We start from the raw sequence: 55,879 nt of genomic DNA on the forward strand, positions 1-55,879 counted from the left end.
TTGAGACTGTCATAGCATTTATCTGCTATAAGACATTCGGCTTTAAAAGTGACCGGATCAATCTCTGCCAGAGCTTCCAGGAGAAGTTTTACCTCGCTGGCATAGGGACCTCCGGTTTCAGCGGTAATGACGATTCTTTTTCCGGATGAAGTTACTCCGATTATGGGGACCACTCTTATATGGGCTTTTACTTTTCTGATTTCTGAGCCTCTTAAGAATTTTAAAGGGTAGAGGTCATGATAACTAAAGCCGGTGCCATCAGAGATAAAGAAAAAGAGGTGGTGTTCTTTTGCTAGAAGTTTTCGGGCCAATTCTTGGAGAAGGATTTTCAGGGATTGTTTAGGGAATTTTGAGACTCGGTAGTGGTAGGTAGAAAGGGCGGGTCTTCGTCCCAATATATCGAAGGCCTCTTCTAGGGCTTCTCGGTAGGATAGATTTTTTAGGGTTTGGTAGAGGAAGATAGAGATAATGAAGGCATCGGAATAAGTTTTTGGGCGACCTCGAAAGGCTAGGGGCTTTTCATTTATTATGGCTCGGGTTATTTTGAAGATGGTCTTGAGACGCAGTTTGCTTCTTCTCATGTTGGGGGAGTTAATTCTAGGCTCCCCCAACGTCAATATCTAGTTTTTCGAACACCCTCAGCCATTGTATTGATCCAGCACCTTTGGCACTCGGGATAATTTTCAAAATTTGCAGCCTCGGGGAAAAGATCAAACTCGGCCGTATGCCCGTTGGAAGCTGAGACCGAAAGATATATAGGGGGCGTCCAATCAGAGCTCTCACCAGAGTCGTAATCTTCCCCTGCCCACACGTCCCCCCGTTGCTCCTGAGAAGTCCAGGTGATGGTGGGGGTTCCGTATACCCCCGTGACCGAAAACTGCGACCAATCGAGGTAGATAGTGGCTGTGTGGTGGAAAGAGGGGCAGCTAAAACCTCCACTACAGCCAACTAAAACTAAGGCCAGAAATACCAACCTTAACACCTTACACCACCCAATTTTAAGCATGACCTAACACCATGAATATTTTCGGCGAAAGATCCCCCAACCTAAAAGCCCCCCGCCTAGGAGCCACACCCCCGCCGGAAGCGGAACCGGCGCCCCATTATAACTGTAAAGGGTGGAAATTTGATCGGAGGAAAGGGCCGTCTGCCAGAGAGTAACTTCGTCCATTATGCCGTAAAAGTAGTTGTCCGAACCAGGAAAGTCGGCCCCCACATAAATAGGTGAGTTAGCAGCCTGAATGCCGGCGCTGATATTCACCTCCCCCACCAGGGAAGCGTCCTTATAGAAACGAAGGGTGGAGCCGTCGTAGGTCACGGCCACGAAGTGAAAAACATTCTCCTCCACCATGGGGTTTGGCGTCCAATATTGATTCCACCAGTTCTGTTCTCCGAAGCGCACATGCCCCTTTCCGTTATAAAACTCAAAATTAAAGGAATTCTCATCACTATTTAAATCCTCGTTTCCACCTTTGCTCACAAAGGCAAGCCAACCAAACCAGTCGGTATTTAGAGAGTAGGGCTTGAGCCAGCCCGCAATGGTAAAGGAATTTGTGGGCCATTTTAAGGCTTCAGTATAGAAGTAAGGATAATCACTACCCTCCTTTTGAAACTCCAAAGCGTTCCCGCGTACGCCGGAAGTAGCCTGTAGGAGGTCGCCTCTCACCACCGTAATATCCGTAAAACGCCCGGTCTCATCTTTGAAAGGATTTTCCGGATCGTCAAAGGACCACCAGGCCACAAGATCACTCACCGGAAGCGAAGTTGCCGAGGACAGGGCAAAATACCCAACTAGTCCATACAATATAAGTGTAAAGACCAGCACTCTTTTCAACATTTGCCCACCTCCTTATACTCCTCAATTTTCAAGGAATGAGACAAAGGATTCTTTATCGAGTTGCGACAAAACGGCTTGGTCATTTCTTAATGGGCAAACCACCGTTTTCTAGCCACCAAACCACCCGCAAAAAGTGCCGACCCCAGAAGCCAGAGAGCACCCGGGAGAGGCACCGGAGAAACGTTAAAAAAGAGCCCTCCCTGTACTGATATTTTATCCCCGGCATAAGCATAAAGTTCAAAACCGGTACTTCCATCAAGATAGTACAACCAGCCAGGTTCAAGCAAAACTTTCTTCGAGTAAATATAGGAATAATCTCCCTCTGGGCTCACCCCATAAACTTGGAAAGTGCTGCTTTTCTTTAGCAAATCGACCCCATCATCGTCAAAATTGGCATGTTTAGAAAGCTCGATCGAAAAACCGTATATAGCCTCGTTCAGAGTGGAACTATAATCCTCAACACCGGAGAGCTTCACCGTATAAACCACGGAAAGAAAAGAAGGTTGTTCCACCTGGAACCATCCCTCTTGAGAAAGACGAATATCCTCATGATTATAGGTACGCAAGGAATAAGAAGAATCTAAAGATACACTTCCATTAAAGCTAAGCCCTGTTGCATCACTTTTCAGATGAGCCGTATAAGGATAACCTGATTCTTCACCATCCGAGACATTCAAGAAAGCGGGGGGACCGTGTGTAAACGAAGAAGGATTAGAGTCAGCCGTATCATAATCCCCCCCTCCGACTATGGTACTTCCTGAGTCATATGAATAAACCTTATAGCTATACCCCACTTTAAATGTTGCGTAGTGCTCACTCCCTATGAAATAAGGAACGGGTGAGGCCCAAAGCCGGGGAAGTATTCCTAAAATACCGACCAGAAGCACAGCTACTGCCGCCACCAGCTTTTTCCGTAAACGCATTCCTATAAATCCCAGACAACCGGATAGCAGCAGGAGAGCCGCCGAGGGAAGAGGCACAGGCGAAAACCCCAAATTCACCGTATAATTTCCGCTAATTTCATCCCCCCCAAAAGCCTCAAGAGTTATGCTTCCACTAACCTTAAGAGAATAAGAACCGACCTGCAGCGGAAACTTTAAAGGCATAAAAGAGCCCGTAGATTCTGTAATGAAACTCTCACTTCCTGATCCGAGATAAGAAAATATTAAATCATTTTGGGAATCGTAAAGATATAGATTGAACGTTTCTTTCCAATAATTTCCCGTTTGTCCAGAATCCTGTCCCCCATAATTTACACGAAAGGCCACATCCAAAAAACCGGGTTGCAAAACCGTAAATGTTCCTTCTTGCTTGAATTGGAAAGATACTTTACTTTTGAAAGCATTATCCGGGCTACCCAAATCGGGGGCGGCTGCATACCCCGTAAAAGTCACCCCGGAAGAGTCGTTTTGCAGGCTACCCGAAGCCTCCCAATCTCCATTCTCGTCCTTCAAGGAAAAGGAAAGAGTCCCCGCCTGCTGAGAAGTGGAACTTTGAGTAAAGATAGTAGTAGCTCCATTCGAAGCTTTAATGCTCCCCGATGTCCAGTAGTAGGGCGTTCCAGTCCAAGGAATAAGAGCCCCTATAGCCCGAGTGGAAAAGAAAAAGAAAGCGCATAAAAATATACCCCCCACCGCATGGCCCCCTCCTCTTTCGAGGCGGTGTTAAGCCTAATATAACAAAAATGAGACTTTGTCAATATGTGCGAGAGGGTGTTCGAAAAAACTAGATATTGACGTTGGGGGAGCCTAGAATTAACTCCCCCAACATGAGAAGAAGCAAACTGCGTCTCAAGACCATTTTCAAAATAACCCGAGCCATAATAAATGAAAAGCCCCTGGCCTTTCGAGGTCGCCCAAAAACTTATTCCGATGCCTTCATTATCTCTATCTTCCTCTACCAAACCCTAAAAAATCTATCCTACCGAGAAGCCCTAGAAGAGGCCTTCGATATATTGGGACGAAGACCCGCCCTTTCTACCTACCACTACCGAGTCTCAAAATTCCCTAAACAATCCCTGAAAATCCTTCTCCAAGAATTGGCCCGAAAACTTCTAGCAAAAGAACACCACCTCTTTTCCTTTATCTCTGATGGCACCGGTTTTAGTTATCATGACCTCTACCCTTTAAAATTCTTAAGAGGCTCAGAAATCAGAAAAGTAAAAGCCCATATAAGAGTGGTCCCCATAATCGGAGTAACTTCATCCGGAAAAAGAATCGTCATTACCGCTGAAACCGGAGGTCCCTATGCCAGCGAGGTAAAACTTCTCCTGGAAGCTCTGACAGAGATTGATCCGGTCACTTTTAAAGCCGAATGTCTTATAGCAGATAAATGCTATGACAGTCTCAAGGTCATGGAAAAACTTGTAGAGCTTGGATTAAAACCGGCCATAAAAGTAAAAGAAACCTTCAGGCAGAAGGTAAAACATCCTCTGCGGAAAGATTCCAGAATTTTCTGGGAGAAATGGGGCCGAAATAGATATCTGATTGAAAGTTTGTTTGGTACGGTAAAACTGAAAATAGGCTCGCATTTTAGGGTAAGAAAGGAAGAAATAGCCCAGAAGAGAGGACTGGCCGCTTTTGTGCTCTATAATATGTACCTCCTGGCTACCTTCCTCTATATCTCGTTGCTCCTTAAAAACTATTTTCGAACACTCTCATATGTGCGATGAGTACGCCGTGAGGGGTCGAGGCGGCTCAAAAGGGCCTGCATGATGCCCTTCCAGTCCCTTTCAAGGGAACGACAAAAATCCAGGCGCTCGGAAAGCTCGGCCACCAAGGCCTCAAGGACTCTGACTCTTTGCTCGAGGGCCTGGACTCGCGCCTGCAAATCCTCTGAAGGCGGGGCGGTAGCGGAAGCCTCCTCCCGCCGGGAGGACTCGCTATCGAAAAAGAGACCACTTTTTCGACGGTCCTCCACCACGTCCTCTATCACCTTCCGATCGATGCGAGGAAGCTCGTCCGCAAACCCGTAAACCAGAGCGGTATCGCACAAGATATTTATCAGTCGGGGTATGCCCCTAGAATAACGATAGATGGCCTCCACGGCGTCTTCCGTAAAGAGGTCGAGATCTCTGGCTCCGGCCACCCGCAAACGGTGGCGAATGTATTCCGCTACCTCTTCTCGGTTGAGGGGTTCCAGATGGCAATAGACCGTAACCCTCTGAATGAGCTGTTTGAGAGAAGGATGCTGAAGTTTGCGACGCAACTCCGGCTGCCCCACCAGAATGATCTGCCAGAGGGGTTCCTTTTCGGTCTCCAGATTGGAGATAAGGCGGATTTCCTCCAAGGTTTGAAGAGATAGGTTCTGGGCCTCGTCCACGATCAGGATAACCCTCCGGCGAAAAGCGTATTCCTTCAAAAGAAATTCGTTCAAGACGTTGAGGATTCCGGCCTTATCCAGGCCATCAACAGGGATCTCTAGCTCCTGGCAGATGAGTTTTAGAAATTGTAAGGGTGAAACCGTAGTATTATAAACATAGGCCACCTTGATTGGGCCTTTAATCCTGCGGAGAAGAAAGTTTAGAAGCGTGGTTTTCCCGGAACCTATCTCCCCGGTTATGACCACGAAGCCCTTGTTTTCATAGATGGCGTACCGAAGGTGAGTATAAACGTTTTCGTGCTTACGGCTCATAAAAAGGTAATCGGGATCAGGAGAAAGAATAAAAGGCTTCTCCCGAAAACCGTAAAAAGATTCATACATAAGGGCTAATTCCTCATCTTATTAAGTACTACCCCTATAAAAGGCTTCTCCTCCAAAAGCTCCACCGCGGCTTTAACATCTTCGGCAGGGGTTTTCTCCGCCTCCACCACCATCAAGACCGCATCCGCATAGTCAGAAAGCACCAAGGGATCCGCCGAAGAAAGAAGAGGTGGCGAATCTAGGATAATGAATCGCTCCGGATAGCGAGTTTTTATGTCGTGGAATACAGTCTCGGCAAAAGGCGAACCCAAAAGCTCGGCCGAACCGGAAAGACTTTTCCCTGCGGGCATGACTACAAACCTAGGGATGTCAGGGTTGATCAAAATCTCGGGGATCTGGGCCTCTTTAAGGAGTACGTTAGCCAGTCCTTTATTCGGATTCAGCCCCAGATAGGTATGTACGGCCGGATTTTTAAGATTGGCGTCTACCAGAAGAACCGTCCGATCAAATTCCTGAGCTATGCTTATGGCCAAGTTGATAGCAGCCAGAGTTTTTCCTTCCCCGCGCCGGGCGCTAGTAACCAGAAGGGTGTTTCCTGAAAGCTCCTCCATGCGGTCCATGATGCGAGTGCGCAGGATCCTAAGCTGCTCGGACATGCTTTCTTCATGGAAAAAGCTAAAAATCTTGTTACGCCGGAGAAGTTCCCTGTCCACCGGAACAATTTGGGTTTGCGTATATACAGGGCTAATTTCCTCTCTGCGGGGGGAACGGGTTGATTTAGCCTCGATCTCAATGGCCTCCTGTCTGGCCTCTCCCGCTTTTTCCAGGGCCTTTTTTATCTTGCTCATAAAGTGCTCCTCCCTAAATTTCACTTAACCATCAATTTAGTGAACCAATTTAAATCCAGAGCTTCATCACCTTGCGTTCAAGCTTTATCCAGAAGATATCAAGGGGCATGACTAAGAAGTGGAAAAGTAGCACAGCCAAGATCGCAGCCACAATCATCCCAAAAAGGAACAGCCATCGTCTTCGCTGACGAGCCCTTCTCTCTTCCTCGGTCTCTATATAAGGGAAAACCGAGAGCACCGGAGCCTGCACCAAACGCTGTAGCTCCTCGGGGCTCTTAATAGAGTGATCCAGGTATTCCGTAAGGGCCATACAGCCTACCCCGGCCCCCAGGGCCAGCACGAAACCTATGAGGACAATGGCCAAACGTTTGGGCTTGTAAGGTTTTTCCGGAAGCTGGGCCGGATCAATAATGGTAAAACGTTCTCCACTCTGGGATTCCTCAAGCTCTTGGGCAATACGAGCTTCCATCAATTTGTTCATGAGTTCGTTGTATTTGAGCCGGGCATTTTCATAGTCCCTCAAAAGGGCATTGTATTCCTTCTCCACTAAAGGGGTATTTTCCAGCCTACGCTGATACTCCTCAATTTTTTCCTTTATTCTCCTCCTCTCTTCTTCCAAGCTCTTTATTTCTACATCTATAGAAGCAATTTGAGTTAAAAGGTTGATATAAGCAGGATTGTCCGGTCGGTTGAGGCTGACTTCCGCGGCCGTGGCCGCCCCCGGATCCACCTTCGAAAGCTCCTGCGAAAGGGCCTCTATGTCCTTGGTGAGTTTTAGCACGTCTGGATGCTTGGGCCCTAGACGGGACCTAAGATCCGCAAGCTGCGCTTGGAGATCGTTCAAACGTTTTACCTTCTCCAAGGTATCATCGGTTTCACCCAGCTCGGCCTCAAGAGCCGCAATCTCTCTCTTCAATTTCTTGATATCCGGATGGTTCGGTGAAAGAGTGGACCGAAGGCTTATGAGTTTGAGCCGGAGATACTTGAGACGCTCAACCGGGCTCATCACGGCTTTTCCTTCCTCGGTCTTGATGGGGGCCATGGGATCTACCAGAGCGAGTTGGCCTTCCAGATAGACCTTTCGTTCCTGGAGGGAACGTATCTGGGCCTCGATGTCATCCAGATCTCGATTAAGTCTTTCTATGGTCTGAATATTTATGTTAACAAACTCCGGAAGCTCCCCCATATGTTCCCGTTTGAATTTACTGATCTTTTCTTCTAGCACGCTCATGTGTTTCTTCAGTTCTTCAATTTCCTGTTCTAGAAAAGCCGTAGTACTGGAGGCCTGCTCCTCTCGGGCCCGAAGATTGTATTCCAGGTAAAGAGAAGCCAGGACATTGGCCACCTGCTGAACCTTCACCGGGTCTCGCCCTTCATAGGAAAGCGAAAAGGCTATGGTGGCAGAAGATGGCCTCCCCGTACGCTTGTCTGAGACCTCAGCGCTTATGGTCTCGAGCTCAATGTCGTTGCGCATCTTATTTATGATTTCCTCCATGGTGTACTTCCCGCGCATCTCGGGATAAAGATCGAAACGCTTGATGATCTCCATAAGATTAGAACGGCTCATGATTTGCTGGGTGATCATCTGCAACCGCTGTTCCACGTAGCCGGTAACGGTGGTCTTTACATACTCTGGAGGAATCTGTTGTTCTTCTATCAAAATGGTAGTGGTAGCCCGATAAACCGGAGGGAGAAGAAAGGCCACCAGCGTAATGGCCACAAAGACTAAAACAAAAGGTATAAAAAAGGCCTTTTTACGGCGGCGGAAGACCCTAATCAAATATTGAACATCCCTCTGTTCATCCATACAGCCCCCCACATCCAGAAGTTTTTTTGCATTATAACGCAAACATTCCCTAGAAAAAGCTTAGGGCGCAAATCCCAACGCCGGAGGTTTTCCGAATTCAAAAGTCAAAACCATCCAAATTTGGTGGCGATCGTACTCGTGGTCTCGCACCTTGTCTCTATAGTCCGAATAGCTATAAGCCAATTCCAGGGACCAACGTTCGGTCAAAAGGTACTTCAGAGAGGGCCTTAAATAGTAAAAAATATTGTCCTCCTCATAGACTCGCCCTTTAGAAGAAGTAAGATAGTAGCCTGCGGAAAACAAAAACGACCAGCGGGGACGCAATTTATAGGAAAACCTTCCGTAAATACGGGTGCGATCCACGGCCTCACCGAAGGAGCTATAGCTTAAATCATTATTGAGACCTAAACGATATGTGGATCGTTCCCCTTTCTTATGAAAAGAAATGTCAGCTAGATAGCTCCATTCTTCGTCGGTTTGTTTTCTCTTTTCGAGGATCACCCTAAAGGGCGGCCAGAAACGGGGGTCAACAACCAGGCGTCGATAGTAAAGAAAATAGTCAACCGATGTATAACGAACCCCGGCAAAGGCCGTAAATCCGGAAGTCTCTGAAAGGAAACGCTGCCAGCCAAGCAGAAAACCGTAATTGTCCACCTTGCTGGTATCGGAATCTATATTGGTGTAATAAAAACGGGACATTAAGACATCTCTTCGATTTCTTAGGCGCCGCTGGAAAGATAAGGAGGCAGAAGAGTAATCGTAATCCACGTTGTATTGCCAGTCATACTCCGTTCGGGACTTAACAAAATTAAAATTCAGTTGAGTGAGCTCGGTTAAGAGATGGGTTACACCTAAAGAAAAATAATATCGCCGACGGTCCTCTCGAAAACGGACAATACCTGTTTCCTGCAGTTCGGACTCCAGGGTAGTGTCCTTTATTACATAGGCCTGTCCAGAAAACCGCCAGCGATCCCGCCACTGATAGTCTGTTTTTATTTCGTAGTGCTGGTTTACGGTATCCAGACGATCAAGATCCATGTAATCGTAAATATCCAGACCGGCCCTGGAGTACCAGGAAAAACGCTCGCTTTTGTAATTAAAAAATAAAGATGGGGAAGTGATACTCAGAAAGTCTTCCTCCGGATTGTAATATGTAAAAGTCACATTGTCGTTGTACTCGCCTCGAACTTTCAAGTAAGCGGAAAAAAAGGTATCCGCCGCCCAGAGAGACGAATTCAAGATCAACCAAAAGGCCAAAATAAAAAGTGCCCTAAGGTACAACAACCACGTCTCCTCGTTTCAGGATAATATTCTGTTCCAAATTCTTACCCCGGGCCACCTCATCGTAGTTGAAAGGGATCTTCACGATTTTATCCCCTTCCCGTCGAAGGATAATAATCTTTTTAGAGGAAGCAAATGGGGTAAGTCCTCCGGCCATAGCCAAAATTTGCATAACATCAGTATCCAAATTTATAGGAAACTCTCCGGGACGGTTGACCTTGCCGATAACATAGGCCTTGAGGCTGTTGATTTTAACCAGCATGACCGTAACGATGGCATCCGGAACGTAATCGTTCAAGCGCTCGGTTATGATTCTTCTAAGGTCAGCCACCGTGAGATCGGTAACCTTGATGTCTCCGATAAGGGGATAAGAAATCACTCCATCCGGAGGAACCACCACCTGCCGATTGAGACGTTCATCCTGCCAGACGGAGATCTCTAAGACATCTCCTGGACCTATCTTGTAAAAGGGAACGTCCATCCCTTCGGCCATAACAGGCATGGAAAACGCTACACTCAAAAAAATGAACCAAACTATAAAACGTTTCATCCCATTACCTCCTTTTGAATAAAGTATCAAACCTTTTCAAGGCTCTGAACGACTCTTTCGGCCTCCTTACGGCCTGGAAAACCTTTCTGCCCTTTTAGGGCCTCTTTCAAATATTCCAAGGCCCTTTCTTTCTCTCCTAGACGGTAATAAACCATGCCTAGATGGTAAGAAATGACCGGATATTTCTTGACCTTATCGCCCAAGCCTTCAAGCAACTCCCGAGCACGATCGTACTGTCCCTGACGGTATTTAATCCAGGCTAAAGTGTCAACCAGCTCCGGCTGTTTAGGAAACTTTTCCACCCAAGGACGCATTAAACTCTCTGCCCTGGAAAGATTTTCCGGAGAGGGTTCGTACTCCGCCAGATAGAAGGCCAAGTTGTTGGCTGCGATCAGGTTTTTCGGATTACGGTCAAGGACCTCTTCGTAAATACGGCAGGCCTTTTTGTAAGCCCCAGCCTCTCCATAAAGCTGGGCTAGCAAGAGGTTCACCACCGGATGATGGGGATTGCGAGCCTTGAGTTTTTCATAATAGGAAATGGCCTCCTCGAGGACTCCTTCTTCTCTGGCAAGACGCCCCAAACTAAAAAGGACCCCTGGATTCTGGGGATCAAGCTCCAGGGCCTTTTCTAAGGCCTTGCGGGCGGCTGCAAAGTTCTTTTGACTAAAGTATAGCTCTCCGAGCATCAACCGATAATGGATATTGTCCGGCCTCCGGGCTATGTGTTGTTTAATTTGGGCAACGGCCTCCTCCCACTTTTTCTCTCGGAGATATAAGCCCACCAGCATCCTGAGAGCTTCCACATCGTCTGGGTCAGCCTGCAATATCTTCTCAATCTCCCTCCGGGCTAGATCCAATTTGCCTTTCCGGTTATAGACCTCCGCCAGTCCGAAGTAAGCTTCCTTGCGTTTTGGAGAAATTTTGAGGATACGCTTGTAAGTGTCTTCAGCCAAGGAAAGGTCGCCGTTTTTGAAATGGGCCCTAGCCAAACGAAGCATAAGTTCCACACTATTAGGTTCTTCCTTAAGAGCCGCCCGGTATTCGGCGATAGCACCGACAAAATCGCCCTTCTTAAAGAGAAGATCTCCTTTTAGAGTGTGAGCTCGAACATCTCCGGGATTTTCACGCAAAATCCTCTCAAGCTCTTGCAAGGCTTCTTCACGTTTGCCTTCTCTAACAAGAAAAGTAGCCTTTAGAAAACGCGCCTGAAGGGCCTGAGGGGTCTTATCTCTTCGAAGGTAGTCTTCCAAAAGGGTATAAGCCCGAGCCCTTTTCCCCCAGGCGAAATAGTACCCTGACAACACACTCCGAAGGGCAAAGCTGTCAGGAACCCGAGAAATTCCATCCTCCAGAACCTTCACGAATCTCTCTTTTTCTCCGTACCGACGATAAAAATCAGCTAGAATTAAATAAACCTCTTCGTCTTCGGGATATTGGGCCAGGAGTTCCCTTAATACTTCCTCTGCTTTTTTACGATTATCCCGGCGCTCATAAAACCCGGCCAGCATAACTCGGGGACCTTTGCTTTTTGGTGCTCGGGACACCAAAGAAAGATAGAGTTTTTCGGCCTCGTCAAAACGTTTTTCCTTTTCCAAAATCTGAGCAAGCATGACAGTGGCCTGTTCGTGACCGGGATGCTTTGTTAGGAGTTCCTCCAAATATCTTTGGGCTTTTTTCGGTTCCTTGCGCTTGAGATGAATCGTAGCCAACATGAGGTAGGGGGCGGGCAAAGAGGGCTCCTTTTTGCGCAGATCCTCCAGAATTTTTTCAGCCGCTTCTTCCTTATGCTGCCCGAGAAGAGCCGTAGCCTTTAGCAGAATAGCCTCCTGGTTCTCCGGCTCGCGGGCCAAGACATACTCGGCTTCCTCCAGGGCCCGATCTACCTGATGGGCCATGATCAAAATCTGCCCTCGGGCCAGGCGAGCCCCCAAAAGTTCCGGATCAAGCTCCACTGCCCGAGAAAGGGCCCCATAAGCCGCTCGCAACTTACCCTGTTTCAGATAAACCATCCCCAAACGGTAATAACCAAAGGCAAAACGAGGGTCTATCTGGAGGGCGTTCTTGAACTCCACCGCCGCCCGCACATAATTCCCCTCTCGGAAAAATCTTTCTCCTCGCGAGAAAAACCTGTCCCGCTTTTCCTCGGGGCTTCCTCCGCAACCGCAAAGCAAAAGTAAACAACAGACCAACAAAAACCCTCTCTTTTTAGGAAAAATCATAAGGCTCCCTTGCGTTGCAAGACTACCACGATGGTCTTCAAAATAATTTTTATATCATCTATGAAACGCCAGTTTTCCAAGTATTGGCAATCGAGTTCCACAACCTTATCGAAGTCGGTGATCTTGTTGCGCCCCGATATTTGCCAGAGACCAGTTATACCGGGCTTGATGGAAATGCGTCGCCAGTGCCAAAGCTCGTACTTCTCCACTTCTTCAAGGGTAGGTGGACGGGTTCCCACCAAACTCATCTCCCCTTTTAACACGTTCAAAAATTGTGGAAATTCATCCAAAGAGGTTCGGCGCAGGAATCGCCCAACTCTGGTTATGCGAGGATCGTTTTCCAGTTTGAACATAGGTCCCTTCATCACATTTTTGGCCATGAGTTCCTTTTTGCGCTCTTCGGCGTCCACATACATAGTGCGGAATTTATAGAGGGTGAAAACGCGTCCGTGTTGCCCCACTCGCTTCTGCTTGAAGAGAACCGGCCCCGGAGAATCGAGCTTGATAGCAATGGCCACAAAGGGGTACATCAGAAGGAAAAGGACCGTCCCCACTAATCCCCCCACGATGTCCAGAAGGCGTTTGTATAGCAAACCGGTAGCGTTGAATCCATTAAACCGTAAAGTGATAAAAGGGATACCTTGAACACTTTCTACATTAAGATGCGGGCTTTCCGGAGACCAAAGAGCCGGCAATATACGGGCTTCCACCCCCATTTTACGGCACAGGTCAAGATAGTATGGGAGGTTTATGGCCTTATGGCCTCCCATAGCAAAGACCACCTCATCAATGGGGTGCTTACGAAGGACTTCCGGAAGGTCTTCAAGTCGTCCGATAACTCCCGGCGAAGAGACTTCGTTCCCCACTAACAGCCGTCCCAGGATCCTGTGGCCCCAGCTGAGTTGCTTTTCCAGGGCCTCAGCCACGATTTTTCCTCTTTTTTCGTCTCCTACCAGAAGGAGATTACGGGCATAAAACCGGCGACGGGCAAAGTGTTGAAGATATATCTGCACTAGGAGCCTTTCTACCACGATAAAAAGGAAAGTAAGAAGGGCAAAATATAAAAAGAAGGCCCGAGAGTAATGCATTCTTTTAAAAAGAAAAAGAGAGGCCCCAAGAAACGAAAAATCTATAACAATGGCCTTGAGTATAGAAGGAATAAGATGAAAACACCGCACAGGTTTGCGGTCGCTGTATAGGCCCACCCGCCCCATGACGTAATTGTTTAACAAGGCCACCAGCAACACGGAGAAGGTAAAAAGCTCGGTCTCAATAGACCAACGGCCCCCGGAAAGATGACGACGCAAGAGATAGGCCCCATAGCCAGCCAATAAAATGGAGAGGGCATCCAGGGCCATTAAAAAGTTATTTATGACCCGGACCTGTTGCTGGAACATACTACCACCCCCCTAGTCCGGGATAAATTTAACCAGTTCCGGCCAAAGGTAAACCAGAAATTTTTTGAACTCGCGCTCGGCCTCTCGTGGGGCTATCTCCGAGGCCAGCAACATCTCTATCCTGACCAAGGCCCCATCTGTACGACGACGGGTAATGGCATCCCAAAAAAGATAAAACTTGTGCCACCAGGGACTGGTGATGACCCGACCCCGCTGCAGGAAAAAGTAAGCGGCCAACAGGCGCTGGCCCCTCTTCTCCAGCCACATATATCTTATCGGGATGACCCTGGCAGGAGAAACTTTAAGTTTCCAGTCCCCTGACTTGAGAATGGCCCATCCGCTTCCCAAGAGGCAGGACTGCGGAGCATGAGCCGTGTGCCGTGTAGTTTGATAGCTATAATAAGGGATAAGCAAATATATGATTCCAGGGAACCCTTCTCGACGATAAACGCTATAAACATAGTCGTCTGCCCAGAGTGATTTCAAAGTTCGAGAGGAGAGCTTCAGGCGTTCGCCCTGCCAGCCGTCTATCTCCATCGGAAAAACGGCTAAACTTGCTTTAGTTGGGACAATGAAAGTCTTGGGAAAAAAGCGAAAACCCACTCCCCCTGCCACCACTATTAAAGAAAAGAGAGAGACCAACACCGGGAAACTTTTCGGAGGGGAAGTCATTTTCTTCGGTTTCACTACAGATTCTTCTTTGACGATTCGGCCTTCAAATTGTCTTAGGAGAACGGCCACTAGGAACAAAAGACCCCCAGCCAAGACAAACACCAGCCACCCCGCAAAATAGTGCGAAAAACCCTCCGCCCACTCTCTCAAACCTTTGAAATACAACAAGCCCAGTAAAAAGATCCGAAAGGCATTGGCTACCACAGAGACCAGAGGCACCAGGGCCAAAAGCAAAGCCCGAGACCACCATCGGCGAAGCACATAATAATCCATGAGGAGGGCTAGCAGGACTAAAGGCATGAAATATCGCAGACCGCTACAGGCCTCCACCACCTGAAGTTGGGCTACCCCCAGATCAATGATATTTCCCTCCCGGAAGACACTAAGACCGCTTAACCTCATCAGGGAAACCGCAAGGGCAGAGGTTAGAATCTGAAGCCGGAAAGTAAGCAAACGATTGATGAAGGGAGGAAGAGGTATCATGAAGAGAAGGATGAGAAAGGGGAAAGCCAGCTCTCGAAGGCGCCTCCCGTAAAGAATCAGCCCTAGGGCCACTATAGAAAGCCAGAAACCGAAGTAAAGAAGGGTCTCAAGAGAAGAAAGCTCTCCAAGAAAGCTTATCCCGATAGCCAAAACAATGAGGGCAATTCCCTCATAACTTCCTGAAAGCAAACCAAAGTCGAAAGTTTTCCTTTTTTCCCAGCAAAGATAAAAGAAAAGAGGGGGAATCAAATAACAATAACTATTGTCGCCACTATTCCAGCGAATAAAAAGCTTACGAATTGCCGGAGCATAGGCCAACAGAAGGACCGTCGGGCCAACCAGGCACCAAAAACACTTCTTAAAATTTCTCACTTAACTACCCACCCCCCTTTAAAACCGGTGGTACCTTAACGACTGAATAACAAGTTTCTATCTTAAGCGACTTATCGAATTTCTAGGCCAGACTGTTTTTTGTAATTCCAACTATCAAATAGCAATTCTCATGTCAAATCTCAAATAGCATAAATTTCATTGACTTGGTCCAGTTCCATAAACCGAGTTAAAATTGAGATCAAAAAATTTCGACGGAGCTGGCAAAAATGAAGGTTACTCTCCTAGACTACGGGGCGGGAAACGTGCGCAGCGTAGTGAACGCGCTCAAGGCCCTCGGGGCCGAGGTGCGTCCGGTGGAGCGCCCGGAGGATATCCTTTCCGCCGAGCGCCTGGTCTTTCCCGGAGTGGGAAACTTCGGGAGCATCATGCGGGCTCTTCACGAGCGGGGTTTCGTTGAGCCCCTCCGGGAGTATCTGCGGCAGAACCGGCCTTTTCTAGGAATCTGTCTAGGTCTTCAGGTACTCTTTGAGGGCAGTGAGGAAGCCCCGGGAGTAGCGGGCCTTGGCGTTTTTCCGGGTTTCGTAAGGCGGTTTCGTGTCGGGCTTTCCGTGCCCCACATCGGCTGGAACGGCGTAAAGGCCCGTAAACCCTCCCCTCTCTTCAACGGGCTTTCCGGGGAGGAAAAATTCTATTTCGTACACTCGTATTATGTGGAGCCGGCTGACACGGGCCTCGTTCTCACCACCACGGATTACGGCCTGGAGTTCGCAAGCGCCGTACAGCATGGAAACATCATAGCCGTTCAGTTTCATCCCGAAAAAAGCGGAAAGGCCGGCCTGAGGTTTTTGCAGAATTTCCTCGAAGGTGCGGGTAAAGCCGTACTTCCCCCAAAAATACCGGAACGCACCCGGCTTGCCCGGCGAATCATCGCCTGCCTGGATGTACGCTCCGACGACGAAGGGCGCCTGGTAGTCACTAAAGGCCTCCAATACGATGTCCGGGAAGGCGGGCGAGTAAGGGACATGGGAGATCCGGTGGAGCTGGCCCATCGCTACTACCTTGAAGGCGCCGACGAAATCACTTTCCTAAACATCACCGGTTTTCGGGATTTTCCTCTCAAAGATATGCCCATGCTCGAGGTCTTGAGACGGACCTCGGAGAAAGTCTTCGTGCCCCTTACCATCGGGGGCGGCATTAGGGACTTCACCGACCGCGACGGCACTCATTACAGCGCCCTTGAGGTGGCCGGGGCCTACTTCCGGGCCGGGGCAGACAAAGTCTCCATCGGAAGCGATGCCGTCTACATCGTGGAAGAATACCTCAAAACCGGGAAGGCCTCCGGCAAATCCTCCATTGAAACCATCTCAAGGGTCTATGGTCGTCAGGCGGTGGTCATCTCCATCGATCCCAAGAGGTGCTATGTAACAAGTCCTTCAGAGACCCCCCATCCTGTAATAGAGACCGAAATCCCTGGCCCGAACGGAGAGCGCTACTGCTGGTTCCAGTGCACGGTCAAAGGTGGACGAGAGGTCCGGGACGTGGATGCCGTTACACTCGCTAAGGTCTGCGAGGAACTCGGAGCCGGGGAAATTCTTCTAAACAGCATTGATCGGGACGGCACCAACCAGGGCTACGACTTAGAACTCATTCGGGCAGTGAAGGAGGCTGTAAGCATTCCGGTGATTGCCTCAAGCGGGGCCGGACGAGTAGAACATTTCTATCAGGTCTTTGCGAAAACGGAGGCCGAGGCGGCGCTGGCGGCCGGGATCTTTCACCGCCGAGAGGTGGAAATACCAGAGGTGAAGAAATACCTCCACGAAAAGGGTATCGAGGTAAGACCGATCTCATAATCGATTAAGAAAATGTTTAGACGTCCGATCGGGAAAGACATGAGAAGGTTAAGAGTTTGGAGTTATGGCCATGGATAAAAAATTCTTGCTCGCGGCGAAATGGATTCTTCCAGCCTGGGATAGAGAACCAATAAAGGACGGCGCCCTTTTGATCCGGGACGGAAAAATAGAGTCCCTGGGGCCCCGTGAGGAGCTTGTCGCCCAACATCCCGGCCTTCCGGTGGAGGATCTCGGGGAAGCCCTGATTTTTCCAGGGCTCATTAATGCCCACACCCACGCCTCCATGACCATCTTCCGGGGACTGGCGGATGACCTTCCCCTCATGACTTGGCTTCAGGAATACATCTTTCCGGTGGAAAGCCATCTCAAGGGGGAATGGGTTTACTGGGGGGCAAGGCTCGCCATCGCTGAAATGATCCGGGCCGGGGTAACCTGTTTTTGCGACATGTATCTATTTGAACCTTGGGTAATCCGGGCGGTAGAGGAAACCGGCCTAAGAGCCGCCCTCGGAGAAGGGCTTTTTGACTTTCCCTCCCCGGGCTATGGGCCGCTTGAAAAAGGTCTGGCTCTAACAGAAGACCTCTTACAGAGCTATGAAAAACACCCCCGAATAAACATCATCGTTTGTCCGCACGCGGTCTATACCTGTTCCCCCGAAACTCTTAAAAAAGTCCGAGAAATCGCCGAAAGACACGAAGCCATCATACATATCCATCTTTCCGAAACCGAAGATGAGGTCCAGCAGTGCCTTGAGCGCTACGGACGGCGCCCGGTAGCCCATCTCAGAGAATTGGGGCTGCTAAACAAAAGTCTCCATATTGCACACGCGGTAGAACTTACAGAGGAGGAGATCGAGCTCCTGGCTTCCACCGGAGTCTCCGTGGCCCACTGTCCGGAAAGCAATCTCAAGCTCGGCTCAGGGGTGGCCCGGATACCGGAGATGATTGCGGCCGGAGTAAAGGTCTCCCTTGGAACCGACGGTCCAGCCAGCAACAACGACCTTGATCTCCTTTCTGAAATGCGAACCGCAGCCCTCATTCAGAAAGGATTGAGACGAGATCCTACTGTGCTCCCGGCAAAGGAAGTCTTTCGCATGGCCACCGAGGCCGGAGCCCGGGCTTTAGGTTTTCCCCACTGCGGTCGGCTTGAGCCTGGCTACCAGGCCGACCTGGCGGCCCTTGACCTCGAGACCACCAGTCTGACTCCAGTCCACGATCCTCTTTCGCTCCTGGTCTATAGCGCCCGGGCCGGTGAGGTCTCGGACCTCATGGTGGAGGGTCGGTGGCTCATGCGCGAGGGCCGGATCCTCACCTTCGACGAAAAGGAAACCCGCACACAGGTGACCCTCATCGCCGAAGAGATCCAGGCCCTCCTTCGCGAGCGCCCTACTCCCTAATCTGGCCTTCCCCGAAAACGATGAATTTCATGGCCGTCAGTTCCTCTAGGGCCATTGGGCCGTAAGCGTGTAGCTTGGTGGTGGAGATCCCGATCTCGGCGCCTAGGCCCAACTCCCCACCGTCGTTGAACCGGGTGGAAGCATTCACCATAACCACCGAGGCATCCACTTCTTTAAGAAAACGCATGGCCCGGTGGTAATCCTCGGTGACGATGGTCTCGGTATGATTAGAGCCATAGCGGGCAATATGGTCTAGGGCCTCATCCATGGAGGGCACCACCCGGACTGCAAGGATAAGGTCCAGATACTCCGCGTCCCAGTCCTCTTCGGTGGCCTCCTTGGCCCAGGATACGAGTTTCCGGGTCTCGGGACAGCCTCGGAGCTCCACTCCGTGGGCCTTAAAATCCTCGGCCACCACCGGCAGGAACTTTTCGGCCACCTCCCGGTGAACCAAAAGGGTCTCCATGGCGTTACAGACCCCGGGACGCTGAACCTTGGCGTTCACTGCAATTCGACGGGCCATCTCAAGGTCCGCAAATTTGTCCACGTATACGTGGCAAACCCCCTTGAAGTGTTTAAGGACCGGGATGCGCGAGTTTTCGGTAACGAACCGGATAAGGCCCTCGCCTCCTCGGGGGATGATAAGGTCTATGTATTCATCAAGGGTAAGGAGAACGTTTACAGCCGCCCGATCCGTGGTGGGGATGACCTGTACGGCTTCCTCGGGGGCCCCGGAGGACCGTAGGGCCTCCTGAAAGATCCTGGCCAGCGCCAAATTGGAGTTAATGGCTTCCGAGCCCCCGCGAAGGATAACGGCGTTTCCGCTCTTGAAACACAAACCTGCGGCGTCAATGGTCACATTGGGCCGGCTCTCGTAGATCATGGCGATCACCCCCAGAGGGATCCGCATCCGTCCCACCCAGAGGCCGTTCGGTCTCCGCCACATTTTGACCACCTCGCCCACCGGATCCGGAAGGGCCGCCACTTCCTCAAGCCCTCGGGCCATGCCCTCAATGACCTTATCCGAAAGAGTGAGCCGGTCTATCAGGGCCGCCGAAAGCCCCTTTTCCCGGGCGTAAGCCAAATCCTTTTCGTTTTCGGCCTGAAGAAAGGCCTTCTCCTCCCGGAGACGCCTTGCAGTCTCAAGCAGAACCCGATTTTTGACCTCGGTGGAAAGGGAGGTCAATTTCCTTGAAGCCTCCCGAGCCTTTCGAGCGATCTCGGTTACCAGAGTTTCAATTTCCGCCATCCCATTCCCTCCTCTAAAGGTTTTCCCCTATTTAATCGTGGCCCTATCCAAACGCAAGTCAAATTTTCAATTGAACACCGAAGCAGAATAGATTACAAAAGGATTATGAAAGGCTTTGAGCATTATTTTTTAATCAAAAGCCAAGAATTCGATTCCGCTTGTCTTAAAATCCGTAAATTCCTTGATAGATATGAACTTTTATCCTACGACCGCCTTGAGTTTGACCCTAGGGCTTCCAGGAACGGTTCAGATCCTGCCTTTAAAAAGGTCCTAGAAGAAATTCAAGCCCGCAACCGTGAAATTATAAAAGGTCTCTTGGAAGAATTTTCTCGAAAAGGCTATTCCCGCCTAGAAGATCTAGCCGAAATCCCTCAGGGATACCTCTCCAAGCTCTTTCATACCCTAGCCCATCTGCTGGACGGTTTCTTAGGGATAGACTCTTACTTTTATAATCTTGAAGAGGATTCCCACTGGGTAAGTCCGAAAATGGAACAGGAACTTTCGCGAAACCCGGAGTCCTTTTGGTTAATCAAAGTTTGCGGATTCACCAGTATCTCTGAAACCAAATTTGAAATTCTAAGTCCGCCAAGCAAAAGAATCAAATTGGAATAATAATACCTAGCCAAGTCCAAAAGATGTCTTATTTTATTTTAAAAGCCTTCGAAAGGAGAAATTATGGACGAAAGAAAAATTAATTCCGAAATCATCTGTCAAAAGATTCATGAAGTTTATCCAGACATAGGGGCCTGCGGTATAGAAGTAAAAGTCGATTGGGATGAAAATGTAGGACACTGGGTAGTCTATTTAGAAAAGGGAGAAAAAACTCTTAAGACCTATCTTGAACCGGAAGAAATTGAGGCCTGCCTGGCTGGCAAACAATGTGTTTCTTTAGGCATACAGATAGGACAGCTTAAACAATACCACGGACTACTATAATTGATCGTTGAAGATTTCAATTTAGGGACTGTCCACCCTTCTGTGTAAATCCCATTATAGCCTATCCTCAAATAAAATTGAGAGCTGGGCGTAAATTGAAGGCCAATCCTTAATAGGGCGGCGCCATTTCCTCTCAAGCTCCATGGCCGCCATGTATAGACACTTAAGCAGAGACTCCTCTGTCGGAAAAACCCTCCTGCCCGCTGTTGCCTTCCGAAATTTGCTGTTTACGCTCTCTATGATGTTCGTGGTATACATTACCCGCCTTATTTCAACCGGATACCTGAAAAACGTCGTTAAAGCCTCCCAATTCGCCTCCCAGCTCTTTACCACATGGGGATACTTTTCGCCCCATTTGGCCGAAAAATCTTCAAATTCTCTTTCGGCTACCTCAAGTGTAGGGGCCCCGTAAACCTTCTTGAGATCTCGGGCCAGCTCCCTTTTGTCTTTCCAAGAAACATATCTCAAAGAATTCCTGATCTGGTGTACCACACACCTCTGAATATCCGCCTTCGGAAAGGTTGCCTCTATAGCTTTATCTAACCCTGTTAACCCATCCACGCTGAAAATGAAGACATCTCTTACCCCCCGAGCCTTAAGATCATTGAGCACTCCTAGCCAAAATCGGCTAGACTCTGTCCCATCTATCCAAAAGCCCAAAATTTCCTTGTAGCCTTCAAGATCTATACTTATAACTACATAGATGGCTTTCTTCCTTACTTGACCATCCTCTCGGATATTGTAGAAAATGCAATCGATCCAAAGTAGAAAATATTTTTCTTTGAGTGGACGGGCTTGCCATTCCTTGATCTTGGGCAGAATCCGGTCTGTGATCTTGGAAATCAGAGAAGGGCTTACGTCAAAACCATACATATCAGAAAGAATCTCCTGGATATCTCGGGTACTCATACCCTTGGCATAAAGGGCTGTTATCTGATTTTCTATCTCATCAAGCATGGTTTGACGCTTCCTGATAAGTTGGGGCTCAAATTCCCCTTTCCGGTCTCTGGGAACTAGGAGCTCAATAGGGCCACAGGTGGTTTTCACGCTCTTGGGAGTGTAGCCGTTCCGATAATTGTCCGAATCAGAGCGCTCGTACTTCTTGTAGCCTAAGAACTCTTCCAGTTCGGCTTCCAGGACCTCTCCCAGGAATTCTCGAGTAAACTCTTTGATGGTGGCTTGTACTTCCTGTGGCTTAGGGGCCTTCTGAATTTTGCTCATGGTGTCCACCCTCCTTTTTGTGATTTGGTCATTTTACAATTTCCACAATTGGGTGGACACTCCCTCAATTTAATCTTTTAAGCTCTCTGAAAAAGATATCCAAGATGCCGTGGAGAAAGTTTCCGAAGAACTCAAGCGTCGAAACGAAGTCTTTCGAGAGGGGCGTCCCTACCCTGATCTTTCAAAAAAGACGGTTATTCTGGTAGATGACGGCCTTGCCTCAGGGTTTACTATGCTAGCCGGGGTAAACATGGTCAAACGCAAAGGGGCTTCTAAAGTTATTGTGGCTGTTCCCACGGCTTCTCCTTCAAGTATCAAACGCCTGGGCCACTTGGCAGACGAAATCTATTGCCCCAATATCCGAAGCGGTCCCTACTTTGCAGTCGCCGAAGCTTACCAAAACTGGCACGACCTAACCTACGAGGAAGTCCTTGAAATCTTGAAATCCTATTTAGAACATTATTAATATTTTTTTCCTACTTCCTCCACGGAAAGTAGCTTCACCCTCCCCGGCCTTTCAAACTCGCACACCGCCACGTTGCGCACGCCTCGATAGCGGTCCGCGATGAGCATGTCGAGCCCGATCCACTTGGTCGGTCTTTCGCCCATGGGCCCGCGGACGCCCTGCCCGTAATGGGGCATGTGCCCGTGGAAAGAAAGCACGGGCCGAAAGTGACAGATGAGACGATCCACCATAGGGGAGCCCACGGCGGCGTAGACGGCCTCCTCCCAGGTCGCTCCGCCCGCCGGTTTCACCGGCCACTCGTGAGCGATGAGAAGGCCTGCGCCCGGAACCTCGAAGAGCAGTCTTTCTTTGTCTTCTAGGTTGTGGTAGTAAAAATTTCTCGGCGAGGTCACGCAGAACTCTCACTTCATACGGTTGTAGATTCCCGAAAGGGCCACCACCCGCATACCGAACACCTAAACCACGGTACACCGCCCAAGAAAGAAAATATTCGGAGCAAGCTCATAGGGCGGAGAGACTCCCGCCTCACGCATCTTATCTTCTTCAAAGGCTAGATACGGCCAGTCCTCATGGTTCCCGCCGACGCAGTAGACTGGAATGGGAAGTTTAATATCTCCGTGATATGGCCTGCACCTCATCGTCAAAGACATTGTAGATAATATGTAATTATTAGCTATTTTACCGGGAAACAATGGCCGCGTGGCTAAAAATCGAGATCTTATTGGATCAGGAATAAGGAAAAAGGCTTGCTCTATCCTCTGTAACACATTATCTTTCAGTCAGTTGGTAAAGAAAATTCTTTATTGGAGGTCTCCTGTATGGGACGTACCACAAAGATAGTAAATTTTTCTCTGCCTCTGGAACTTTACGAAAAGACGGAAAAGTTAGCTCGTCGCAGAAAAGTTTCTAAAAGTCGCATCCTGAAAGAAGCTCTTGAGGCTTATGTAGCTTCGGAAGAAAGATGGGAAAAACTGCGGGCCTGGGGAACCGAGACGGTGAAGGCTCTGGGTCTAAAAGACGAGGGGGATGTAGAAAAACTCGTTCATGAATTTCGGGAAGCTCTTTGATTAGAACGGTATTCGATACCAATATATATCTTTCGGCCCTGCTTTTTGGCGGGACATGTGCCGAGCTAAGAAATCTTGCCAGAAAAGGAAAAATTGAAGTTTTTGTCTGTGAAGCTATCCTGGCCGAGGTGGCCGGGGTTCTCAGGAGAAAATTCGGGTGGAACCACTATCAGATCAGCCTTACCTTGGCGGAAATCAGAAGCTTCACCACCGTAATTTTTCCGCTTGAGCGAGTAGAAGTCATTATAGAAGATCCTGCAGACAACCGGGTGCTTGAGTGCGCGCTTGAAGCAAAGGCTGAGTATGTAATTTCGGGAGACCGAAAGCATCTTCTACCCCTTAAAGAATTTCAAGGCATACGGATTGTTAGCCCCAGGGAGTTCCTGGAGCTATTCGTTTCCAGAAAAGTGGACGAGGGTTGAATGTTCTTGAAGTGCCCCCCATTTTTGACACACCCTTTATGTTAAGCGAAAACACTAGGAAGGAGGAGGGGCACTATGAGGAAACGCTTTGAAATCGACCAAATCATAAGAATCCCGGCGAGTGCCCCAAAGGTGCCCAGGAAGATTTTGCCGTTTACAAGTCCTGAAGAAATCGTTAACTTTTGGGGTGACCGGTGGGACTCGAACCCACGATCTCCGGGGCCACAGCCCGGCGCTCTGACCACCTGAGCTACGGTCACCACCGAGGTCAGCTATACTATAACCGCGCTCGCCGGCTCCCGCAAGCCCACTTCCCTTGAAGGGAATTATAGTCTATTTTTCACGCCAAAGATGCTTAAAGGAGGTAGTATATGATCCCGCGTTATACCCGTCCGGAAATGGCCCGACTCTGGAGTCCGGAGGAAAAACTCCGGGCCTGGCTTATGGTGGAGGTCCTGGCCTGTGAAGCCTGGGCTAAGCTCGGAAAGGTACCGGAATCTGCCCTCAAAGTGATTCAGGAAAAGACCCGCAAGTATCTTGAAGAGGGTTTTTCTCCCGAGGACGTAGCTCAGGTGGAAGAAATCGAAAAGGAGACCCGGCATGATGTCATCGCCTTTCTCACCTATATGGAAAGGATCATCGGTCCGGAAGGCCGGTATCTTCATCTCGGCATGACCTCTTCGGACATGCTGGATACCGCCATGGCCTGGCTCATGAAACGGGCCATGGAAATCATCATCGAGGATGTGAAGGCCGTGCTTGAGGTCCTAAAGCGCCGGGCCTTTGAATATAAAGATACGGTCATGATCGGCCGCACTCATGGAATTCACGCCGAACCCATCACCTTCGGGCTGAAACTAGCCATTTGGTACGACGAAATGCGGCGTAACCTTCGTCGGCTTGAGGCCGCGCTTGAGACCATCTCCTACGGCAAGATCTCCGGGGCTGTGGGCACCTTCGCCCACCTGGAACCGGAGATAGAAGCCTATGTGTGTGAAAAGATGGGCTTGAAACCGGCCCCGGCCTCCAACCAGGTCATCCAGCGGGATCGTTATGCGGAATACATGGCGGCCCTAGCCATCTTGGCCGGTACAGTAGAAAAGATCGCCACCGAGATCCGGCACTTACAGAGAACCGAGGTGCTTGAGGCCGAAGAATACTTCGCAAAGGGACAGAAGGGTTCCTCGGCCATGCCCCACAAGCGAAACCCCATCCTCTCTGAAAACCTCTGCGGGCTTGCGCGTCTCGTGCGGGGTTATCTCACCCCGGCTTTAGAAAACATGGCCCTCTGGCACGAGCGGGACATCAGCCACTCCTCGGTGGAGCGGGTCATCGTACCAGACGCCACCACGGCGGCGGATTTCATGTTGAAGCGCCTGGAAGGCCTCCTCGATAGACTGGTGGTTTACCCCGAACGCATGGAGGCCAACCTTAACCTCCTACGCGGTCTCGTTTTCTCGCAGCCTCTACTTCTGGCCCTTACCGAAAAGGGCCTTCCGCGGCAGGAGGCCTACCGTCTGGTCCAGCGGCGGGCCATGGAGGTCTGGGAAGACCGAAGCAAGAACTTCAAAGACCTGGTGCTGGCGGACGAAGATATTACGCGGCACCTTTCCCGCGAAGAGATCGAAAGCCTCTTTGATCTCAAGCGCTATCTCCGGCACGTGGACACCATCTTCCATCGGGTTTTCGGGAATGCCTAAAAAAGCTGTGCCGGTGGTGGCGGCCTTCGTGCGGGACGTTTCCGGGCGCATACTTCTTGCCCGGAGGCCTCCGGGCAAGGCCCGGGCCGGGCTCTGGGAGTTTCCCGGCGGGAAAGTAAAACCAGAGGAAACCCCGGAAGAGGCCCTAAAGCGGGAACTTCAAGAGGAACTGGGGGTTTCCGCCGAGGTTGGTCAAAAACTGGCCTCGGTAACCCATGATTACCCTGAAGTGACCATCGAACTTAGCCTTTACGAGGCCCTCATAAAAGGACCGGTCGTTCCCCAAGAGGGGCAGGAAGTGGCCTGGTTTAAACCGCGGGAACTATTTGATCTTGAACTCTGTCCCGCGGACCGAAAACTGCTTAAAATTTTAGAGACTTGCATTTAAAAAGAAGCGGGCTATATTAAGGACCGGTGGGCGGTTAGCTCAGTGGTAGAGCGTCATCCTCACACGGTGGAAGTCGCTGGTTCGAATCCAGCACCGCCCACCAAGTTTTGTATTTGAGCCCTGCTCCCGGCTTAGACCGGGGGCCACAAGACCAAGGGGAGGTTTGAGATGATCGAGTACAAACGTCCGAAGCGCATCCGTAAGTATGAAACCCTCTTCATTATCCATCCTGACCGGGTAGAAGAAAAAGACGCCGTCCTCGAAAAACTCACCAATCTCATTCAAGAAAATGATGGTGGAGTCTTAAAGGTCGATGAGTGGGGGATGCGGAAGTTGGCCTATCCTATTGAAAAGAAAAAACAGGGCTACTATATCCTAGTCGAATTCTACGGGAATGCCGAATTGCCTCCCAAAATAGAATCTTATTTCCGGGTAGATGAAAGGGTTATTCGGTTTATCGTGGTAAAGCTTGAAGACCGATATGTTCCGGAAGAAGAAGCCGCGGCCGCGGCTTAAAAGATTTTGAAGGAGGATTGAGATGGCCAACAATTCTACGGTAAAACGTAGGTTCTTCCCTCGAAAAAAAGTCTGCAAGTTCTGTGCGGACCCCAATCTTAAAATTGACTACAAGGAACCCGAAACCCTAAAGGCCTTCCTTACCGAAAGGGGCAAAATCATCCACCGGCGACAGACCGGAACCTGTTCTTATCATCAAAGGCGCCTTACTACGGCCATTAAAAGGGCCAGAATAATGGCTCTTCTGCCTTTTGTGGCCGAACTCGAGCCGGAAGAGATTATCCGTATGGGAGGCTAAGATGGAAGTCATTCTGCGCACCCATGTCCCCAAATTAGGAAAACCCGGAGACGTAGTCAGAGTAAAGGATGGATATGCTCGTAACTATTTGATACCCAAGGGGTTTGCCATTCCGGCCAACCGCAAGAATCTGGCCGCTATGGAACGGGAGCGGCAGATCATCCTGGCCAAGGCCGAACGTGAGCGCAAGAAACACATGAGTCTGGCCGAAAAGATTGAGGCCCTTACCCTCACCATCCCGCAGCGGGTGATTGAGGAGGATCGGCTTTACGGTTCGGTTTCCGCCCAGGACATCGTAGCAGCCTTGGAAAAGGAAGGCATAGAGATTTCCCGCAAACAGGTCTTGTTGGACAATCCTATCAAGACCCTCGGGGAATATGAGGTTGGGATTCGTATCTCCCCGGAGGTTACGGCTAACCTCAAAATTAAAGTTGTGCCTTTGGAAGAATAGTTTTGGCCCGACGGAAAGAGGCCCCGGCTCTCCTTCTGGATCGTCTTCCGCCTCAAAACCTCGAGGCGGAAAGGGGGGTGCTGGGGAGTATATTTCTTGAGCCCTCCGTAATCCTCAAAGTAGTTGAAATTCTTTCTCCGGAGGACTTTTACCGGGAGGCGCATGCCGAGATCTACCGGGCCATGCTCTCCCTTTTCGAACGCAACGAACCTATCGATCTCATCACAGTTCACGACGAACTGGTCTCGCGTGGCACTCTGGAGGAGGTGGGAGGAGCTACCTATTTAGCCGAGCTTGCCGGGCTTCTTCCCACCTCGGCCCATGCAGTCCATTACGCCCAGATCGTAAAGGAAAAGGCCCTTCTCCGGCGTCTCATCCGGGTAGCCACTGAGATTGCGGCCCGGGCCTATGAGGCTGCTGAACCTGTGGAAGACATCCTTGAGGCTGCGGAAAAATCTATCTTTGAATTGCGCTCTTACTCGGAGCGAGATGGTTTTAGAAATATCAAGGAGCTTATCAAGGAGGCTATCCGTCAGCTTGAAAAACTCCATCAGCGTCCGGAACTCATCACCGGTGTGCCCACCGGGTTTACGGAGTTTGACCACATGACGGCCGGGCTTCAACCCGGAGACCTCATCATCGTAGCCGGTCGGCCCAGCATGGGGAAAACCTCTTTGGCCCTGAACATCGCCTGTTATGCCGCGGCTGAAGCCGGTATTCCGGTAGGCATCTTTTCCCTTGAAATGAGTCGGGAACAGCTTGCGGCCCGTATGCTCTGCGCCGAGGCCCGGGTAAACCTTCAAAGTTTAAGAACCGGGCGGATTTCGGAAAGCGAGTGGCAGAGGCTTACCTTTGCCGCCAACAAGCTCTCTCGGGCCCCCATTTTCGTGGACGATACCCCGGCCCTTTCCATTCTTGACCTTCGGGCCAAGGCCCGGCGCCTCATGAGCGAACATGGCCTAGGTCTCATCATCATCGATTATCTCCAACTCTTACAAAGCCGTGAGCGACGTGAACGCCGAGAGCAGGAAATTTCGGACATTTCCTCCTCCTTGAAGGCCATGGCCAAGGAATTCAATGTCCCGGTAGTAGCCCTCTCACAGCTCAATCGTCGGGTGGAAGAACGCCCGGACAAGCGTCCTCAGCTTGCTGACCTTCGAGAATCCGGGGCCATCGAACAGGACGCCGACCTTATCGTCTTCATTTATCGGGACGAGGTTTATAACAAAGACACTCCTCATAAGGGGGTGGCTGAAATTATTATCGGCAAACAAAGGAATGGCCCCACCGGAACGGTAAAACTAGCCTTCCAGGCCCCTTATTCTTCTTTTGCTAATCTTTCGGATATTCAGGAATAAACAGCCACTTCTGCCCGGAGCTGGCCGCAGGCGGCCCCAATGTCAAGCCCTTTACTCTTGCGAATCGTGGCCACGTAGCCTTCGGAAAGGAGTATCTCTTGAAAACGGCGAATGTGCTCCTCACGAGGACGTTTAAAGGGCAGTTCCGGATGGGGATTAAAGGGAATGAGATTTATTTTGGCCGGAATCCCGCGCAAGAGTTCGGCCAGTTTCCGGGCCTGCCAGAGATGGTCGTTCACGCCACGTAACAGCACGTATTCAAAAGTAATGCGAGCTCCCTTGCGTAAAGGGTAAACCCGACAAGCCTCAAGGATATCTTCTATAGGATAGCGCCGGGTGGCTGGAATAAGTTTTTCCCGGAGTTCATTATCTGGGGCATGAAGCGAAATCGCAATCGCCACCGGAAATTCCTCGGCTAAAGTTCGCATCTGGGGCACCAGCCCCACGGTTGAAACCGTGGTTCTTTTCTTTGCGAAATGGAGCCCCTTGGGGTGGGTAAGTATCTTGAGGGCCTTTACCAGATTGCGATAGTTGGCCAGAGGTTCCCCCATACCCATAAAAACAATATTCCGGAGAGGTTTGTCTTTAAGACCGGCTTCGTCCATGAACCCCAGAGCCACAAGGACCTGAGAGACGATTTCCCCGGTGGAAAGATTCCGACGAAAACCCATCCTCCCGGTAAGACAGAAACGGCATCCCATGGCACAGCCTACCTGCGTAGAAACACACAAGGTAAAGTGATCCCTTTCCGGGATGAGAACGCACTCAATCACTTCCTCATCGTAGAGTTTAAGGGCCAGTTTAGCGGTGCCATCGGTAGAGATTTTGCGGTTAAGGATCTCCGGGAGTCGGATCTCGGCTATCTCCGAAAGCTTCTCCCTCAAAGACTTGGGAAGATCACTCATAGAAATGAAATCTTCTACTTTGGACCTCATTAGCCAGCGAAAGACCTGTCTCCCTCGAAAAGGAGGCTCTCCCAGGGATTCGAAAAAGGCTTCAAGTTCTTCCAAGGTCAAATCCCTAAGGTTCACCATAATCTTAAAGTTCAAGAGGTTTTACCGAGAGGACGTGTGGAAGATTGCGCAGGGCCGAAACCACACTTTCATCCGGCGGCGTGTCTACCGAAAGTAGGATAACATTCCGACGTTTTTCCGGTTCCTGACCTACATACATACGGGAGATGTTGAGTCCGGCTTCCCCTAGGGTTACCCCGATAAGACCGATCACTCCCGGACGATCTTCGTTGTGGATATAGAGCATATGCCCCTCAGGCAGAGCATCCAGCCTAAAGCGATTGATTTGTACGATCCGGGGCTCGGTCTTACCGAAAATGGTCCCGGCCACGTAATTATCTCCTCCCTTGAACTTGATCCGCACGGCGATGAGATTAAGGAAGTCTTCCGCAGTCTCGGTCTTGGATTCCGTAATCTTTATCCCCCTCTCCCGAGCCCGCAGAGGAGCATTTACATAATTGACGTCCTCTCGAAGGGCCCGCGAGAGAAGCCCCTTTATCAGGGCTACGGTAAGAGGCTCGGTATCAAGTTGCGAGACCTCGCCTTGATACTCAATGGCTATCTCTTCAACCGGGCCCTCGGCTAGTTGGGCCTGAAGAGCCCCCAATTTTTCAGCAAGCACGATATAGGGTTTGAGAATCTTCAGGGCCTCCGCCGAAACCGAAGGCATGTTGACCGCATTCCGAACAACACCGTGGACCAGAAAATCCACTACCTGCGTGGCCACCGCCAGGGCCACGTTCTTTTGGGCCTCAAGGGTAGAGGCCCCAAGATGGGGAGTGCAAACAAAGTTTTCCATCTTGAGCAGGGGATGATCCGGGTCCGGAGGTTCTTTCTCAAAGACATCCAGAGCCGCTCCGGCCACCTTTCCGTTCTTCATGGCTTCGTAGAGGGCCATCTCGTCCACGATTCCACCTCGGGCGCAGTTGATGAGGAGCACCCCCTCTTTCATCTTGGCAAAACTTTCGGCGTTGATGAGGTGATAGGTCTCTTTCATAAGCGGCACATGCAGCGTTATGATGTCTGCTCTGGCATAAAGTTCGTCAAGGGAAACGAGTTCCACCCCCATTTTGGAAGCCTGTTCTGGAGTCACAAAGGGGTCATAGGCCACCACGTGCATCTTTAGCCCCAGGGCTCGATCCGCCACTACTGAACCGATCCGCCCCAAGCCTATAATGCCCAAAGTCTTACCCATAAGTTCACGGCCCATGAATTTCTTCCTTTCCCAGCGGCCAGCCTTAAGGGAGGTCATAGCCTGGGGGATATTCCGGGCCAGAGCGAACATCATGGCCAGGGTGTGTTCCGCGGCGGAATTGGTATTCCCACCGGGACAATTCATAACCACGATCCCTTTTCGGTTGGCAGCCTCAAGATCCACGTTGTCGAGTCCGGTACCAGCCCGGGCAATGACCTTAAGTCTTTCGGCAGCCTCAATAACTTCGGCCGTAAGTTTGGTACCGCTGCGGATGATGATACCATCGGCCTCCCGGATGGCTTCCTTGAGCTCTTCCGGAGAAAGACCCGTTCGTTCCTCGACTTCAAGACCGGCCTTTTTGAGGATCTCTATTCCGTCAGGAAGAATGGGATCTGTCACCAAAACCTTCATGCGGAAACCTCCCTAGCCTTTTCTTTAATGTATTCTAAGGCCCTTGAGACTCCGGCTCCCATTTTAACGGGATAACCCATTTCCGAAAGTCCGATCTCAAGGGCTGAAAGGGCCAAAACCACGTCTAAGGGACTCTGATCCCCCATATGGGTGATACGAACTACACGTCCTTTAAGTTTCCCCTGCCCTCCTGCAAAAATGACCCCATATTTTTCACGGAGTATCCGATTGAGCTTTCCGCCGTCCACCCCATCGGGAAGTTCAATCACAGTCAAGGCCTCACAAGGTTCCTCTGCAAAAAGTTTGAGGCCTAAAGCCAGAACCCCTTCACGACAGGCTTCGGAAAGGAGACTGTAATGAGCAAAGAGCCTCTCCAATCCCATCTCGCGGATATGTTTGAGGGATTCCCTGAGAGACAAGAGAAGGGACACCGCCGGAGTATAAGCAGTAGTATCCTTCTCATAGGCCTTCCACTCACGTCGCAAGTCAAAGTAATACCGGGGAAGACCCTCACTTTCCACTCGAGACCAGGCCTTCTCCGAGAGGGCTATAAAGGAAAGCCCCGGCGGAAGAGCCAGGCTTTTTTGTGAGCCAGCCACCACTACATCAAGTCCCCACTCATCCATAGGAAGAGGATAAACTCCAAGCGCAGAGATGGCATCTACAACAAGCAGGACATCTCTCGACCGAGTAATCTCGGCCAGTTCCCGAACCGGGTGTTTCACTCCGGTTGAGGTCTCGTGGGCCTGAACCAGCACGGCCCGAATTTCAGGATGGTTCTCAAGTTTCTCCTCCACCTCTTTCGGCCTTACGGCTTTGCCCCAGGGTACATCCACGTAAATTGGATTTAAACCGTAAGTCTCTGCGATTTCGCCCCAGCGTTCGCCAAATTTGCCTCCTCTCACTACCAGAACGGTTTCACCCGGCGAGAAAAGATTGGCCACCGCGGCCTCCATCGCTCCGGTCCCAGAAGAGGCAAAAAAGAAGACCGGCCTTTCGGTCTGAAAGAGATACTTTAGATCCTGTCTGATTTCCGAAATAACCGCTGAAAATTCGGGAAGACGGTGATGCGGAATAGGCCCTGCTCCTGCCAAAAGGACTTTAGGATGTACCGGTACCGGACCGGGAGTAAAAAGATGCCACTTTTTCAACATAACTCAGCCTCCTCCAAAAAACCTCGCCCCTACTTTAATCCGATTTTTCGAATTGACTACCCTTTACACCCTCATAATAAAATGTTATTTGAGTCCTAAGATTTAGGGGAGGCAATTATGAAAAAATTTGGACTAATATTTCTTATTCTTCTCATCTGGATTTCTCTAGGCTTTGGCTGTCCCTCCGCGGAAAGGACAGAACGGGCTCTCAAAGAACTTTTCCAAGGGCCGGAGATAAAGATCATCAAGGTTTCGCCATCTCCTGTAAAGGGCATATGTGAAGTAATTGTTTTACAAGGTCAAAGAAGAGGACTCACCTATATCGACGAAAGTGGAAAATTTTTGATCGCTGGTAGAATCATTGATCTCACATATCGGAAAGATCTCACTCAGGAAAAGATCGCCGAGCTTAATCGCGTCAAGCTTTCCCCAGAGAAACTGAAAACTTTAAAAAAGTACGTGGCCTTTTCGGCTGGGTCAGGGCCGGAGATCTTTCTCATCACGGATCCCGACTGTCCCTTCTGTAAAAGGGCGGAAAAGATTCTTTGGGAGCTTGTCCAAAAAAATCAGGTAAAAGTCAACGTCGTCTTTTTCCCCCTTGAAAAGCTCCATCCTAAAGCCAAAGCCAAGGCCATTTCCATGATCTGTGAAGGCAAAGGTTTCGAAACTCTCCTTATAAACTATAATGGAAACAGCACCTGCCCCGAAGGGCAAAGAAAGGTAGAGGGTAGCGTGCAGTTCGTCAAATCTTTGGGTATAAGTGGAACACCTACCTATATTTTCCCCTCCGGTCTCACCCATTCGGGGGTTTTAACCAAGGAAAAGATCCTGGAAATGGTAAAAGATGGATCTTAAAGACGAAGAGAAGATCTTTCTCCTAAAACTTGCCCGAAAGACCTTGGAGGCCTATTTCGAGCGCAGAAAGTTAGAAATCACACCTCCTTCCTCGCCTAACATATCTTCTCCGGCAGGGGCCTTTGTAACCCTTCACAAACATGGTGAACTACGAGGTTGCATAGGCTGTTTTCAATCGGAAAAACCCCTCTATCAAGTAGTTCAGGAAATGGCTCTTTCCTCGGCTCTTAATGATCCCCGGTTTCCTCCTCTTTCTGCGGATGAACTTCCAGAGATAGAGATAGAAATCTCCGTGCTTTCACCTCTTAGGAAGGGAGGGCCGGAGGAAGTAGAAGTTGGCAAACATGGAGTGTACCTTATCAAAGGTTATTTCAGAGGAGTACTGTTGCCCCAAGTAGCGGTAGAACACGGCTGGGATCGAGAAACCTTTCTTGACCATGTATGTCTTAAGGCCGGCCTTCCGCCTCGTTGTTGGCAAGATCCCGAAACCGAACTCTATCTCTTCACCGCCGAAGTCTTTAGCGAAAAAGACTTCGGACTTGCCCCTTCACAAAAAATTTTATAGGATGTAGCCCATGAGTGAAGAACTCTATCTTTTGCTCCTTCCAGAGGAAGGAAAAACTAAAAAATACAAGATAAAATATTGTTATCTCAAGTGGCTACTTCTTATTTTCATAAGTCTGTGTGTCTTCTCCGCAATTGGTTTCTGGGCTTTATGGAACAACATAACACTTCGTCAAGAAGTAAAAAATTTAAAAAGTGAAGTAATCGCCCTTCAAAAGAAAAACGATGATCTCCTCTTCCGTATTTCCGAGCTTGAAAAGGAAAAGCACGAACTTTTGGCTAATGCCGTAGGCAAATTAAAAAATCATTCCCAAATGCTCAGAGACCTGGTGGCAGACCTAGGACTTTCCAAATATGTGAAATCCGCCCAGAACAAGGCTTTCAAAGGTGGTCCCTACAAACCGGAAGGGGGAATCTTTGTCCCTCTACAAGAGAAAGCTACCCCTGAAATACTACTCAATACTTATGAATATCTACTTTCGGATATAGAAGCTTACCTTAAAGTTCTTTCTAAAGTCCCTATAGGCAAACCTTGTCGAGGATATATCTCCTCACGGTATGGAAGACGTAAGGATCCTTTCACAGGTAAACCGGCTTTCCATACTGGGATTGATATCGTAAGCTATCCCGGTACTCCTATCAGAGCCACCGCCGATGGGAAAGTCATTTATGCCGGAAACCACAGTGGTTATGGAAAAGTAGTGGTCATTCGCCACGGTTTCGGTTATTCCACCCTTTATGGGCATCTTAAAAAGATTAAAGTCCGGGCCGGTCAAAAGGTGAAACGGGGACAAGTCATCGGCTATCTAGGAAATACCGGCCGGAGCACAGGACCCCACCTTCATTACGAAATCAGACGTTACGGCCGTTACTTGAATCCTTCCAAATATCTCCGTCTACAGCTGGCCAAGAAATAAAAATGCCTTTCAAGAAAGATCTGGCCAGAGAAGACCTCAAGGCCTATATTGGGACCGGTCTCGAAATAGAGGGAAATATTGTTTTTCAGGGAAATGTTAAATTTGAAGGCAAGCTCAAGGGGCAACTAAGTGGTGAGAAGGTCGTCATAGGTGATACGGGAATCATTAATGGCGAAATCGAAGCCGAGGAGATCATCTGTTTCGGATCTATCGATGGTCGAGTACGAGCAAAATCCCTACACCTCAAAAAAACGGCCCGATTTAAAGGAGAACTTTTAGCCGAAAGGCTTTTAGTAGAAGAGGGGGCTAAAATCGAAGGACAGATCAAAGTGGGAGAACTTCAAACTCGGCCTTCAGAGGCCGAGAAAGCAATTTCCTAAGGACCTCCGCAGGACTCTCCTCTTCGTATAAAATCCGATAGACAGCCTCCGAAATAGGCATTTCCACTTGATGCTTTTCGGAAAGCTTTTTGACGGCCAAAGCTGTCTTCAGACCTTCGGCCACCTGGTGGAGGTCCTGAAGTATCTCCGAAAGTTTCTCACCCTTTCCGAGCCGGAAGCCCACGGTGTAGTTACGGGAAAGATTCCCGGTGCAGGTAAGAACTAAATCTCCAAGACCGGCCAGACCGGAGAAAGTAATAGATTTAGCGCCCAACTTTACGCCCAGCCTTATGATCTCACTCAGACCCCGCGTGATAAGGGCCGCTCGGGCGTTAAGCCCTAACCCCAAGCCGTCTGAGATACCAGCCGCAATGGCGATTATGTTTTTTAAAGCCCCACAGAGCTCCACCCCCCGCACGTCCAGACTCCGATATATACGGAAATAAGGGAGGGACAAGGCCTCCTGAAAACTATGCACCAGTTTTTCATCCTCTCCTGCCAAGACCACCGCCGTGGGAAGCCTATTGGCTACCTCCAGGGCAAAACTTGGACCAGAGAGCACCATCAGAGCCCGGTTTTCCGGAAAAAATTCTTGCAGGACCTCAAACGGGGTCTTTCCACTCTCAATCTCGATACCTTTAATGGCCGAGATCATAGGAGTGTCGGATCCAAGGTAATCTCGCAAAGATTTCAGAACTCCCCGCAAACTCTGACAGGGAACCACCCAGAGGATTAACTCTCTATCTCTCAAGACCTCTGGTTCTACTGAAGCCTGAAGCTCCGCAGGAAGGATTATGCCTGGAAGGTATTGAGGATTTTCGCGCCTATGATTGATGGCCTCTGCAACTTCAGATCTTCGAGCTAGGAGAAAGACTTCATGTCCTTTTTCGGACAAGACTTTGGCAAGGGCTGTCCCCCAGCTTCCAGCTCCAACAACTGCTATTTTCATGATTATCTGCAACGAGCTTTGAGAAATTGGGCCAAATCCCGGTAAAGAGACCCTGAAATAGAATCTATTTTCTTAAATTCCAGACAGGCTTCAGAATAGTCTCCCTTTTTTATCTCCACCATTACTAAATTTAAACGAGTTGAGGGATCGTCCACCAATTTCAAGGACTCCCGCAAGGCTGTCTCCGCTTCCTCTAAGTCTCCTACCAGAAATAGACAAGCGGCGTAATTATTTAGGACTTCGGCGCTCTTTCGAAGTTTAAGATATTCTCGATAAAGTCTCAAAGCCTCACTACACTGACCTTTTTTGCGCAAAGACTCGGCCCGCACCAAAAGACCACGCAATCTCTCCTCAGGCCCCAGAGGAAGGGGGGGCTTGGCCGGCTCTTTTTTAATCTTGTAAGACCTCTCCGAGAAGGCGCCCTTCGCCGCTTCCTTCAAAGGTTTCCTCACCATATCTCTCTTCGTTTGTTTCTCGTTCGAAGTAGCTAAAACTACTACTTTTTCCGGCAACTTAGAAGCTTGTAACGCCGCCCCTTTGCTTTTAGGGGAGGCCTCAACTTTGGGGGGCTTGACTGGCGGCTTAACTTCAACTTTAGATTCCTGGACTTTAGATTCTTGGACAACTTTTGGGGCTGGAGGAGAAGATTTCCTAACTATGGACGTTTGGGGAATATACACCTCGGGGAAGAAGAAGCTTTTAAAGGCATAAAAACCCCCAAACCCCAAAATGACAGAGAGCACCAGAATGCCGATCAGGATAGCAACTTTCTTCCTAGACTCTGGGGAAACTCTCTCTGAAAATTTTTCAGAGGGAAAAGAACCCTCTTTTCGGCTTTCAATCTGTTTAAGGATTTCGTAAAGCTTGCTCATCTATCAAACCAGAGAAACCTTAAGTAGGATTACCAGTTCCACCTTACGGTTATCTTTTAGGGAATGGGTAAAAAGAGATCCCAAGCCTGGAAGACGCCCAAGCCCCCAGACCTTTCGAGTCTCAGTACTTTTCCTATCGAGTATCAAGCCTCCAATAACCACCAGGTCATGGGGCGTAACCTTAATGACTGTGCTCATTTCTCTAAGGTTCACCTGGGGCAGGGTCACCGCGGTATCCGTTCCGAATTCCTCCCTTTTCAACTCTACCAGATCGCTTTTTATGGGGACGATGTGCAAGATAATTTCTCCTGTTCCCGTAATATGAGGGGTAACCCCGAGAAGCAACCCGTCAAAGATGGCACTGGTGTCCACCGTGGTCTGCGTCTGAGAGATGTTCTCCGAAGAGATAACCTCCCGGTTTATCTCCTTTACGTACCCCACAGAACGTCCCACGCTTATGAGAGCGGGCTGGCCGTGAAGGATCCGAAGTCTGGGGTTGGAAAGAATGTGGACTTCGCCGTAACTTTCAAGTAGCTTTAGCATGCCTTCGAAGGAGGGTTTGTGCTGATAAGTAAAAGTCAAAGTGGTCATCGTCGGCCGAAGGTCCAGAGTGGCCGCTGAAGCGTTGGGAAGCCTGGCTTCCTGTATCCTCACCCAGTCTATACCGAGATCATGGCCCCGAGAAAGATCCACTTCCACAATTTTGGCCTCGATAAGGACCTGGCGACCATAACGGCTCCTAAGTCTTTCCACCAGTTCGGCTACTCTTTTTACCCGAGAAGGGTGATCCCTTACGAAAAGGTTGCCCGTCAAACGATTGAAGGTGAAAGTACCGTCCTTTGAGAGGAGGACTTTAATGGAAGCCTCAAGTTGTTTATAGACATCCGTGGAGTCCTTGGTAGTCTCTCCGCTCAACTCATATTGACCTTTAAGAGGGGACACGAATTCGGTTCCCCCCGACTCGCCACTGCTTCCGCTAGATCCGCCGGCACTACCGCTTACGCCACCCAGGACATCTCCCCCCAAAGAAAACTTAGAACTTCTCAGAGTTTGAAGAAAAGAAAGGTCAAACAGTTTTTCCTCAAAGGCCTTGATGTAAATAATACCCCCTTGGATTTCGTAAGTTAGATCCAGTATGCGGCAGATGCTCTCAAGGATCTCCTTTAAGGTATAATCATGAAACTCGGCGGTTATGAAACGCCTATCCTCGGGCAAGTAATCAAAGACCTCGCTTTCGATCACTAGGTTAAGCCCAGCCTCTCGAGCCAGAAGATAGAAGATTCCGATGGCGTCTTCCTCTCTTACAGAAAGGGAAAGTCTTCGGGTCTCGAACGGGGAAACTTCTTTAAAAATAGGTTTCAGTTCGGGAAGCGCGGACTGAGTTTCAGAGGGTTGTGGAGGAGAGGTTGAGGCAAGATCTAAGGTCTGCTCCTGTGGAGTTCTAGTAGCACACCCCAACAAGGAAAAAATCACCAGGCTAAAAAGAAAGCTTTTCACCCACCAGAAGCCGGATCTTTTTTTGTCTGCCATACAATTCCACATAATTGTCCCCGATAAAAACTATTTTAAAAGGACCTATCTTTTGGCCCTCTTTTAACAATTCACCGTCAATTTTACAAATCTTTTCCTGTCCGATCTTCAATACCGCCTTGAGCTCAAGGACACTCCGGGGGCTAGGAGGAACCGGTTTATCCAGAAGCAAAAAGGCCTCACTTATAACCGGCTCCCGGGGTATGTATCTTATTTTCTCGGGACTCACCTGAGGGATCTCCCGGTAACCCTGAGGTACGCTCGGAACCCTGATGGTCCTGAGATCAGGCCTTAAATGCCAGTAGAAAAGGAGACTCAGGGCCACGGCCAGCACCACAGGACCCCAAAATAGCCCCAAGATTTTATATCTATCCATTTTCAAAAAAGCACCTTCCTCCCGGTCACATAAAAATGCGGCACGCAAGAAGGACGAGATCGGCGCACTCCCCGTTTCTCCCCTAGACAAGTCCTCAATTCGAACTTATCCAAAAAGAAAAATCCACGTTCTACATACAGATTTGAAAGTTTATAAATAGCCTCCTCAAAGGGCCTCAACCCTAACTTCTCATAAATCTTTACCTCCTGAGGAGGGCTAAGATGTCGCCAGAAGGGATACCTGTCATAGCTTTCAAGTCTTCTAAGAACCTCCTCCGCAACCCTGAGTTCTTGTTTCAATCTGCCCGAAAGGTACACGTTTCTTTCAAAACGTCCGTATTCCCTCATAGCAAGAAAGGCGCTTACCACGAAAACCATCGTGAGCACTAGAAGTCCTATCCATTCCCGCCGATAAATGTTCAAAAAACCCTTCATTTAAGCCTTACCTTAAGTTCAAAATCGGCCCTTTGGGCCATTTCATCGTAATTAAAACGGGTATCCAATATCTCTGCTCTAGTCTTTATCTTGTCGAAAAAAGTGAGAAAGCCTCTCCTAGCCGAGGCCAGATCCCCCTCAAAAAATAGCTTAAGCCCTAGCTCATAGTTTAGGCCTTTCTTAGAAGTCTCAAGAGAACGTACCTTTATCCCTTGGGGAAGGTTGTTACCAAGCCACCACAAGAATTCGTCCAAGCGTGGCTGCTTCTCGAAACTCTCTTTAAGACTCAGATACTCCTTTAGATTTTTTACCTGAGAGGGAGAATAATCCTTATTAAGGATCGAAAGCTTATTTTCTAGAGTTTTGCGGGTACGGAAGATTTCAGCTTCAAGGGTATGGTTCTTCTGGTAAAAATAGGCCCAAAGTCCATAGTTAAGAAGGGCTAATATAAAAAGTATCCCTCCGGACCAACGGACCCACTCCAGGTTCTTCAGGAAAAACTTATGGGTTTCGGGGAGGAGATTGTATCCTTCCGGCACAAAAACGGCCCCGAAAAGCTCCGGATAAGTGAGAAGCTCCTCCTCTGGGGCCTTGATAAGTCTATTGAGATCGGGAGATAGAGGTTCTAGAGTTTCTACCCGAGGCACCGCCTCCCTTTTCGGACCACAAGGTAGGATCTTGCGGATAGTCTTTCCAAAAAACCTTTCATAATAATCTAGAACAGCCAGGATGCTTTCTTCTATAGGATGCCCTTCAAGCCCTAGAAACTCGTCCACCTCCTGGAAACGGAGGTAGGTAAGCCCTCCGGCCTCGGAGACGGTCATCCAAAGGCCTTCCGGGGAGATCCATACCACAAGCACCGGCTCCTTTGAAAGAAAGCCTGCCAGAAAGGCCATAGCCACGGCCTGGTGATGAATGGCCTTGAGTCGAGCCTGAGCCCTCCCCAGAGTCTCAATTAAATGGTTTACCCCTTGGGGTTCAAGCGCCAGGATCCCAGCCTCTACGGTAACCGGCCCCTCGGAAAGTTTGCAGATAGCGGTCTGAAAAGCTCCGGTGAAGTATCCTGAGTCCCTTATCTTATCCTCGGCCTGCAGGTGGAGAACCTCCTTTGGGCCCTTATTTAAGGTCTCTCGGGAGAAATAGACCCGCGGAGTGGTCTCCAAGGCCACCACCGACCGGCCTTTAAGTTCAGAGGCCTTCCATTCCTTGACCGCCGAAAACTCCCACCGACCCCGCTTCCTTGAGGCCTTAACCCCCAAAAACCGGTCTTCGTACGGTTTAACGACCAACAAAGACGGCATACACCAGTCCCAAAAGGATTAAAAGTCCTAAAAACCCCCAGAGCACGTATTTTCGGAGCGTTGTTTTCCGGGAAGTTCTAATCGAAAGGGCGGCGGCCTCGGCTGCCTCTCTGACAATCTGCGGACTAACTCGAGAGGTACCCCGGGCAAAGGCTATAAGAAGGGCCCTATCCATGACCTTGTTTATCACCCGGGGAATACCTCCGGTAAGGCGATGAAGTTCTCTATCCACACCCCGGCTAAAGACCACCCCGGCCCCCCCGGCCCTGGCCAGCCTAAACCTTACGTAATCCAGGACCTCCTCCCTTCCGAAGGGCTCAAGCTTCTCCCAGATGGTAATCCTCTGGGCGAGCTGAGAGAGATCAGATGAACGAAGTTTTTCTTCAAGCAAGGGTTGACCAGAAAGAAGTATTTGTAGGAGTTTGCCCTTTTCGGTCTCAAAGTTAGAGAGTAGCCGCAATTCCTCGAGGCTTTCCACCGGAAGATTCTGAGCCTCGTCTATCACCAAAAGAAGGGTCTTGCCCTCCTTGGCCAGCCCGAAGAGGTAATCCCGAAAGGTCTTGAGCAGACTCTCTTTGGAACCGCTTGCCGGAATCGAAAGATCCTCCAGAATAGCCTCAAAGAGCTCCTTTGGACCCAGGGTAGGGGTCAAAACCATAGCCGTAAGGACGTCCGTGGGAAGCTCCTTGAACAGGAGACGAATTAGAAGGGTCTTCCCCATCCCGGGTTCTCCGGTGAGAACCAGAAAGCCTTCCCGTTTAAGGATCCCATATTTCAGTGACTCGAGAGCGGCCTTGTGCTCCGGAGAAGGATAAAAATAGTCCGTATCAGGGGTCATCCGGAAGGGATGATCCCGGAGGCCAAAAAACCCCAGATAATCCGGCATCTCAGTGGATCTGACCGATGAGTTCATAAATGGGACCTATAAGGGATATGACAATCAAAAGGAAGATTATACCGGTTATAAAAATCAAGATGGGTTCCAGAATCTTGCTCAAGGTTTCCACCAGCCCCTGGATGATGTCATAATAATATCGGGCAAGATGGTGTAGTTGTTCAACCAATCTACCGGTCTCCTCCCCCACCCCGATCATCCTAAGATCTAAAGGAGAAAAGAGCCCTACCCTTGAGGCCACCTGATGCAAGCTTTCACCGCGCAAAATACCTTCCTTTATCTCCCTAGCCAAACGCTTACCAATTTCACTCTGAATATTGGCAAATATAATATCAAAGCTACGTAAAATATCAATTCCGGCACCAAGAAGCAAAGATAAATACTCAAAAAAAAAGGCCAAAAGCGAACTTCTTTTTATTTTGGCAATAAGTGGCACCTTTAGAGAAAAACTTTCTAACCAATAACGCACCACGGGTACCTTGCGGTAAAGGAAAAATAAAAGCGTAAAGAAGGCGATGAAAAATGTCGCCAAATATAATATATAGGTCCGCAGGAACTCGGTAACCGCAAGAAGCATCCGGGTAGGCAGAGGGAGCTCTACCTGAAATTGCGTAAAGAGTTCGAGAATCTTAGGAAGAACGAAAAGTAGCCAAAAAAGCAGGGCTCCGGTCATGCTGATGAGCACGAAGGTCGGATAGAGCATAGCCCTTTTGGTCTGGGTGATAATGGTGTGCACCCGGTAAAGATGTTGAGAGGCCTCCTCCAAAGTCTCGTCAAGCCTTCCGGTCTCTTCCCCGAGAGAGACCAAGGATCTTACGATACCCGGGAAAATCCCCTTTTCTCGCTCCATACCCCTGGACAAGGGATGGCCGGCCATGATTTCCTGAACGAGGGCCGTAATGGCTTGCTTGAGACGCTTGTTGGGTGTAGCTTCCTTCAAATCCTTTAAGGCTTGTAGAAGGGGCACCCCTCCCCTTATAAGGAGGGCCAGATTGTGACAAAATTCTGCTAGTTCCGGCCGTTTGATCTTGGAAACTGTTATCCGATCCCAGGGTAGAGCTGGCCGGGTAGAATATTTTAGAAGGACCAAGCCTTCGCTTTTGAGGTAGTCGTAAAACGCCCTGAAATCGGGAAACTCGGCCTGATCTTTTATTATTTTTCCTTCGGGAGTTAGGGCTTTAAAACGATAAAGCGGCATTAACCTATTACCCTCCGTATCTCTTCCACCGTAGTGATCCCTTCAAGGACCTTTTCCCGGGCAGAATCTCTAAGAGACTTCATCCCCTCTCCACGGGCAACCTCGGCAATTTTGACCAGAGGGGCATCTTCCGCAATCAGAGCCCGAATACGATTCGAGACTCGGAAGATTTCCGTAACTACTATCCGGCCTAGATATCCTCGTCCCCCACAGAACTCACACCCCTTTCCACGGAAATAGGTGTGGTCCCGGGGAAGGTTATAGTAAGTTAAAAGCTCCGCCGGAGGATGATATTCCTCACGACAATAGGGACAAAGCTTTCGGATCAAGCGCTGGGCCGAAGCCCCTAGGAGAGAAGAAGCCAAGAGATCCGAGCTTATCCCCAAGTCCTTCAATCTGTAGATGGTAGAAAGGGCATCGTTAGTATGCAAAGTAGAAAGAAAAAGGTGGCCTGTAAGGGCGCTTCTTACCGCCATCTCCGCGGTTTCTTCGTCTCGCACCTCGCCCACTAGGATCACATCGGGGTCCTGCCGCAAAAAGTGCCTTATGGCTCGAGCGAAAGTATATCCGGCCTCTTCGTTGACCTGGGTCTGGCGCGCAAGAGGCAACCGGTATTCAATGGGATCTTCGGCGGTAAGGACGTTTTTCTCTAGGAGATTCAGGAGCCTCAGACCGGCATAAAGAGTGGTGGTTTTCCCGGAACCCGTGGGTCCGGTTACCAGGAACATACCGTAGGGTCTTTCAAAAATCTCTTTGATTAGAGCCACCTCCTCCTCGGTAAAACCCAGAGTGGAGAGATGGTGCACGGCACTTCCCACAGGAAGGATCCTAATGACCATGTTTTCTCCAGGAGGAGTCCTCACGGTGGAGACTCGCAAGTCGTATTCCTCTCCCAAGAAGGCAAAGTGCATCCTTCCATCCTGCGGCAGGCGGACCTCAGCGATATCCATTCCGGCTCGGACCTTGATCGCCCCTATGAGACGACTATGAATGACCCGAGGAAAGATCCAAAAAGGTTCCAAGACCCCGTCTATCCGGAAGAAAACCTGGGTGGTTTTTTCCGAAGGAGTAATATGGATATCGGTAGCCCTCTTTCCGGTAGCCACGATGAGAAGTTTTTCAATGAGGTCCTCGATATTCACCTCAGCGTTGGGATTTTCCCGCAAACGTTCCGTAACCTTTTCGAGCTCCTTTTCCGGGGGACTTTCTAGGAAGTAATAGAACCTTTCGCTCGCCCGGTTGATCTGCGAACGGGCGGCCACCACCGGCTTGATCCGCATACCGGAGACCCGAGAGATGGCTTCCTGAAGGGGGAAATTGAAGGGATCAGAAAGGGCCACCACTAAGGCCCCTTCCTCTATCCTGAGAGGCAAAACCTCCCTCTGTTTCGCAAAGGCCGGAGAAACTTTGAGGAGGGCTTTGGGATCCGGGGTTACCGTGGAAAGATCCTCGAAAGGCAGGCCAGCCTGTTCAGCTAGCACCCGGGCTACCTCAAGCTCCGTAACCAATCCAAGGCGGGTTAGGATCTCTCCTAGCCTCTCTCGGGTAGCCTTCTGTTCAAGGAGGGCAAATCGAATATATTCCTCGGTGATAAAGCCCCGTTCCTTGAGGAGCTGCCCTATAGGCTTCCGCTCGTTCATCTTTCCTTTTTAAAAAATTCAGGCCTTTGAATCAAGCTTTTTCAAGCCCCAGGAAAAGACCTCCTCCCGAGAGACCCCGAGAAGATGGGCGGCGGCTTCTTCGGGTCTAAGACCCCCCTCCCGAAATTTCAACCGAAACAAAAGGGTACCATTTGAGATCTCGATCCCGGGAACAAATTCTCTGAGATCAAGGCTGCGACGTTTCCCTTTACGCATGACCTCAAGAGGCAGGGCAAGCCTTTCTTCCAGCACCTCCTCTTCGATTTTGAACCCTTCTGGCACCTTTACGGCAAAAAGGGCCTCCTCCTCTCGGATTTCGGGAGAAGTCACAGGCTCAACTTCAACGGGCGAGAGTCCCTGAGGCAGAACCTTCGCGAGCCTTGCAAGTACCTCCTCCGAGCCCAACCTTTCCCTCAAGGCCAGGGCCATAACCTCTCCCTCGGACTCGATCCCCACCGGAAGGGCCCTGCCGAAGGATAATTTGGGATGAGGATGAAACCCTCGGGTGAAAGCCAGGGGGAGTCCGCTTCTTCTCAGGGCCCGCTCAAAGGCTCGGGTGATCTCAAGTTGTGAAAGGAACTGGAAAACCCCCTTTTTGACATACTTTACCCGGTACCAGTAAACATCTTCCGCTATAGAGATTTCAGGAAGGGGAAGACTCTCCGCCTCTTTAGGTCGCAAGACATTTCTTACCTCCTTTCCGCAAACCCCGCATTTGAGGCACCTTTCAAAACGACAGTCTAGCGAGATTTCTCCCCGATAGGCCCGCTCCCTTTCCGAGAGGAGAAATTTTTTGTCCAGACCGCAATCAAGGTGATCCCAAGGGAGGATCTCTTCCGGATCTCTTTCTCGGAGATATTCCGAGAGTCTAATCCCTAAGGCCTCCGCGGCGGATAACCAGTGCCGTAGCCGGAATTCCTCGCTCCAGCCATCAAGCCGGGCCCCGGCCCTATGGGCCCCGAAAATGAGTTCCGATAGCCTCCGGTCTCCACGAGAAAGCACACCCTCAAGAAAACTTTGTTCCGGAAGATGCCATTTAAGCTTCAGCCGGCGCCCACGAACCAAACGTTTCAAAAGCTTGAGTTTCTCTCGAGTTTCGGGGATGTCCATCTGACGTTCCCACTGAAAGGGCGTATGAGGCTTAGGCACAAAGGTGGAGACCGAGACTGTCACCGCAAGTCCCCTGCTTTTTTCGGAGACCCTTTTTGCGAGTTCCGCAATGGCTCGTACGTCCTCCTCGGTCTCGGTGGGAAGACCGATCATGAAATAAAGCTTTATGTCCCGCCAGCCGAGATTTCGCGCGAGCTCCGCCCCGCGGAAAAGTTCTTCTTCCGAGATGCCCTTATTGATTACCCTCCGCAGGCGTTCGGTTCCGGCTTCGGGAGCAAGGGTCAGTCCCGTGCGGCGCAGACGGCTTAAAACTTCAAGGATTCCGGGGGTAAGACTGCCAACCCGCACGGAAGGAAGCGATATAGCCACCCGGTCTTCCCCGAAACGGATATAAAGGGCCCTTACCAAGGCCTCAAGGGCCGTATAGTCTCCAGCCGAAAGAGAAAGAAGTGAGACCTCTTCAAAGCCCGTGCTCTTAACCCCCTCTTCGGTCATTTCAAGGACCCTTTCTACAGATCGTTCTCTCACCGGACGATAGATAGAACTTGCCTGACAGAAACGACATCCCCGTGTGCAACCTCGGGAAATCTCGACCGAGAGTCGGTCGTGGGCTATCTCCGCCCAAGGAACCGGGGGACGCCAGGGATAAAAAACTCGGTCAAGATCCGAAACAATTCGGCGTCTCACCTTTTCATAGCCTGGAAGCAGGGGCTCAAGCCCTCGAAAACGCTCATTCTCATAAAGCGGCCGGAAAAAACGGGGCACATACACTCCCGGAATACGGACCAAGGCCCGCAGAAGTTCATCTCGGTTCCCGTGGGCCGCCTTCCAATCCTTTACGCACTCGGCTATCTCAAGAATAGCCTCCTCACCATCCCCAAAGATGATGGCATCATAGAAGTCAGCCACCGGCTCGGGATTGGCCATGGCCGAACCCCCGCCAAGAACAAGAGGATCCCCTTCTTTCCGATCCCTTGCGAACACCGGAATCCCAGAGAGCTCAAGCACGGTCACGATATTGGCCGCGCAAAGCTCATAGGGATAAGAAATCCCCACCACATCGAAGTCTCTCAAGGGACGGCCGTGTTCAAGAGAGAGAAGGGGAAGCCTCCTTCTGCGAAGAAGATCCTCCAAATCCCGAGCCGGAACATAAGCCCGATCCGCAAGATAGCCCTCACGGGAATTCAATATCAGGTAAAGGATATGGAGCCCAATATGGGACATCCCGATCTCATAAAGATCCGGATAGACCAGGCAGAATCTAACCCCGGCCTCCTCCCAAGGCTTACGAAAGGCGTTTACCTCGCGATCAAAATAGCGCGTAGGTCGCCTTATGCGGTATAGAAGCTCGAAGGGATACATCTGTTATAATGATACCGGCTTTCTGCGATCTCGATAAGGGAAAAAGGAGGTCCTGTTGTCAACACAGGGGTACCTTAACTACAAAAGAATTCCCAAACCCTTGAGGATTCCACGACTTACGGTTGAAATCGGTTTTGGAAACGGAGAGTTCCTAGCCGCTCTCGCCCGAAGGCATCCCGAACGCAATTTCCTGGGTATAGAGCTTTCCGGGATCTCCATCGAAAAGCTCCTCAAGCGTATTCGCGAGGCCAATCTAAAGAACCTTTTTTGCGTCCGGCTAGATGCCTACTGGGCCTTCCTACTCCTCTTTGAAAACGAAACCATAGAAACCATTTATATGAACTATCCCGATCCTTGGTTCAAAAAGCGACACCACAAACGACGCTTAACCCGTCCAGCGAATCTTTATATTTTCGCCCGAAGACTGAAGACCGGAGGGGAAATTCTTATCCGCACAGATGACCGTCCCTTTCTGGAATACTCTCTTGAAAGCGCCCAAGAGGTAGGAGCTTTTGAGATAAAAGTGGAGACGTTAAAACCCGAGGCCCCACTTACCAAATATGAGGCTAAGTGGGTGGCGGAGGGAAAAACCCTCTATGTCTTAACCCTCAAGAAGACAAGACCCCCCCGCCATATTCCGCATCCCGTAATAGAGGAGGTGGAGAACGTGTTTCCGGTAAAGGTCCCCAACATCAAAAATCTTCCAGAGACTCTCCAGAAGACCTTCCGGCCGAGAGAGGGCCTGGTGATAAGAACCTTCAACGTCTGGGAGAAGGGCGAGGACCGTCTGCTGGAGATCCTGCTTTCCGAAGAGGGGTATCTTCAACGATTCCTGGTCTTCATCAAGAAGAAGCCTACGGGCTATCAGATGGATGTTTCGAGTTTCAGCGAGGTTTTGAAGACCCGCGGTCTTCAGGAGGCCCTGGAATTTCTGGCCAAGCAGGTCTCGGCCCAATGTATTTCCTAGGGGTGGATCTTGCCGGAGAGGCCAACACCTGGGCGGTAGCTCTGAGGAAAGAAGATGCAGCCCGAAACTGGGTGGTTTCCTATCACGGACTCCAGGCTGTGCCCGTGCGGGGGAAGATCCTGGCCGAAGCCCTCTCTCCGGTGGTGGAGACCATCCTTGAAACCCACCCCCGGGTCTCCCTCTATTTTTGCCTACAGGAGGAGATGAAAGACCTTGTCTTTCTTTATAAGCCTCGAAGAAACCTCTCTGCCGATCTTAGGAAGGAGGCTTGCCGCTCGACTCTTTCATCTCGCCCCGGAGCATCTGATCTTCTTTTCCAAAAAAGCCTCCGGAATCTTCGGTCGCGGACCTTTTTTGGTTATCAAAAGCCTACCAGGAAAGGGTTAAGGCTACCACAAGCGGAAGGGTAAAGTTGTCATTTACTCGGGGAAGCCTTTCGACAAGGGTCCAACTAAGAACCTTCAGGATATTTAGCGGATCGAGGGGATAGCCAAAGACCAATAAAATAGCGAGCCCACAAAGGAAAAGGACCACACTTCGGCCTCTGATAAGCAACCCCGCTACGGCATCTCCTACAGCTAGCACCCAGAGACCCACCAGCGCCGCTTCAAGAGGAAACATCAAGAAAGCCAGCCCCACCCCCCAGAAGTAATAAAAAGCCCCCGAAAACCGCCTTTCCTCCCCGGAGCGCATGAGTCTACCAAATAAGCGATTTAAAATAGAAAATCGTCCTGAAATCCGCAGAACTTCAACAGTCGTAATCGATACGAGAATAATAACCCAAAAAATCTCTTGCCACGCCTCCAGCCAGAGGACCAAGGGATGAAGGGCCAGGCCCGAGAGGTGAAAAAGTTTGCGCGGAAGCTCGCGTCTTAGGTTTACTCCCACTCGATGGTCGCCGGAGGTTTGGAGGAAATGTCATAGACCACGCGGTTTACTCCCTGAACCTCGTTTATGATGCGGTTTGAGAGTCGGGCGAGAAGCTCATAAGGGAGTCTCACCCAATCTGCGGTCATGGCGTCCTGGCTTTCCACACATCGAATGGCAATCACGTGTTCATAGGTTCGGTAATCACCCATGACTCCGACCGTCTTCACCGGCACCAAGACCGCAAAGCTCTGCCATACTTTGTAGTACCAGCCGCTTTTCAGCATCTCCTCCGTAACGATGGCATCCGCCTCCCGCAGGATGCGAAGCCGCTCCTCAGTAACTTCTCCCAAGATTCTTATGGCTAGACCCGGCCCTGGGAAGGGCTGCCGCCATATCACTTTCTTAGGAAGCCCAAGTTCACGGGCAATCTCACGGACCTCATCCTTAAAAAGCTCTCGCAGGGGTTCTATAAGTTTGAGCTGCATCCGCTCGGGAAGACCGCCTACATTGTGGTGGGTTTTAATAGTAGCCGAAGGGCCACGAAAAGAGACGCTCTCGATGACATCCGGATAAAGGGTCCCCTGAGCCAGCCACTTTACATTTCCGATTTTCCGGGCCTCCTCCTCAAAGACCTCGATAAAGGTATATCCAATGATACGACGCTTTTTCTCTGGATCAGTAACTCCTTGGAGTCTTTCCAGGAAACGCTGGGAGGCATCCACATAGTGCACCTTGAGCCCCAGCCCTTCCATGAGAGAAAGTACCTCCTCGGGCTCATTCTTGCGGAGTACCCCATTATTCACAAAAATGGGCACCAGTCGATCCCCGATGGCCCGATGGACTAGAAGGGCCGTAACCGTGGAGTCTATGCCCCCCGAAAGGGCACAAACCACCCGATCCTCCGAAGACACCATCTCCCGGATCTCGCGCACGGTGGTCTCGATAAAGGACTCCATGGTCCAGGTGGGTTCACAACCGCAGATCCGGAAGACAAAATTGGAGAGGACCTCCCGGCCAATCTCGGTATGCACCACCTCGGGATGAAACTGGACTCCGAAAAGTGGCCTTTCCTTATGCCGCATAGCGGCATAAGGCGAGTTCTCGCTCTCCGCAATAGATATAAAATCCGGAGGCAGGACTTCGATACGGTCACCGTGACTCATCCAGACCCGGTACTTCCGATTGGAATCAAGACCGTAGAAAAGATCTTCTGTAGAAAGGACTCTGAGTTCAGCCGGACCATACTCCCTCTTGAAGCTCCTTTCAACCAGGCCCCCCAAGAGATGGGCCATGAGCTGCATCCCATAACAAATCCCAAGGACCGGAATCCCCATATCGAAAATCTCCACCGGGATCCGCGGAGCCTCCTCATCGTATACACTCGCCGGCCCTCCGGAAAGGATAATCCCCTTGGGACCGAAGGCTCGAATTTCATCGAGACTCACCGTGCAGGGACGGATCTCGCTGTAAACGTTAAACTCCCGCACACGCCTGGCAATAAGCTGCGTGGTTTGAGAGCCAAAATCCAGAATCAAAATGGCATCCTTGGTCTTCATCATAACCTTTCCTTCCTACGCCCTTTCCTTAGAAGCAAAACAGCCACTACCAAAGCCAAGATCAGAAGTCCCACAATTGCCATTTCTATGAGATAGTATTTGACACGTTCGACCTCAAGTTTGCCACCATGCGAGATTTCAAAGGCCACCAAGAGCAATCTCCGGACCAGAGCTATAATGGCTACCATTAAAAAGGGCTCAATACATTGAAGATGGTACTCCTCTCCAAAAACGATCTGTACGGTATAAAGGATTTCCAGGAACATAAGAGCGATAAGGAAACGGTCGATCACCTTTAAAATGCCTAGGGCAAAATCCTCATACTCAAAGGCCCGGAAAAGGGCGTGAAAGCCATCGTAGATCACCTCAGCGGTGGCAAAAATAATGCCTATGGCCACTAGAATATAGAGGAGACGCTCTACTTTAAGGAAGGTATCTTGAAACCAGATATCAGCTAGGGAACGCCTCTTAGGATTTTTGGTTTTCTCTACCATAGATTAATTTTTGATCAAATCTCGACGGTTGTAAAGGGTCATAGCCTTTTCCAAACCTTCTGAGAAAATCACCTCTATAGCCTCCACCCCAGCCTCTATCACCTTTTCCGCCAAGGGCCATTCCTCAGGTCCGAACTCTGAAAGTACATAATCCTTTACTGATACCCCCTTCAGAGGACGACCGATGCCGAGTTTCATACGAGGAAAGGCTTCCGTTCCTAAGGCTGAAATAATTGAAAGCACTCCCCGGTGGCCTCCGGCTCCCCCTTTGGGAACGAGCTTTAATCTTCCGAGGGGGAGATCCAGATCGTCGTGCACCACCAGAATTCTCTCCGGCGATACGGAAAGCTCCCGAGCCGCCGGCAGAACCGCCTCCCCTGAAAGATTCATATAGGTAAGAGGTAATAGAAGATAAGCTTTGCCAGGAAGCTCGGCCATCATCGCCTTTCCTGAAAGGGCTTCAAAAAATTTAAGGCCTTGGCTTTCCGCCAAGGCCGAAACGACTAACCACCCCAAATTATGCCGCGTACGGAGAAAACGTGGGCCGGGGTTTCCCAGCCCCACCAGAAGCCACATAGCTTACGCCGCAGATTCGCCCTCGGTCTCCTCTCCCCCCTCGCTCTCAGCCTCAACTTCTATGATGGTGACCACGGGCTCATCAGGATCTTCCACAAATTTCATGCCTTCAGGCGGGGTGAGATCGCGAACATGCAGGGTATCACCTATATCGAGCTCGGTCACATCCACCTCGATGCTATCCGGAATCTGGTTCGGAAGGCAGGAGACCGTAATCTCCCTCATAATAAGCTCAAGGAGTCCACCCTTTTCCACACCTTTGGCCTTGCCTACCACCTTGATAGGCACATCCACTTCCACGGGCCTATCCATCCGAATCTCATAAAAGTCGGCATGGATAATTTCGTCCGTAACAGGGTGGTATTGAAGCTCTTTGATGAGGGCCATCCGCTGAGAGGTATTTCCGTTGTCCACCACCGTCAAATTGAATATCAATGACTCGCCACGGTGGCGCTGCAAAATCCTCTTGAGCTCATTTACCTTGGCCGCAAGAGGCAAGGGGTCGGTTTGAGGCCCATAAAGGATGGCCGGTATAAGCCCCTGACGCCGAAGTTTTTTGGCCATCTCCTTGCCGGTCTTTTTCCTGACCTCCACGGTAAAAGGAACCTGTTTCATGATTCAAAACCCCCTTCTTCCAAAGATTAAACAAAAAGCGAACTCACCGAATCGTCGGCATGAATCCTTCTTATAGCCTCTCCAAGTAGTTTGGCCACCGAAAGAACTTCGATCTTTTTAATATCTTTGACCTCCTCCCGCAAGGGGATGGTGTCAGTAACCACCAAGGATTTTAGAACCGAATTCTTTATCCGCTCTGGAGCCGGGCCAGAAAGCACCGGATGGGTAGCCATACCGTGGACCTCCTTGGCCCCTTGATCCTTAATGGCTTTGGCCGCCTGGCACATAGTGCCCGCGGTATCCACCATGTCGTCCAAAATAATAGCCACTTTGCCCTTTACATCCCCTACCACATGCATAACCTCGCTCTCGTTGGGACGGAGACGACGTTTGTCCACGATGGCGATACCGGCTCCGAGTCTCTTGGCATAGGCCCGGGCCCTCTCCACACCTCCGGCATCTGGAGACACGATTACCAGTTCCTCATCTCGGAAGGTCTCCTTGAGATAATCCAGGAGAACCGGGGCCGCAAAAAGATGATCTACCGGGATATCAAAGAATCCCTGGATTTGGCCGGCGTGAAGGTCCATAGTAAGGACCCTCCTCGCCCCGGCTACGGTGAGAAGATTGGCCACCAGCTTGGCGGTAATGGGGGTTCTGGGCGCAGTCTTCCGATCCTGACGGGCGTAACCATAATAGGGCATAACGGCAGTAATACGCCTGGCTGAGGCCCTCCTTAAGGCATCAATGATGATGAGAAGCTCCATCAAATGTTCGTTTACTGGGGGGCAGGTGGACTGGATCACGAAAACATCCGCCCCTCGGACATTTTCCTTGATCTCCACAAAAATTTCGCCATCACTGAACCGTCTGATCTCCATGTGTCCCAAAGGGACCGCTAGATATTCGCAGATCTTTTTGGCTAGTTCCGGATTAGAGTTCCCGCTAAAGATCTTCATGTGATTGATAAACATGTCTCTCCCTCCCGAAAGTTCCTCGCCACCAAAACTTGGTAATCTTTAAATCTCTCTCGGAGCCTTTCGGCGGCCCTTTCGGCCAGGCCCTGTTCTTCAAAGACTCCGAAAAGGGCCGACCCACTACCAGAAAGCCCAGCCTTCAGGGCCCCAGCATCATAAAGAGCGGCCTCGACCACCGAAAGCTCCGGATATTTCTCAAAAACTAGGTCCTTAAAGTCGTTCACCAAGGATTTATCCCAAGAAAAATTTTCCGGCCCATTAATAAGCGGGGTTTCCCTTTTTGTCAATCTCAAATTTCGATAGGCCCAGGCCGTAGATATTCGAAAGGGTGGTACTACGACCACATACCATGCCGGAAGCGTTGGCCACGGCGAAAGGCGATCCCCGATCCCCTCCCCGAGGGCGGTACTATAAGAGGACAAAAAGAACGGCACATCCGCCCCGAGCGACCTTCCGACCTCAAAAAGTTCGGCCTCTGAAAGGTGTCCAGGATAGAGCTTTGAAAGCCCTTTGAGCACCGCAGCCGCGTCGCTGCTTGCCCCACCAAGACCTGTTCCCGCAGGAATGCGCTTTTTAAGCCGGATGAAGACCCCACCCTTAATAGCCGCCCGCTCAAGAAAAATCTCGGCCGCTCTAAAACAGAGGTTCTCGCGCCCCGGAGGGGCTTCTCCAGAAACCTCAAGAGTGATTCCCGTGGCCTTTTCCAGATGGACCTCGTCGCAAAGGCTAATCTTTTGGAAAAGAGTGAGAAGATCGTGATAGCCATCCGGCCTTCGGCCAAGGACATAGAGAAAAAGATTGAGCTTGGCCGGAGCTTCTATCTTCATGAAGTCAATTTAATGTAGCGCATCCGCAATTCGTAAAGGACACTTTCGAGAAGTTGTTCTTCCTCCTTAGTGAGATTACCCTTGGTTTTTTCCTTGAGCATATCTAGGGTATCAATAGTATGTCGGGCCAGGGCCAGGTTCACGCTCTTTTCGTTGGTCTCGGGATTGGGAAGCTCCCCCAAGTGGATGAGAGCGGCGGTATTAAGCGAAAGAATGAAAGTACTAAAAGTGACCGGTGGAAGAAAGGCCTCCTCCTTTTGTTTGGTCATAACCGCCTCCTACTTTTTCTTTTTGATTACCACTTCCGTACGACTGACATAACCCCCTTTGACCGGCTTCCTCTCGGAGAGGGAGTCATGGAGTCTCTTCACGGCATCGGTCTTGACATATTCTTTAGCCATAGAAAGAAAGCGCCTAGCATCTTTAACTTTGCCGTCTATAAGATAATCCCGAGCCCTTTTGAGGACGGCCCTTTCCCTTTCCGCCCGGAAATCGGAAGCGTCCTGAAAACCAAAAATAGAAGGGAGCTTAAAGACCCTCTTTTCCCCGCAGCGGGGACAGGGAGGAAACTCTTCCTCCATTTTCATCAACTTTTCAAAAATCTCCCCACATACCTCACACCGAAACTCGTAGATGGGCATAAGAGCTTCCAATAAAATTGGTTTTGTGTTAGAAATTTTAACACCCCTTTAGATTATACCAAGAGGTTAACAAATGGCGATTGCAGCGCTGGATTGTGAGGGTCCCATTACCCTAAATGATAATGCTTACGAGTTTACCGAGATCTTGATTCCAGACGGAGGTGACTTTTTCGCCCGCGTATCGCGTTATGACGATTATCTGGCAGACGTGGAGAAGCGTCCCGGATACAAGGCCGGAGACACCTTAAAGTTGATTCTTCCCTTTCTCAAGGCCTTCGGGGCGGACAACCGCAAACTTCGAGAGTTTTCCCGGAAAACGCTCAGGGTTCTTCCCCGAGCGGTGGAGACCCTGAAGGCTTTAAACAGCCTTATCCCAACCTTCATTATCAGCACCAGTTACCGGCCCTATCTTGAGGCCTTGTGCGAGGTGGCAGGTTTTCCCATAGAGCGGGTTTTCTGCACAGAGGTGGACTTTGAGGCCGTAAGGCTCTCCCAAGCTGAAGAAAAGGAACTTCAGACTCTTGCCCGTAAGATCTTAGAGCTTCCAATAATCGAGATCCCCGAAGGAGCCCGGGGCTTAGAGGATCTTCCTCCAGAATCCCGTAAGGCCGTCGAGCGACTAGAGGAGATCTTCTGGAAAAAACTCCCCGAAATGGAAGCCGGACGATTTCTTACAGAAGTTAATCCTGTAGGAGGCCAGGAAAAGGCCCGGGCGGTGGAGATCGCCTGCAAGGAGATCGGGACTCCGCCCTCAGAGGTCCTTTACATCGGAGACAGCATCACAGACGTGGAGGCCCTTTTCCTTGTACGTGAAGCCGGAGGGGGAGCGGTGGCCTTTAACGCCAACCGCTATGCCCTGCGGGCCGCAGAGTTTTTCGTGCTCTCGGAGACCGCCGAGCCTCACGAGATCCTGGCCCGAAACTTTCTTGCCCGGGGAAAAGAGGGCCTTCACGAACTGAGCCTAAACGAACGCACTCGATCTTTTATTTTCGGCAGGCTTGAGGAGTTGAGTCCTGAGCTCATCAAACGTAGTGAAACCTTCCGTAAGAATGTACGTGGAGAGGCCATCGGAGCCCTTGGATGATACCCCTACAGGATATCCTTCCTAGACGCACGGTTCCCCTGGTTACTTGGGGCCTCATTGCGGTGAACACGCTGGTTTTCCTGTTTGAAATTGCTCTTCCTCAACCTCAAAGGGAACTCCTTTTTCACTATCTCGGCCTCATCCCTGCCCGCATCACTGATCCCGAATGGGCAAAGCTTCACGGCTTCCCGCCCGGGGCCTATCTTACCTTTTTCACCCATCTCTTTTTACACGGCGGCTGGGTCCATTTTCTGGGTAATATGTGGACTTTATGGATCTTCGGAGACAACGTAGAAGATCGACTGGGACATGTGCGATTCCTTTTCTTCTATCTCTTTTGCGGAATAGCCGCGGCCTTGGTTCACATTTATATCCATCCCCTTTCGACGGTACCCACCATCGGAGCCTCGGGGGCCATTTCCGGAGTACTGGGGGCCTACTTAGTAATGTTTCCTCTTGCCCGGGTGATTGTCATGGTGCCCATCTTCATCATTCCCTTCTTTTTTGAAATTCCGGCCATTGTATATCTCGGCTACTGGTACCTGATTCAAATATTTTCCGGCACCCTTTCTCTGGCCCTACCTGGAGAAGTAGGGGGCGTGGCCTGGTGGGCCCATGTGGGCGGTTTCCTTGCTGGAGTGCTTACCCATCGGCTTTTCTATCAAAAGAGACGTTCTTATTTCAAAGATGAAGAGGTCCCCTGGGGGGCGGTTATCTCCTATATTGATC

General features: G+C 50.1%; 58 protein-coding genes and 2 tRNA genes (1 of these 60 cut by a window edge). 23 read left to right on the plus strand and 37 right to left on the minus strand.

Annotated elements, in window-relative coordinates; genetic code table 11:
- From TDIS_RS06430 to TDIS_RS06445, 3 genes are all read right to left on the minus strand, one after another.
- The coding region (locus TDIS_RS06430) for a transposase (protein WP_482255533.1) at window positions 1-581 on the minus strand (581 nt) is incomplete at its 3' end.
- Between the two features lie 428 nt (window positions 582-1,009).
- Window positions 1,010-1,837: a LamG domain-containing protein gene (locus TDIS_RS06440; RefSeq protein ID WP_068670521.1), complete on the minus strand. Its 828-nt coding sequence runs from the start codon at window positions 1,835-1,837 to the stop codon at window positions 1,010-1,012.
- Between the two features lie 86 nt (window positions 1,838-1,923).
- On the minus strand, window positions 1,924-3,471 hold the full coding sequence (locus TDIS_RS06445; RefSeq protein ID WP_068670523.1) for a VPLPA-CTERM sorting domain-containing protein: 1,548 nt from the start codon (window positions 3,469-3,471) through the stop codon (window positions 1,924-1,926).
- A 134-nt stretch (window positions 3,472-3,605) separates the two neighbouring features.
- Between TDIS_RS06445 and TDIS_RS06450 the strand changes: the two genes are divergently transcribed.
- Complete coding sequence (locus TDIS_RS06450) at window positions 3,606-4,508, plus strand: transposase (RefSeq protein WP_068670525.1); 903 nt, start codon at window positions 3,606-3,608, stop codon at window positions 4,506-4,508.
- On the opposite strand, the gene TDIS_RS06455 is transcribed toward TDIS_RS06450, so the two are convergent.
- From TDIS_RS06455 to xrtD, 8 genes are read right to left on the minus strand one after another with little or no spacing between them, the layout of a single operon-like run.
- Window positions 4,478-5,539, minus strand: a complete 1,062-nt coding sequence (locus TDIS_RS06455; RefSeq protein WP_068670527.1) for an XrtA/PEP-CTERM system-associated ATPase — start codon at window positions 5,537-5,539, stop codon at window positions 4,478-4,480. The two genes, TDIS_RS06450 and TDIS_RS06455, sit on opposite strands and share 31 nt — an antisense overlap.
- 5 nt (window positions 5,540-5,544) lie before the next feature.
- Window positions 5,545-6,327 (minus strand): polysaccharide biosynthesis tyrosine autokinase, encoded by a 783-nt coding sequence (locus TDIS_RS06460; protein ID WP_068670529.1) that lies wholly within the window; start codon window positions 6,325-6,327, stop codon window positions 5,545-5,547.
- 49 nt (window positions 6,328-6,376) lie between these two features.
- Window positions 6,377-8,134 (minus strand): GumC family protein, encoded by a 1,758-nt coding sequence (locus TDIS_RS06465; protein WP_068670531.1) that lies wholly within the window; start codon window positions 8,132-8,134, stop codon window positions 6,377-6,379.
- A gap of 60 nt (window positions 8,135-8,194) precedes the next feature.
- Window positions 8,195-9,418, minus strand: coding sequence for a porin family protein (locus tag TDIS_RS06470; RefSeq protein ID WP_153303791.1), 1,224 nt, complete (start codon window positions 9,416-9,418; stop codon window positions 8,195-8,197).
- A complete protein-coding gene (locus TDIS_RS06475) occupies window positions 9,405-9,965 on the minus strand; it encodes a polysaccharide biosynthesis/export family protein (protein WP_068670535.1) in 561 nt (186 codons plus the stop codon). The genes TDIS_RS06470 and TDIS_RS06475 overlap by 14 nt, the downstream gene beginning before the upstream one ends.
- A gap of 26 nt (window positions 9,966-9,991) precedes the next feature.
- A complete protein-coding gene (locus tag TDIS_RS06480) occupies window positions 9,992-12,157 on the minus strand; it encodes a tetratricopeptide repeat protein (protein ID WP_161939493.1) in 2,166 nt (721 codons plus the stop codon).
- Between the two features lie 23 nt (window positions 12,158-12,180).
- The gene (locus TDIS_RS06485) at window positions 12,181-13,581 is read right to left on the minus strand and encodes a sugar transferase (protein ID WP_068670539.1); all 1,401 of its coding nucleotides are present in this window, start codon (window positions 13,579-13,581) and stop codon (window positions 12,181-12,183) included.
- 12 nt (window positions 13,582-13,593) lie between these two features.
- A complete protein-coding gene (gene xrtD / locus TDIS_RS06490) occupies window positions 13,594-15,108 on the minus strand; it encodes a VPLPA-CTERM-specific exosortase XrtD (RefSeq protein WP_068670541.1) in 1,515 nt (504 codons plus the stop codon).
- A gap of 227 nt (window positions 15,109-15,335) precedes the next feature.
- On the opposite strand from xrtD, the gene hisF reads away from it, so the two are divergent.
- Window positions 15,336-16,919 carry an imidazole glycerol phosphate synthase subunit HisF gene (gene hisF / locus TDIS_RS06495; protein WP_068670543.1) on the plus strand — a complete coding sequence of 528 codons (1,584 nt, stop codon included), beginning with the start codon at window positions 15,336-15,338 and terminating at the stop codon, window positions 16,917-16,919.
- 70 nt (window positions 16,920-16,989) lie between these two features.
- Complete coding sequence (locus tag TDIS_RS06500) at window positions 16,990-18,315, plus strand: amidohydrolase (RefSeq protein WP_068670647.1); 1,326 nt, start codon at window positions 16,990-16,992, stop codon at window positions 18,313-18,315.
- Here TDIS_RS06500 and TDIS_RS06505 read toward each other — a convergent pair.
- Entirely contained in the window at window positions 18,305-19,564 is a 1,260-nt protein-coding gene (locus TDIS_RS06505) for a glutamate-5-semialdehyde dehydrogenase (protein WP_068670545.1), read from the minus strand. The two genes, TDIS_RS06500 and TDIS_RS06505, sit on opposite strands and share 11 nt — an antisense overlap.
- A 105-nt stretch (window positions 19,565-19,669) precedes the next feature.
- Between TDIS_RS06505 and TDIS_RS06510 the strand changes: the two genes are divergently transcribed.
- Together TDIS_RS06510 and TDIS_RS06515 are read left to right on the plus strand one after the other, a co-directional pair.
- A complete protein-coding gene (locus TDIS_RS06510; protein WP_068670548.1) occupies window positions 19,670-20,176 on the plus strand; it encodes a hypothetical protein in 507 nt (168 codons plus the stop codon).
- Between the two features lie 63 nt (window positions 20,177-20,239).
- Window positions 20,240-20,500 (plus strand): hypothetical protein, encoded by a 261-nt coding sequence (locus TDIS_RS06515; RefSeq protein WP_068670549.1) that lies wholly within the window; start codon window positions 20,240-20,242, stop codon window positions 20,498-20,500.
- A 54-nt stretch (window positions 20,501-20,554) separates the two neighbouring features.
- Here TDIS_RS06515 and TDIS_RS06520 read toward each other — a convergent pair whose 3' ends face one another.
- On the minus strand, window positions 20,555-21,721 hold the full coding sequence (locus tag TDIS_RS06520) for an IS256 family transposase (RefSeq protein ID WP_068670550.1): 1,167 nt from the start codon (window positions 21,719-21,721) through the stop codon (window positions 20,555-20,557).
- A gap of 109 nt (window positions 21,722-21,830) precedes the next feature.
- Here TDIS_RS06520 and TDIS_RS06525 point away from each other — a divergent pair, with 109 nt between their 5' ends.
- Complete coding sequence (locus TDIS_RS06525) at window positions 21,831-22,187, plus strand: phosphoribosyltransferase family protein (protein WP_068670552.1); 357 nt, start codon at window positions 21,831-21,833, stop codon at window positions 22,185-22,187.
- On the opposite strand, the gene TDIS_RS06530 is transcribed toward TDIS_RS06525, so the two are convergent.
- On the minus strand, window positions 22,184-22,579 hold the full coding sequence (locus TDIS_RS06530; protein WP_068670554.1) for a hypothetical protein: 396 nt from the start codon (window positions 22,577-22,579) through the stop codon (window positions 22,184-22,186). The genes TDIS_RS06525 and TDIS_RS06530 overlap by 4 nt on opposite strands.
- Before the next feature lie 426 nt (window positions 22,580-23,005).
- Between TDIS_RS06530 and TDIS_RS06535 the strand changes: the two genes are divergently transcribed.
- Window positions 23,006-23,254 carry a ribbon-helix-helix protein, CopG family gene (locus tag TDIS_RS06535; protein WP_068670556.1) on the plus strand — a complete coding sequence of 83 codons (249 nt, stop codon included), beginning with the start codon at window positions 23,006-23,008 and terminating at the stop codon, window positions 23,252-23,254.
- On the plus strand, window positions 23,251-23,676 hold the full coding sequence (locus tag TDIS_RS06540; protein ID WP_161939494.1) for a putative toxin-antitoxin system toxin component, PIN family: 426 nt from the start codon (window positions 23,251-23,253) through the stop codon (window positions 23,674-23,676). The genes TDIS_RS06535 and TDIS_RS06540 overlap by 4 nt, the downstream gene beginning before the upstream one ends.
- A 183-nt stretch (window positions 23,677-23,859) precedes the next feature.
- On the opposite strand, the gene TDIS_RS06545 is transcribed toward TDIS_RS06540, so the two are convergent.
- A tRNA-His gene (locus TDIS_RS06545) sits at window positions 23,860-23,936 on the minus strand.
- Window positions 23,937-24,047: 111 nt separating this feature from the next.
- Here TDIS_RS06545 and purB point away from each other — a divergent pair.
- The 7 genes from purB to dnaB all read left to right on the plus strand — a co-directional run bounded on the left by purB (window position 24,048) and on the right by dnaB (window position 28,387).
- Window positions 24,048-25,376, plus strand: coding sequence for an adenylosuccinate lyase (gene purB, locus TDIS_RS06550; protein ID WP_068670558.1), 1,329 nt, complete (start codon window positions 24,048-24,050; stop codon window positions 25,374-25,376).
- Window positions 25,369-25,764: a (deoxy)nucleoside triphosphate pyrophosphohydrolase gene (locus TDIS_RS06555; protein ID WP_084271008.1), complete on the plus strand. Its 396-nt coding sequence runs from the start codon at window positions 25,369-25,371 to the stop codon at window positions 25,762-25,764. Before purB ends, TDIS_RS06555 begins: the two co-directional genes overlap by 8 nt.
- 28 nt (window positions 25,765-25,792) lie before the next feature.
- Window positions 25,793-25,867: transfer RNA gene (locus TDIS_RS06560), tRNA-Val, on the plus strand.
- A gap of 92 nt (window positions 25,868-25,959) precedes the next feature.
- A complete protein-coding gene (gene rpsF, locus TDIS_RS06565) occupies window positions 25,960-26,280 on the plus strand; it encodes a 30S ribosomal protein S6 (RefSeq protein ID WP_068670653.1) in 321 nt (106 codons plus the stop codon).
- Window positions 26,281-26,302: 22 nt separating this feature from the next.
- Window positions 26,303-26,578 carry a 30S ribosomal protein S18 gene (gene rpsR / locus TDIS_RS06570; RefSeq protein ID WP_068670561.1) on the plus strand — a complete coding sequence of 92 codons (276 nt, stop codon included), beginning with the start codon at window positions 26,303-26,305 and terminating at the stop codon, window positions 26,576-26,578.
- 1 nt (window position 26,579) lies between these two features.
- Entirely contained in the window at window positions 26,580-27,029 is a 450-nt protein-coding gene (gene rplI, locus TDIS_RS06575; RefSeq protein WP_068670563.1) for a 50S ribosomal protein L9, read from the plus strand.
- Window positions 27,030-27,031: 2 nt separating this feature from the next.
- Complete coding sequence (dnaB, locus tag TDIS_RS06580) at window positions 27,032-28,387, plus strand: replicative DNA helicase (RefSeq protein WP_068670565.1); 1,356 nt, start codon at window positions 27,032-27,034, stop codon at window positions 28,385-28,387.
- Here the strand turns inward: dnaB and rlmN are convergent.
- Genes rlmN through TDIS_RS06595 form a run of 3 tightly spaced genes read right to left on the minus strand, consistent with a single transcriptional unit; the run spans window position 28,378 to window position 32,160 of the window.
- Entirely contained in the window at window positions 28,378-29,421 is a 1,044-nt protein-coding gene (rlmN, locus tag TDIS_RS06585) for a dual-specificity RNA methyltransferase RlmN (protein ID WP_068670567.1), read from the minus strand. The two genes, dnaB and rlmN, sit on opposite strands and share 10 nt — an antisense overlap.
- 4 nt (window positions 29,422-29,425) lie before the next feature.
- Entirely contained in the window at window positions 29,426-31,006 is a 1,581-nt protein-coding gene (serA, locus tag TDIS_RS06590) for a phosphoglycerate dehydrogenase (RefSeq protein ID WP_068670569.1), read from the minus strand.
- The gene (locus TDIS_RS06595) at window positions 31,003-32,160 is read right to left on the minus strand and encodes a pyridoxal-phosphate-dependent aminotransferase family protein (protein WP_068670571.1); all 1,158 of its coding nucleotides are present in this window, start codon (window positions 32,158-32,160) and stop codon (window positions 31,003-31,005) included. Before TDIS_RS06595 ends, serA begins: the two co-directional genes overlap by 4 nt.
- 117 nt (window positions 32,161-32,277) lie before the next feature.
- Between TDIS_RS06595 and TDIS_RS06600 the strand changes: the two genes are divergently transcribed.
- From TDIS_RS06600 to TDIS_RS06615, 4 genes are read left to right on the plus strand one after another with little or no spacing between them, the layout of a single operon-like run.
- Entirely contained in the window at window positions 32,278-33,015 is a 738-nt protein-coding gene (locus TDIS_RS06600; protein WP_068670572.1) for a DsbC family protein, read from the plus strand.
- Complete coding sequence (amrA, locus tag TDIS_RS06605; RefSeq protein WP_068670573.1) at window positions 33,005-33,580, plus strand: AmmeMemoRadiSam system protein A; 576 nt, start codon at window positions 33,005-33,007, stop codon at window positions 33,578-33,580. The genes TDIS_RS06600 and amrA overlap by 11 nt, the downstream gene beginning before the upstream one ends.
- 10 nt (window positions 33,581-33,590) lie before the next feature.
- Entirely contained in the window at window positions 33,591-34,496 is a 906-nt protein-coding gene (locus TDIS_RS06610; RefSeq protein ID WP_068670574.1) for a M23 family metallopeptidase, read from the plus strand.
- 2 nt (window positions 34,497-34,498) lie between these two features.
- Window positions 34,499-34,876 (plus strand): bactofilin family protein, encoded by a 378-nt coding sequence (locus TDIS_RS06615; RefSeq protein ID WP_084271009.1) that lies wholly within the window; start codon window positions 34,499-34,501, stop codon window positions 34,874-34,876.
- Here TDIS_RS06615 and TDIS_RS06620 read toward each other — a convergent pair.
- The 10 genes from TDIS_RS06620 to TDIS_RS06665 form a co-directional block, all read right to left on the minus strand.
- Complete coding sequence (locus TDIS_RS06620; protein WP_068670575.1) at window positions 34,821-35,825, minus strand: NAD(P)H-dependent glycerol-3-phosphate dehydrogenase; 1,005 nt, start codon at window positions 35,823-35,825, stop codon at window positions 34,821-34,823. The two genes, TDIS_RS06615 and TDIS_RS06620, sit on opposite strands and share 56 nt — an antisense overlap.
- 2 nt (window positions 35,826-35,827) lie before the next feature.
- Window positions 35,828-36,265, minus strand: a complete 438-nt coding sequence (locus TDIS_RS11045) for a tetratricopeptide repeat protein (RefSeq protein WP_153303794.1) — start codon at window positions 36,263-36,265, stop codon at window positions 35,828-35,830.
- Between the two features lie 435 nt (window positions 36,266-36,700).
- The gene (locus TDIS_RS06630; protein WP_161939495.1) at window positions 36,701-38,227 is read right to left on the minus strand and encodes a hypothetical protein; all 1,527 of its coding nucleotides are present in this window, start codon (window positions 38,225-38,227) and stop codon (window positions 36,701-36,703) included.
- Complete coding sequence (locus TDIS_RS06635; RefSeq protein WP_068670581.1) at window positions 38,175-38,603, minus strand: hypothetical protein; 429 nt, start codon at window positions 38,601-38,603, stop codon at window positions 38,175-38,177. The genes TDIS_RS06630 and TDIS_RS06635 overlap by 53 nt, the downstream gene beginning before the upstream one ends.
- 2 nt (window positions 38,604-38,605) lie before the next feature.
- Window positions 38,606-39,037 carry a hypothetical protein gene (locus tag TDIS_RS06640; protein ID WP_068670583.1) on the minus strand — a complete coding sequence of 144 codons (432 nt, stop codon included), beginning with the start codon at window positions 39,035-39,037 and terminating at the stop codon, window positions 38,606-38,608.
- On the minus strand, window positions 39,034-40,338 hold the full coding sequence (locus TDIS_RS06645; protein WP_153303795.1) for a hypothetical protein: 1,305 nt from the start codon (window positions 40,336-40,338) through the stop codon (window positions 39,034-39,036). The genes TDIS_RS06640 and TDIS_RS06645 overlap by 4 nt, the downstream gene beginning before the upstream one ends.
- A complete protein-coding gene (locus TDIS_RS06650) occupies window positions 40,316-41,224 on the minus strand; it encodes an ExeA family protein (protein ID WP_068670587.1) in 909 nt (302 codons plus the stop codon). Before TDIS_RS06650 ends, TDIS_RS06645 begins: the two co-directional genes overlap by 23 nt.
- Window position 41,225: 1 nt before the next feature.
- Window positions 41,226-42,431, minus strand: coding sequence for a type II secretion system F family protein (locus TDIS_RS06655; RefSeq protein ID WP_068670589.1), 1,206 nt, complete (start codon window positions 42,429-42,431; stop codon window positions 41,226-41,228).
- On the minus strand, window positions 42,431-44,071 hold the full coding sequence (locus TDIS_RS06660) for a GspE/PulE family protein (protein WP_068670592.1): 1,641 nt from the start codon (window positions 44,069-44,071) through the stop codon (window positions 42,431-42,433). Before TDIS_RS06660 ends, TDIS_RS06655 begins: the two co-directional genes overlap by 1 nt.
- Window positions 44,072-44,089: 18 nt before the next feature.
- Complete coding sequence (locus tag TDIS_RS06665) at window positions 44,090-46,543, minus strand: TIGR03960 family B12-binding radical SAM protein (protein ID WP_068670594.1); 2,454 nt, start codon at window positions 46,541-46,543, stop codon at window positions 44,090-44,092.
- 55 nt (window positions 46,544-46,598) lie between these two features.
- Here TDIS_RS06665 and trmB point away from each other — a divergent pair, with 55 nt between their 5' ends.
- A complete protein-coding gene (gene trmB / locus TDIS_RS06670; protein WP_068670596.1) occupies window positions 46,599-47,510 on the plus strand; it encodes a tRNA (guanosine(46)-N7)-methyltransferase TrmB in 912 nt (303 codons plus the stop codon).
- Complete coding sequence (locus TDIS_RS06675) at window positions 47,498-47,920, plus strand: hypothetical protein (protein ID WP_068670597.1); 423 nt, start codon at window positions 47,498-47,500, stop codon at window positions 47,918-47,920. Before trmB ends, TDIS_RS06675 begins: the two co-directional genes overlap by 13 nt.
- Here TDIS_RS06675 and TDIS_RS06680 read toward each other — a convergent pair.
- Genes TDIS_RS06680 through TDIS_RS06720 form a run of 9 tightly spaced genes read right to left on the minus strand, consistent with a single transcriptional unit; the run spans window position 47,880 to window position 54,066 of the window.
- Window positions 47,880-48,398, minus strand: coding sequence for a diacylglycerol/polyprenol kinase family protein (locus tag TDIS_RS06680; protein ID WP_068670598.1), 519 nt, complete (start codon window positions 48,396-48,398; stop codon window positions 47,880-47,882). The two genes, TDIS_RS06675 and TDIS_RS06680, sit on opposite strands and share 41 nt — an antisense overlap.
- On the minus strand, window positions 48,389-49,936 hold the full coding sequence (gene guaA, locus TDIS_RS06685; RefSeq protein ID WP_068670657.1) for a glutamine-hydrolyzing GMP synthase: 1,548 nt from the start codon (window positions 49,934-49,936) through the stop codon (window positions 48,389-48,391). Before guaA ends, TDIS_RS06680 begins: the two co-directional genes overlap by 10 nt.
- Entirely contained in the window at window positions 49,936-50,430 is a 495-nt protein-coding gene (locus tag TDIS_RS06690) for a phosphate-starvation-inducible PsiE family protein (protein ID WP_068670599.1), read from the minus strand. Before TDIS_RS06690 ends, guaA begins: the two co-directional genes overlap by 1 nt.
- Before the next feature lie 3 nt (window positions 50,431-50,433).
- A complete protein-coding gene (gene pth / locus TDIS_RS06695; RefSeq protein ID WP_068670600.1) occupies window positions 50,434-51,006 on the minus strand; it encodes an aminoacyl-tRNA hydrolase in 573 nt (190 codons plus the stop codon).
- A 3-nt stretch (window positions 51,007-51,009) separates the two neighbouring features.
- Entirely contained in the window at window positions 51,010-51,621 is a 612-nt protein-coding gene (locus TDIS_RS06700) for a 50S ribosomal protein L25/general stress protein Ctc (protein WP_068670601.1), read from the minus strand.
- A 26-nt stretch (window positions 51,622-51,647) separates the two neighbouring features.
- Window positions 51,648-52,595: a ribose-phosphate pyrophosphokinase gene (locus TDIS_RS06705; RefSeq protein WP_068670602.1), complete on the minus strand. Its 948-nt coding sequence runs from the start codon at window positions 52,593-52,595 to the stop codon at window positions 51,648-51,650.
- Window positions 52,577-53,425, minus strand: coding sequence for a 4-(cytidine 5'-diphospho)-2-C-methyl-D-erythritol kinase (ispE, locus tag TDIS_RS06710; protein ID WP_068670603.1), 849 nt, complete (start codon window positions 53,423-53,425; stop codon window positions 52,577-52,579). Before ispE ends, TDIS_RS06705 begins: the two co-directional genes overlap by 19 nt.
- A complete protein-coding gene (locus TDIS_RS06715; RefSeq protein WP_068670605.1) occupies window positions 53,422-53,694 on the minus strand; it encodes a DUF1844 domain-containing protein in 273 nt (90 codons plus the stop codon). The genes ispE and TDIS_RS06715 overlap by 4 nt, the downstream gene beginning before the upstream one ends.
- A gap of 9 nt (window positions 53,695-53,703) precedes the next feature.
- Window positions 53,704-54,066, minus strand: coding sequence for an FmdB family zinc ribbon protein (locus tag TDIS_RS06720; protein ID WP_068670607.1), 363 nt, complete (start codon window positions 54,064-54,066; stop codon window positions 53,704-53,706).
- Between the two features lie 73 nt (window positions 54,067-54,139).
- Here TDIS_RS06720 and TDIS_RS06725 point away from each other — a divergent pair, with 73 nt between their 5' ends.
- The gene (locus tag TDIS_RS06725) at window positions 54,140-55,150 is read left to right on the plus strand and encodes a hypothetical protein (protein WP_068670609.1); all 1,011 of its coding nucleotides are present in this window, start codon (window positions 54,140-54,142) and stop codon (window positions 55,148-55,150) included.
- A protein-coding gene (locus TDIS_RS06730) for a rhomboid family intramembrane serine protease (RefSeq protein ID WP_068670611.1) crosses the window boundary here: on the plus strand, window positions 55,147-55,879 show its 5' portion. It continues 14 nt past the right edge of the window; the window shows 733 of its 747 coding nt (coding positions 1-733); it begins with the start codon at window positions 55,147-55,149; its stop codon lies off the right edge, out of view. The genes TDIS_RS06725 and TDIS_RS06730 overlap by 4 nt, the downstream gene beginning before the upstream one ends.

Origin of the sequence: Thermosulfurimonas dismutans, from assembly GCF_001652585.1 — a bacterium.
Taxonomy (GTDB): Bacteria; Desulfobacterota; Thermodesulfobacteria; order Thermodesulfobacteriales; family Thermodesulfobacteriaceae; genus Thermosulfurimonas; species Thermosulfurimonas dismutans.

Excerpts from the sequence above, each read along its gene's own strand:
- TDIS_RS06720 (WP_068670607.1), bottom strand. The coding sequence starts at position 54,066 with ATGCCCATCTACGAGTTTCGGTGTGAGGTATGTGGGGAGATTTTTGAA.
- TDIS_RS06475 (WP_068670535.1), bottom strand. The coding sequence starts at position 9,965 with ATGAAACGTTTTATAGTTTGGTTCATTTTTTTGAGTGTAGCGTTTTCC.
- TDIS_RS06690 (WP_068670599.1), bottom strand. The coding sequence starts at position 50,430 with ATGGTAGAGAAAACCAAAAATCCTAAGAGGCGTTCCCTAGCTGATATC.
- TDIS_RS06600 (WP_068670572.1), top strand. The coding sequence starts at position 32,278 with ATGAAAAAATTTGGACTAATATTTCTTATTCTTCTCATCTGGATTTCT.
- rplI (WP_068670563.1), top strand. The coding sequence starts at position 26,580 with ATGGAAGTCATTCTGCGCACCCATGTCCCCAAATTAGGAAAACCCGGA.
- TDIS_RS06640 (WP_068670583.1), bottom strand. The coding sequence starts at position 39,037 with ATGAAGGGTTTTTTGAACATTTATCGGCGGGAATGGATAGGACTTCTA.
- TDIS_RS06665 (WP_068670594.1), bottom strand. The coding sequence starts at position 46,543 with ATGTATCCCTTCGAGCTTCTATACCGCATAAGGCGACCTACGCGCTAT.
- purB (WP_068670558.1), top strand. The coding sequence starts at position 24,048 with ATGATCCCGCGTTATACCCGTCCGGAAATGGCCCGACTCTGGAGTCCG.
- TDIS_RS06500 (WP_068670647.1), top strand. The coding sequence starts at position 16,990 with ATGGATAAAAAATTCTTGCTCGCGGCGAAATGGATTCTTCCAGCCTGG.
- TDIS_RS06715 (WP_068670605.1), bottom strand. The coding sequence starts at position 53,694 with ATGACCAAACAAAAGGAGGAGGCCTTTCTTCCACCGGTCACTTTTAGT.
- TDIS_RS06645 (WP_153303795.1), bottom strand. The coding sequence starts at position 40,338 with ATGCCGTCTTTGTTGGTCGTTAAACCGTACGAAGACCGGTTTTTGGGG.
- TDIS_RS06465 (WP_068670531.1), bottom strand. The coding sequence starts at position 8,134 with ATGGATGAACAGAGGGATGTTCAATATTTGATTAGGGTCTTCCGCCGC.
- TDIS_RS06515 (WP_068670549.1), top strand. The coding sequence starts at position 20,240 with ATGGACGAAAGAAAAATTAATTCCGAAATCATCTGTCAAAAGATTCAT.
- TDIS_RS06660 (WP_068670592.1), bottom strand. The coding sequence starts at position 44,071 with ATGAACGAGCGGAAGCCTATAGGGCAGCTCCTCAAGGAACGGGGCTTT.
- hisF (WP_068670543.1), top strand. The coding sequence starts at position 15,336 with ATGAAGGTTACTCTCCTAGACTACGGGGCGGGAAACGTGCGCAGCGTA.
- guaA (WP_068670657.1), bottom strand. The coding sequence starts at position 49,936 with ATGAAGACCAAGGATGCCATTTTGATTCTGGATTTTGGCTCTCAAACC.
- TDIS_RS06675 (WP_068670597.1), top strand. The coding sequence starts at position 47,498 with ATGTATTTCCTAGGGGTGGATCTTGCCGGAGAGGCCAACACCTGGGCG.
- TDIS_RS06610 (WP_068670574.1), top strand. The coding sequence starts at position 33,591 with ATGAGTGAAGAACTCTATCTTTTGCTCCTTCCAGAGGAAGGAAAAACT.
- TDIS_RS06630 (WP_161939495.1), bottom strand. The coding sequence starts at position 38,227 with ATGGCAGACAAAAAAAGATCCGGCTTCTGGTGGGTGAAAAGCTTTCTT.
- TDIS_RS06615 (WP_084271009.1), top strand. The coding sequence starts at position 34,499 with ATGCCTTTCAAGAAAGATCTGGCCAGAGAAGACCTCAAGGCCTATATT.
- ispE (WP_068670603.1), bottom strand. The coding sequence starts at position 53,425 with ATGAAGATAGAAGCTCCGGCCAAGCTCAATCTTTTTCTCTATGTCCTT.
- rpsR (WP_068670561.1), top strand. The coding sequence starts at position 26,303 with ATGGCCAACAATTCTACGGTAAAACGTAGGTTCTTCCCTCGAAAAAAA.
- TDIS_RS06655 (WP_068670589.1), bottom strand. The coding sequence starts at position 42,431 with ATGCCGCTTTATCGTTTTAAAGCCCTAACTCCCGAAGGAAAAATAATA.
- TDIS_RS06485 (WP_068670539.1), bottom strand. The coding sequence starts at position 13,581 with ATGTTCCAGCAACAGGTCCGGGTCATAAATAACTTTTTAATGGCCCTG.
- rlmN (WP_068670567.1), bottom strand. The coding sequence starts at position 29,421 with ATGGTGAACCTTAGGGATTTGACCTTGGAAGAACTTGAAGCCTTTTTC.
- TDIS_RS06455 (WP_068670527.1), bottom strand. The coding sequence starts at position 5,539 with ATGTATGAATCTTTTTACGGTTTTCGGGAGAAGCCTTTTATTCTTTCT.
- TDIS_RS06650 (WP_068670587.1), bottom strand. The coding sequence starts at position 41,224 with ATGCCGGATTATCTGGGGTTTTTTGGCCTCCGGGATCATCCCTTCCGG.
- TDIS_RS06535 (WP_068670556.1), top strand. The coding sequence starts at position 23,006 with ATGGGACGTACCACAAAGATAGTAAATTTTTCTCTGCCTCTGGAACTT.
- TDIS_RS06510 (WP_068670548.1), top strand. The coding sequence starts at position 19,670 with ATGAAAGGCTTTGAGCATTATTTTTTAATCAAAAGCCAAGAATTCGAT.
- TDIS_RS06450 (WP_068670525.1), top strand. The coding sequence starts at position 3,606 with ATGAGAAGAAGCAAACTGCGTCTCAAGACCATTTTCAAAATAACCCGA.
- TDIS_RS06595 (WP_068670571.1), bottom strand. The coding sequence starts at position 32,160 with ATGTTGAAAAAGTGGCATCTTTTTACTCCCGGTCCGGTACCGGTACAT.
- amrA (WP_068670573.1), top strand. The coding sequence starts at position 33,005 with ATGGATCTTAAAGACGAAGAGAAGATCTTTCTCCTAAAACTTGCCCGA.
- TDIS_RS06700 (WP_068670601.1), bottom strand. The coding sequence starts at position 51,621 with ATGAAACAGGTTCCTTTTACCGTGGAGGTCAGGAAAAAGACCGGCAAG.
- TDIS_RS06520 (WP_068670550.1), bottom strand. The coding sequence starts at position 21,721 with ATGAGCAAAATTCAGAAGGCCCCTAAGCCACAGGAAGTACAAGCCACC.
- TDIS_RS06440 (WP_068670521.1), bottom strand. The coding sequence starts at position 1,837 with ATGTTGAAAAGAGTGCTGGTCTTTACACTTATATTGTATGGACTAGTT.
- TDIS_RS06460 (WP_068670529.1), bottom strand. The coding sequence starts at position 6,327 with ATGAGCAAGATAAAAAAGGCCCTGGAAAAAGCGGGAGAGGCCAGACAG.
- serA (WP_068670569.1), bottom strand. The coding sequence starts at position 31,006 with ATGAAGGTTTTGGTGACAGATCCCATTCTTCCTGACGGAATAGAGATC.
- TDIS_RS06635 (WP_068670581.1), bottom strand. The coding sequence starts at position 38,603 with ATGGATAGATATAAAATCTTGGGGCTATTTTGGGGTCCTGTGGTGCTG.
- TDIS_RS06620 (WP_068670575.1), bottom strand. The coding sequence starts at position 35,825 with ATGAAAATAGCAGTTGTTGGAGCTGGAAGCTGGGGGACAGCCCTTGCC.
- TDIS_RS06505 (WP_068670545.1), bottom strand. The coding sequence starts at position 19,564 with ATGGCGGAAATTGAAACTCTGGTAACCGAGATCGCTCGAAAGGCTCGG.
- TDIS_RS06555 (WP_084271008.1), top strand. The coding sequence starts at position 25,369 with ATGCCTAAAAAAGCTGTGCCGGTGGTGGCGGCCTTCGTGCGGGACGTT.
- pth (WP_068670600.1), bottom strand. The coding sequence starts at position 51,006 with ATGTGGCTTCTGGTGGGGCTGGGAAACCCCGGCCCACGTTTTCTCCGT.
- TDIS_RS06725 (WP_068670609.1), top strand. The coding sequence starts at position 54,140 with ATGGCGATTGCAGCGCTGGATTGTGAGGGTCCCATTACCCTAAATGAT.
- TDIS_RS06705 (WP_068670602.1), bottom strand. The coding sequence starts at position 52,595 with ATGTTTATCAATCACATGAAGATCTTTAGCGGGAACTCTAATCCGGAA.